General features: G+C 61.8%; 52 protein-coding genes, 4 tRNA genes, 1 pseudogene and 1 riboswitch (1 of these 58 running past the window's edge). Of the genes and pseudogenes, 27 read left to right on the forward strand and 30 right to left on the reverse strand.

Features of this window, described 5'->3' with window-relative positions; translation table 11 throughout:
* The first annotated feature begins 168 nt into the window (after positions 1–168).
* Both ABWI03_RS00005 and ABWI03_RS00010 read left to right on the forward strand, forming a co-directional pair.
* Complete coding sequence (locus ABWI03_RS00005) at positions 169–1,170, forward strand: helix-turn-helix domain-containing protein (protein WP_235172342.1); 1,002 nt, start codon at positions 169–171, stop codon at positions 1,168–1,170.
* A 50-nt stretch (positions 1,171–1,220) separates the two neighbouring features.
* On the forward strand, positions 1,221–1,436 hold the full coding sequence (locus tag ABWI03_RS00010; protein WP_298777278.1) for a hypothetical protein: 216 nt from the start codon (positions 1,221–1,223) through the stop codon (positions 1,434–1,436).
* Positions 1,437–1,888: 452 nt separating this feature from the next.
* On the opposite strand, the gene ABWI03_RS00015 is transcribed toward ABWI03_RS00010, so the two are convergent.
* Positions 1,889–2,791: a hypothetical protein gene (locus ABWI03_RS00015; protein ID WP_298777277.1), complete on the reverse strand. Its 903-nt coding sequence runs from the start codon at positions 2,789–2,791 to the stop codon at positions 1,889–1,891.
* A gap of 151 nt (positions 2,792–2,942) precedes the next feature.
* Positions 2,943–4,355: a Si-specific NAD(P)(+) transhydrogenase gene (sthA, locus tag ABWI03_RS00020; RefSeq protein WP_007733953.1), complete on the reverse strand. Its 1,413-nt coding sequence runs from the start codon at positions 4,353–4,355 to the stop codon at positions 2,943–2,945.
* A gap of 470 nt (positions 4,356–4,825) precedes the next feature.
* On the opposite strand from sthA, the gene ABWI03_RS00025 reads away from it, so the two are divergent.
* From ABWI03_RS00025 to ABWI03_RS00050, 6 genes are all read left to right on the forward strand, one after another.
* Entirely contained in the window at positions 4,826–6,322 is a 1,497-nt protein-coding gene (locus ABWI03_RS00025) for a condensation domain-containing protein (RefSeq protein ID WP_298777276.1), read from the forward strand.
* Positions 6,255–7,721, forward strand: coding sequence for a condensation domain-containing protein (locus ABWI03_RS00030; RefSeq protein WP_235170175.1), 1,467 nt, complete (start codon positions 6,255–6,257; stop codon positions 7,719–7,721). Before ABWI03_RS00025 ends, ABWI03_RS00030 begins: the two co-directional genes overlap by 68 nt.
* Positions 7,721–9,103, forward strand: a complete 1,383-nt coding sequence (locus ABWI03_RS00035) for a condensation domain-containing protein (RefSeq protein WP_235170176.1) — start codon at positions 7,721–7,723, stop codon at positions 9,101–9,103. The genes ABWI03_RS00030 and ABWI03_RS00035 overlap by 1 nt, the downstream gene beginning before the upstream one ends.
* Positions 9,104–9,171: 68 nt before the next feature.
* Positions 9,172–9,633 carry a MarR family winged helix-turn-helix transcriptional regulator gene (locus ABWI03_RS00040; protein ID WP_095968728.1) on the forward strand — a complete coding sequence of 154 codons (462 nt, stop codon included), beginning with the start codon at positions 9,172–9,174 and terminating at the stop codon, positions 9,631–9,633.
* Complete coding sequence (locus tag ABWI03_RS00045) at positions 9,630–10,058, forward strand: organic hydroperoxide resistance protein (RefSeq protein ID WP_003939720.1); 429 nt, start codon at positions 9,630–9,632, stop codon at positions 10,056–10,058. Before ABWI03_RS00040 ends, ABWI03_RS00045 begins: the two co-directional genes overlap by 4 nt.
* The gene (locus ABWI03_RS00050) at positions 10,055–11,062 is read left to right on the forward strand and encodes an NADP-dependent oxidoreductase (RefSeq protein ID WP_095968727.1); all 1,008 of its coding nucleotides are present in this window, start codon (positions 10,055–10,057) and stop codon (positions 11,060–11,062) included. The genes ABWI03_RS00045 and ABWI03_RS00050 overlap by 4 nt, the downstream gene beginning before the upstream one ends.
* A 78-nt stretch (positions 11,063–11,140) precedes the next feature.
* On the opposite strand, the gene ABWI03_RS00055 is transcribed toward ABWI03_RS00050, so the two are convergent.
* The 4 genes from ABWI03_RS00055 to ABWI03_RS00070 all read right to left on the reverse strand — a co-directional run bounded on the left by ABWI03_RS00055 (position 11,141) and on the right by ABWI03_RS00070 (position 14,054).
* On the reverse strand, positions 11,141–12,016 hold the full coding sequence (locus ABWI03_RS00055; RefSeq protein WP_095968726.1) for an oxidoreductase: 876 nt from the start codon (positions 12,014–12,016) through the stop codon (positions 11,141–11,143).
* Between the two features lie 51 nt (positions 12,017–12,067).
* The gene (yidC, locus tag ABWI03_RS00060) at positions 12,068–13,021 is read right to left on the reverse strand and encodes a membrane protein insertase YidC (protein WP_166809272.1); all 954 of its coding nucleotides are present in this window, start codon (positions 13,019–13,021) and stop codon (positions 12,068–12,070) included.
* A gap of 113 nt (positions 13,022–13,134) precedes the next feature.
* The gene (locus tag ABWI03_RS00065; protein WP_206028806.1) at positions 13,135–13,440 is read right to left on the reverse strand and encodes a DUF6412 domain-containing protein; all 306 of its coding nucleotides are present in this window, start codon (positions 13,438–13,440) and stop codon (positions 13,135–13,137) included.
* Entirely contained in the window at positions 13,413–14,054 is a 642-nt protein-coding gene (locus ABWI03_RS00070) for an alpha/beta fold hydrolase (RefSeq protein ID WP_353802430.1), read from the reverse strand. Before ABWI03_RS00070 ends, ABWI03_RS00065 begins: the two co-directional genes overlap by 28 nt.
* A gap of 68 nt (positions 14,055–14,122) precedes the next feature.
* On the opposite strand from ABWI03_RS00070, the gene ABWI03_RS00075 reads away from it, so the two are divergent.
* Positions 14,123–14,599, forward strand: coding sequence for a C40 family peptidase (locus ABWI03_RS00075; RefSeq protein WP_435054177.1), 477 nt, complete (start codon positions 14,123–14,125; stop codon positions 14,597–14,599).
* 190 nt (positions 14,600–14,789) lie between these two features.
* Positions 14,790–15,026 carry a PhlB family protein gene (locus ABWI03_RS00080; RefSeq protein WP_298777273.1) on the forward strand — a complete coding sequence of 79 codons (237 nt, stop codon included), beginning with the start codon at positions 14,790–14,792 and terminating at the stop codon, positions 15,024–15,026.
* Here ABWI03_RS00080 and ABWI03_RS00085 read toward each other — a convergent pair.
* A complete protein-coding gene (locus ABWI03_RS00085; protein WP_298777272.1) occupies positions 15,001–17,361 on the reverse strand; it encodes an ATP-binding protein in 2,361 nt (786 codons plus the stop codon). The genes ABWI03_RS00080 and ABWI03_RS00085 overlap by 26 nt on opposite strands.
* A gap of 86 nt (positions 17,362–17,447) precedes the next feature.
* Positions 17,448–19,781: an ATP-binding protein gene (locus ABWI03_RS00090; RefSeq protein WP_298777271.1), complete on the reverse strand. Its 2,334-nt coding sequence runs from the start codon at positions 19,779–19,781 to the stop codon at positions 17,448–17,450.
* A 196-nt stretch (positions 19,782–19,977) separates the two neighbouring features.
* On the opposite strand from ABWI03_RS00090, the gene ABWI03_RS00095 reads away from it, so the two are divergent.
* From ABWI03_RS00095 to ABWI03_RS00105, 3 genes are all read left to right on the forward strand, one after another.
* Positions 19,978–20,703 carry a GntR family transcriptional regulator gene (locus ABWI03_RS00095; RefSeq protein ID WP_166809268.1) on the forward strand — a complete coding sequence of 242 codons (726 nt, stop codon included), beginning with the start codon at positions 19,978–19,980 and terminating at the stop codon, positions 20,701–20,703.
* A 107-nt stretch (positions 20,704–20,810) separates the two neighbouring features.
* Positions 20,811–22,385 carry an NCS1 family nucleobase:cation symporter-1 gene (locus tag ABWI03_RS00100; RefSeq protein WP_298777270.1) on the forward strand — a complete coding sequence of 525 codons (1,575 nt, stop codon included), beginning with the start codon at positions 20,811–20,813 and terminating at the stop codon, positions 22,383–22,385.
* A gap of 5 nt (positions 22,386–22,390) precedes the next feature.
* Positions 22,391–23,119 (forward strand): aspartate/glutamate racemase family protein, encoded by a 729-nt coding sequence (locus ABWI03_RS00105; protein WP_095968717.1) that lies wholly within the window; start codon positions 22,391–22,393, stop codon positions 23,117–23,119.
* Here ABWI03_RS00105 and ABWI03_RS00110 read toward each other — a convergent pair.
* Complete coding sequence (locus ABWI03_RS00110; protein WP_095968716.1) at positions 23,086–24,261, reverse strand: MFS transporter; 1,176 nt, start codon at positions 24,259–24,261, stop codon at positions 23,086–23,088. The two genes, ABWI03_RS00105 and ABWI03_RS00110, sit on opposite strands and share 34 nt — an antisense overlap.
* A 97-nt stretch (positions 24,262–24,358) precedes the next feature.
* A complete protein-coding gene (locus ABWI03_RS00115) occupies positions 24,359–24,670 on the reverse strand; it encodes an ArsR/SmtB family transcription factor (protein WP_095968715.1) in 312 nt (103 codons plus the stop codon).
* Positions 24,671–25,008: 338 nt separating this feature from the next.
* Here ABWI03_RS00115 and ABWI03_RS00120 point away from each other — a divergent pair, with 338 nt between their 5' ends.
* Together ABWI03_RS00120 and ABWI03_RS00125 are read left to right on the forward strand one after the other, a co-directional pair.
* Positions 25,009–26,259: an MCE family protein gene (locus tag ABWI03_RS00120; RefSeq protein ID WP_435054176.1), complete on the forward strand. Its 1,251-nt coding sequence runs from the start codon at positions 25,009–25,011 to the stop codon at positions 26,257–26,259.
* An 82-nt stretch (positions 26,260–26,341) separates the two neighbouring features.
* Positions 26,342–27,096: pseudogene (locus tag ABWI03_RS00125) on the forward strand (class I SAM-dependent methyltransferase).
* Between the two features lie 7 nt (positions 27,097–27,103).
* Here the strand turns inward: ABWI03_RS00125 and puuE are convergent.
* From puuE to ABWI03_RS00145, 4 genes are all read right to left on the reverse strand, one after another.
* Positions 27,104–28,033 carry an allantoinase PuuE gene (puuE, locus tag ABWI03_RS00130; protein WP_124567653.1) on the reverse strand — a complete coding sequence of 310 codons (930 nt, stop codon included), beginning with the start codon at positions 28,031–28,033 and terminating at the stop codon, positions 27,104–27,106.
* Positions 28,034–28,048: 15 nt separating this feature from the next.
* Positions 28,049–29,035, reverse strand: a complete 987-nt coding sequence (gene alc / locus ABWI03_RS00135; RefSeq protein WP_124567654.1) for an allantoicase — start codon at positions 29,033–29,035, stop codon at positions 28,049–28,051.
* 3 nt (positions 29,036–29,038) lie between these two features.
* The gene (locus ABWI03_RS00140) at positions 29,039–30,283 is read right to left on the reverse strand and encodes a DUF6986 family protein (protein WP_124567655.1); all 1,245 of its coding nucleotides are present in this window, start codon (positions 30,281–30,283) and stop codon (positions 29,039–29,041) included.
* 62 nt (positions 30,284–30,345) lie between these two features.
* The gene (locus ABWI03_RS00145) at positions 30,346–32,373 is read right to left on the reverse strand and encodes a CocE/NonD family hydrolase (protein ID WP_298777269.1); all 2,028 of its coding nucleotides are present in this window, start codon (positions 32,371–32,373) and stop codon (positions 30,346–30,348) included.
* A gap of 92 nt (positions 32,374–32,465) precedes the next feature.
* Here ABWI03_RS00145 and ABWI03_RS00150 point away from each other — a divergent pair, with 92 nt between their 5' ends.
* The 3 genes from ABWI03_RS00150 (at position 32,466) to ABWI03_RS00160 (ending at position 35,988) form a co-directional block, all read left to right on the forward strand.
* Positions 32,466–33,437: a pseudouridine synthase gene (locus ABWI03_RS00150; RefSeq protein WP_206028804.1), complete on the forward strand. Its 972-nt coding sequence runs from the start codon at positions 32,466–32,468 to the stop codon at positions 33,435–33,437.
* 75 nt (positions 33,438–33,512) lie between these two features.
* Positions 33,513–35,048 (forward strand): CYTH and CHAD domain-containing protein, encoded by a 1,536-nt coding sequence (locus ABWI03_RS00155; protein ID WP_298777268.1) that lies wholly within the window; start codon positions 33,513–33,515, stop codon positions 35,046–35,048.
* 49 nt (positions 35,049–35,097) lie between these two features.
* Positions 35,098–35,988, forward strand: coding sequence for a universal stress protein (locus ABWI03_RS00160; protein ID WP_095968708.1), 891 nt, complete (start codon positions 35,098–35,100; stop codon positions 35,986–35,988).
* 53 nt (positions 35,989–36,041) lie between these two features.
* Here ABWI03_RS00160 and ABWI03_RS00165 read toward each other — a convergent pair whose 3' ends face one another.
* Complete coding sequence (locus tag ABWI03_RS00165; RefSeq protein WP_095968707.1) at positions 36,042–36,782, reverse strand: VIT1/CCC1 transporter family protein; 741 nt, start codon at positions 36,780–36,782, stop codon at positions 36,042–36,044.
* A gap of 131 nt (positions 36,783–36,913) precedes the next feature.
* On the opposite strand from ABWI03_RS00165, the gene ABWI03_RS00170 reads away from it, so the two are divergent.
* Positions 36,914–37,672, forward strand: coding sequence for an SDR family NAD(P)-dependent oxidoreductase (locus tag ABWI03_RS00170; RefSeq protein ID WP_095968706.1), 759 nt, complete (start codon positions 36,914–36,916; stop codon positions 37,670–37,672).
* Between the two features lie 3 nt (positions 37,673–37,675).
* Here ABWI03_RS00170 and ABWI03_RS00175 read toward each other — a convergent pair whose 3' ends face one another.
* From ABWI03_RS00175 to ABWI03_RS00220, 10 genes are all read right to left on the reverse strand, one after another.
* Positions 37,676–38,308, reverse strand: a complete 633-nt coding sequence (locus ABWI03_RS00175) for a TetR family transcriptional regulator (RefSeq protein ID WP_007733896.1) — start codon at positions 38,306–38,308, stop codon at positions 37,676–37,678.
* Between the two features lie 115 nt (positions 38,309–38,423).
* The gene (gene ftsW / locus ABWI03_RS00180; RefSeq protein WP_353798706.1) at positions 38,424–39,923 is read right to left on the reverse strand and encodes a putative lipid II flippase FtsW; all 1,500 of its coding nucleotides are present in this window, start codon (positions 39,921–39,923) and stop codon (positions 38,424–38,426) included.
* A gap of 101 nt (positions 39,924–40,024) precedes the next feature.
* Positions 40,025–41,386 (reverse strand): MFS transporter, encoded by a 1,362-nt coding sequence (locus tag ABWI03_RS00185; protein ID WP_298777795.1) that lies wholly within the window; start codon positions 41,384–41,386, stop codon positions 40,025–40,027.
* A gap of 69 nt (positions 41,387–41,455) precedes the next feature.
* Positions 41,456–42,850: an NtaA/DmoA family FMN-dependent monooxygenase gene (locus ABWI03_RS00190; RefSeq protein ID WP_095968703.1), complete on the reverse strand. Its 1,395-nt coding sequence runs from the start codon at positions 42,848–42,850 to the stop codon at positions 41,456–41,458.
* Positions 42,851–42,879: 29 nt separating this feature from the next.
* Positions 42,880–43,959, reverse strand: coding sequence for an LLM class flavin-dependent oxidoreductase (locus tag ABWI03_RS00195; RefSeq protein WP_095968702.1), 1,080 nt, complete (start codon positions 43,957–43,959; stop codon positions 42,880–42,882).
* 4 nt (positions 43,960–43,963) lie between these two features.
* A riboswitch (SAM riboswitch) is annotated at positions 43,964–44,059 on the reverse strand.
* A 184-nt stretch (positions 44,060–44,243) separates the two neighbouring features.
* The gene (locus ABWI03_RS00200) at positions 44,244–45,839 is read right to left on the reverse strand and encodes an ABC transporter substrate-binding protein (RefSeq protein WP_235170188.1); all 1,596 of its coding nucleotides are present in this window, start codon (positions 45,837–45,839) and stop codon (positions 44,244–44,246) included.
* Between the two features lie 278 nt (positions 45,840–46,117).
* Positions 46,118–46,191: transfer RNA gene (locus ABWI03_RS00205), tRNA-Phe, on the reverse strand.
* Between the two features lie 70 nt (positions 46,192–46,261).
* A tRNA-Asp gene (locus ABWI03_RS00210) sits at positions 46,262–46,335 on the reverse strand.
* A gap of 135 nt (positions 46,336–46,470) precedes the next feature.
* A tRNA-Glu gene (locus ABWI03_RS00215) sits at positions 46,471–46,543 on the reverse strand.
* A 112-nt stretch (positions 46,544–46,655) separates the two neighbouring features.
* Positions 46,656–47,309, reverse strand: a complete 654-nt coding sequence (locus tag ABWI03_RS00220; RefSeq protein ID WP_019745065.1) for a TetR family transcriptional regulator — start codon at positions 47,307–47,309, stop codon at positions 46,656–46,658.
* A 404-nt stretch (positions 47,310–47,713) separates the two neighbouring features.
* Here ABWI03_RS00220 and ABWI03_RS00225 point away from each other — a divergent pair, with 404 nt between their 5' ends.
* From ABWI03_RS00225 to ABWI03_RS00235, 3 genes are all read left to right on the forward strand, one after another.
* Positions 47,714–48,223, forward strand: a complete 510-nt coding sequence (locus ABWI03_RS00225; RefSeq protein ID WP_298777266.1) for a MarR family winged helix-turn-helix transcriptional regulator — start codon at positions 47,714–47,716, stop codon at positions 48,221–48,223.
* Positions 48,220–49,611, forward strand: a complete 1,392-nt coding sequence (locus ABWI03_RS00230; RefSeq protein WP_298777265.1) for an MFS transporter — start codon at positions 48,220–48,222, stop codon at positions 49,609–49,611. The genes ABWI03_RS00225 and ABWI03_RS00230 overlap by 4 nt, the downstream gene beginning before the upstream one ends.
* Before the next feature lie 12 nt (positions 49,612–49,623).
* A tRNA-Lys gene (locus tag ABWI03_RS00235) sits at positions 49,624–49,696 on the forward strand.
* A gap of 89 nt (positions 49,697–49,785) precedes the next feature.
* Here the strand turns inward: ABWI03_RS00235 and ABWI03_RS00240 are convergent.
* Positions 49,786–50,637, reverse strand: a complete 852-nt coding sequence (locus tag ABWI03_RS00240) for an alpha/beta fold hydrolase (RefSeq protein ID WP_353798705.1) — start codon at positions 50,635–50,637, stop codon at positions 49,786–49,788.
* A gap of 62 nt (positions 50,638–50,699) precedes the next feature.
* Complete coding sequence (locus ABWI03_RS00245; RefSeq protein ID WP_143538623.1) at positions 50,700–50,954, reverse strand: hypothetical protein; 255 nt, start codon at positions 50,952–50,954, stop codon at positions 50,700–50,702.
* 446 nt (positions 50,955–51,400) lie between these two features.
* Here ABWI03_RS00245 and ABWI03_RS00250 point away from each other — a divergent pair, with 446 nt between their 5' ends.
* Both ABWI03_RS00250 and ABWI03_RS00255 read left to right on the forward strand, forming a co-directional pair.
* Positions 51,401–52,072, forward strand: coding sequence for a hypothetical protein (locus ABWI03_RS00250; RefSeq protein ID WP_298777264.1), 672 nt, complete (start codon positions 51,401–51,403; stop codon positions 52,070–52,072).
* Positions 52,072–53,268 carry a PrsW family intramembrane metalloprotease gene (locus tag ABWI03_RS00255; protein WP_166809251.1) on the forward strand — a complete coding sequence of 399 codons (1,197 nt, stop codon included), beginning with the start codon at positions 52,072–52,074 and terminating at the stop codon, positions 53,266–53,268. The genes ABWI03_RS00250 and ABWI03_RS00255 overlap by 1 nt, the downstream gene beginning before the upstream one ends.
* 94 nt (positions 53,269–53,362) lie before the next feature.
* On the opposite strand, the gene ABWI03_RS00260 is transcribed toward ABWI03_RS00255, so the two are convergent.
* Complete coding sequence (locus ABWI03_RS00260) at positions 53,363–53,905, reverse strand: TetR/AcrR family transcriptional regulator (protein WP_095968694.1); 543 nt, start codon at positions 53,903–53,905, stop codon at positions 53,363–53,365.
* 121 nt (positions 53,906–54,026) lie between these two features.
* On the opposite strand from ABWI03_RS00260, the gene ABWI03_RS00265 reads away from it, so the two are divergent.
* The 3 genes from ABWI03_RS00265 (at position 54,027) to ABWI03_RS00275 (ending at position 56,902) form a co-directional block, all read left to right on the forward strand.
* The gene (locus ABWI03_RS00265; RefSeq protein ID WP_095968693.1) at positions 54,027–54,500 is read left to right on the forward strand and encodes a DUF4334 domain-containing protein; all 474 of its coding nucleotides are present in this window, start codon (positions 54,027–54,029) and stop codon (positions 54,498–54,500) included.
* Between the two features lie 29 nt (positions 54,501–54,529).
* The gene (locus tag ABWI03_RS00270; protein ID WP_172436479.1) at positions 54,530–55,618 is read left to right on the forward strand and encodes an NAD(P)-dependent alcohol dehydrogenase; all 1,089 of its coding nucleotides are present in this window, start codon (positions 54,530–54,532) and stop codon (positions 55,616–55,618) included.
* Between the two features lie 84 nt (positions 55,619–55,702).
* Positions 55,703–56,902, forward strand: coding sequence for a low temperature requirement protein A (locus tag ABWI03_RS00275; protein WP_095968691.1), 1,200 nt, complete (start codon positions 55,703–55,705; stop codon positions 56,900–56,902).
* Between the two features lies 1 nt (position 56,903).
* On the opposite strand, the gene ABWI03_RS00280 is transcribed toward ABWI03_RS00275, so the two are convergent.
* Entirely contained in the window at positions 56,904–57,488 is a 585-nt protein-coding gene (locus ABWI03_RS00280) for a hypothetical protein (RefSeq protein ID WP_003940111.1), read from the reverse strand.
* 45 nt (positions 57,489–57,533) lie between these two features.
* On the reverse strand, positions 57,534–57,671 hold the final stretch of the coding sequence (locus ABWI03_RS00285; protein ID WP_020908916.1) for an MmcQ/YjbR family DNA-binding protein. It continues 240 nt past the right edge of the window; the window shows 138 of its 378 coding nt (coding positions 241–378); its start codon lies off the right edge, out of view — the gene reads right to left on this strand; its stop codon occupies positions 57,534–57,536.

The following is a 57,671-nucleotide window of genomic DNA, read 5'->3' on the forward strand; positions in this document are numbered from 1 at the left end:
GGGCGCCAGCGCCGCCCGCCTGGGTCCGCTCCGCCACGTGCTGCGTCCAACCCCACCGAAAACTCGACACCTCAGAACCCGGCACCTGATCAGTAGGTCACTATTGACGACTATTTGCGGAAGAGTGACTGCGACCTGCGGGATCTGACATATCATGCCCGCGTGTCGATGAATTCCGCCCGCATCCGCGTGTCGACTCGATCGGTTGATCCGGAGGAGGCCGACGACTTCTGGCGCAGCGCGACACGTCCGTTCTTCGTCACCGACCGGATTGACCCCGACACGCCTCTCGAAGGGTCGATCTCAGCACTTCCCATCGGGTCCTCGTTGATCGGTCGAACAACCTTCAACGCGCAGAAGTACACCCGAAACAACCGGCTGATCGCCGAGAGCGGACTCGACGATCAATACATGGTCCAGGTCGTCCTCGACGGGCAGCTGAGCGGCAACGCCGACGGAGTCGATTTCGTCGCACGTCCAGGAGATGTCACATTCTTCGACCTCGGGCGTACATGGACCGCCGACGCGGAGGCCGAATCGACAGGGCGCACCATCACGCTTCTCGCACCGCGCTCCCTCGTCGAGGCGGAGTCGAAGGGTCGCTCTCTCCACGGGACGGTACTGCGCGGAGTTCCTGCCGTGGTGCTCGCTCAGTGCATGCAATCGGTCGTACTCGCGCTACCGCACCTCGATCCCGGCGCAGCAACCGGTTACGAGGACGTCGTGGCGTCCCTGCTTCGTGTCAGTTTGGGTATCGCCGAGCCTGACCTGTCGCCGCGGCCCGATCGCTCCCTCCGAGATCGCGCCTACACCTACATCGCCGAACATCTCTCGGAGAGCTGGCTCGGCCCGACATCGATGTGTGGGGCCCTGTCGGTCTCGCGAGCACAGCTCTACCGCGCATTCGCATCCGACGGGGGGATCGCTCTTGTCATACGACGGAAGCGCCTCGAACTCGTCTACCGCGAGTTGACCAAAGCCGAAACGCCGAACGAAACGATCGAAGCGTTGGCCCGGCGATGCGGCTTCACGTCGACATCCCAATTGGCGCGCGCGTTCAAAGACTTCTACGGGATGACCCCGAGCCAAGCCCGTACCCATGGCCGGCGCACGATCGGGGACCCGTCGATAGCTCGCCTGCAACGCCGACTCCAGTTCTTCAACCCCTGAATTCTCTTTGCTTCAGGGTCTTGCGAGTGGGCCTGTGTTCTAGTTGATTCATGAGCTGGATCGACAAGGAACTGTGCGTGGCCGCGCTGACCGGCGCGGTCACAGGCGTCGCCGTGATGATCCCGCTATTCATGGCGCCCGTCATCGCTTCAGGTGACCCGGTGCGAGATGACGCAGGGTTCCCGACGCCTCTGGCCGTACTGGCGGTAATCGCCGCAGTTACGTACGTGTTCGCCTACGTGCTCGGCCCGGACCGGCCCTACTAGCCCCGGTAAGGACCTCGCCTTCATCACGATTCCGCCCCGAACCGCGGTAGAGATCAAAAACTCCACACCAGGCACGAGCTCAGATCACTTCAGCTGGAAAGGAATTGAAGAACAAACTTCTCGATACCTTCCGAAATGAGCTTGGTGAGGGCTGTGAAGTCGTTCGACCAACGTTGAATGTCCAAGCTGCTCATTACTTTCCTCCGGTCTACGACCCGGCGACTGTGACCGCACAACGTATGCGAGGCATCGGTCGCGCATGAGAACTATCTGCGAAAATGCGGTTTCCGTTACCGCTGGACCGACCGAACAGCGACGCAGGTTCATTCGAACCTGCTGTTGCAGATTCGTCGAACGGTTGAAAAAAATGCCGTGCAGAAGTTCGAACGAAAAACAGTATCCGCCAAAAGTATTAGCTCGAAAGAACTACGAACCACTCGAGTTCCGCCACATCAGACGGTCACTTCTTCGGCGGGTTTCTCCTCGTGGCTCGCCGCGCCGAAGACAGCCACGGCGACGGCGCCAGCGATCGCTCCGATGAAGCCGACGACGGCAAGCCATTCAAGGCCCGGTCGCGACGCGTCGCCGAGAACCACGACGCCGACGATTCCCGGAACCACCGTCTCGCCGACAACCAGAGCCGCTGTCGCGCCGTTGACGGATCCCAGTTGCAACGCGACCGTGTGCAGATAGAAACCGCCCAGACCCGAGACGAGGATTGCCCAGCCGGCCGGATCGCGGAGCATCGTGCCGATTTCGAACGGATCGATTCCGTAGACCACGCGTACGGCAATGGCCAGACAGCCGAACAGCACACCCGAGATCAACCCGGCGACAACTGCTGCCCGTGAGCCCAACCATCGGATCAAGCCGATGCCGATCGACAAGATCAACGCCGAGCCCACGAGGACACCCCAGTGGACGGCGTCGTTGGAACTCCCGCCGCCCGCGTGACCCGACGACAATCCGAGCAGCAGGAGCGATCCGATCACCGCGGCGATCGCGAACCAGTCACGACGACGCAACTGGATGCCCAGGACCACGGTCCCCAGCACTGCCGTGATGACGAGATTGGCGCTGACCACAGTCTGCGACAAGAACAGTGGAATGAGGCGCGCGGAGATGGCACTACCGGCGAATCCGACCGCATCGAGCACGGTGCCCAGGATGAACGATGCAGTCAGCGCGGCGGCGAAGGTCGAACGCAGGGTCGGGCCACCCGACGCCGTCACGTGTCCGGCCTCGCCTCGCTGCTCGGCGGCAGCTGCCGACTTGCGCGCACCGTACGCCTGCAGCACCGATGCAACGCCGTATCCGACGCATGCCACGATCGCGGCAATCAGTCCGATCAGCATCGAAATTCCACACGAAGTTCCAGGGCAATGGTCATAGGGATAGACCCTGCCCTATTTCCCCAGGCCTGACATCACCCTCAGGTATTCGAACAAGTGCTACCCGAGAAGTACACCGACCGACCCTGACCGGTACCTGGGGACACACCGACCCCTAGTGGAATTGCTTGAGAGCCCTGATCTTGTTCATCACGTCGAGCGCCGCCACCTTGTACGCCTCGGACAGTGTCGGATAGTTGAAGACGGCGTCGACAAGGTATTCGACAGTCCCGCCGCACCCCATCACCGCTTGGCCGATGTGCACGAGATCCGTTGCACCCGAGCCGAAGATATGAACACCGAGCAGTTTCAGGTCATCCGTCGACACCAGGATCTTGAGCATCCCGTAGGTGTCGCCTGCGATCTGCCCGCGCGCGAGTTCACGGTATCGGGAAACCCCGACCTCGTACGGCACCGATTCCTTGGTCAGATCGACCTCGGTCGCGCCTACGTACGACACCTCGGGAATCGAGTAGATGCCGATCGGCTGCAGATCCATCAGCTTCGCGCCTGGTTCGTCGAAGGCATGGTAGGCCGCGAGTCGACCTTGATCCATCGACGTCGCCGCCAACGCCGGGAAGCCGATGACGTCACCGACGGCGTAGATGTGTTCGACCTTTGTGCGAAAATTGTCGTCGACGTAGATACGGCCGCGTTCGTCGGCTTCGAGCCCCGCGTTCTCCAGCGCGAGCGGCGCCGTGAGGCCTTGCCGTCCAGCCGAGTACATCACGGTCTCGGCGGGAATCTGCTTGCCGCTGCGCAGCGTCGTAAGTGTTCCGTTCGCTCCGACGTCTACGGCCGTCACTTCCTCACCGAATCGGAAAGTGACCGCCAGATCGCGCAGATGGAACCGAAGCGATTCGATGACCTCGGGGTCGCAGAAGTCCAGCATCGACGTTCTCTTCTCGACGACGGTGACCTTGGTGCCGAGTGCCGCGAACATCGACGCGTACTCGATACCGATCACTCCCGCGCCCACCACGACCATGGTGGTCGGGATGGAGGTCAGATCGAGAATTCCGTCGGAGTCGAGCACACGGTGGCTGTCGAAGGACACCCCCGCCGGGCGGGCAGGCAACGTTCCGGTCGCGATCACCACGAATTTCGCCGTGATCGTCATCTTGTCTCCGCGCGAGGCGTCCTCGACGAGGATGGTGTGCTCGTCGACGAACGAGCCGACCCCTACCAACAATTCGACGCGGTTGCGCAGGAGTTGAGATCGCACGACTTCGATTTCCTTGGTGATGACATGCTGGGTTCGCGCCAGCAGGTCGGCCGGAGTGATGTTCTCCTTGACGCGGTAACTCGCGCCGTACAGTTCGCGTTGGTTCATCCCGGTGAGGTAGAGAACCGCCTCGCGCAACGTCTTCGACGGAATGGTGCCGGTGTTGACGCACACTCCCCCGAGCATGTTGCCCTTCTCGACCATCGCCACGCGTTTACCCAGCTTGGCGGCCGCGATGGCAGCCTTCTGCCCGCCCGGGCCGGAGCCGATCACAACCAGGTCGTATTCCATCGGATCAGTCATCGCTTACAACTACCGTCCGCATACGACCGGCAGATGCCGAGCATGTCAATACTCGGTGAACAATCCGCACACCGAAGGGGCACGATGGCCGTACACGAACCCTGTTGTCGTTGAAAGAGATACAGCCGAATCCGTACGAAAATTGCTACACACAAACATATTCCGGCATTCGCATACGCACATTCTTCGCCATCCGACGGAATTCACAACGCCTATTGAAATTTGTTTCACCACAGAGTGATTGATCGATCAACTGACAGGTGACCAGGGCCGTAAACCGGATGTCCAGTATTCGAATTGTCCGAAATAACGAGCGGAATGTTCCTCGTCACATCTCGCCTCGAAGCAGTTGCGCGGAGTCTCAGGTCGCGTTCTACTTGCCTTGACTAATCATCTGTCACTCTCGGTTACAAACATCCGCCCCGTTCACGATCCCCACCTTTCGCCATCTCGAGAGATCAGGTTTCCCAATGGAATTCACGGAACTTGCCGACTATCCCCTACCACCCGGGACCGTCACCGAGTGGACTCCCGGCGCGGTGAATCCGCCCTCGCAGTGGCCTGTCGACCAGCGCCCCGCCAGCTACATCCACGAAGCACATCTGAAACATGCCGAGCAGATGAAACGGCAGGAGCGCTACAAGATCGACGGGTGCGCTCCGTCGTGGCTGGGTACCTCGTTTCGCATCCACGACAGACTCGACCGAAGGATCTGGGCAGCCGCTCTCGATCACTGGATCGATCGCCACGAAGTGCTCCGAACACACGTCGCCGTGGAGGCCGAAGCGATAGTCCGACGCACCGCGGGGCGTGGGGACGTCCGGATTTTGGGTAACGACGTCGGACATCTTGCGTCCTCGATGTCCGTCTTCACACATCTGCAGCAACTGCTCGACCGATCGACCGATCCACTTGTCTGGCCTGCGTATCAGTTCGCGACGATTGAAGGTCCCAACCACTTCACCGTGGTTTTTGCCGCTGATCATGCTCTGCTGGACGGATACTCGGTGGCGTTGACCGCGCACGAACTGCAGACGATCTACCGTTCGCTGAGCGAGGGAAGTCATCCCTCACCGCCGGCGACCGGAAGCTACATCGACTTCGGCACCAGGGAACGAGATCTCGTGGAACACGCGGACTGCTATCACCCGGCGGTGCAGACGTGGCGCGAGTTCTACGCGCAGGGCGAGGCTCCGTACTTTCCATCGCTACCCGAACCGGTCGTCGGACGCCGCGTCCCTCAACAGAGCCTGTCCGCTTGGCTTCTGAGCGCCCGGGGCGCCGAACGCCTGGCAGAAGCGAGCAAGCGCAGCAACCAAGGTTTCCTTGCCGCGATACTCGCGTGCGCAGCCAAGGTGACCGGAGATCTCACCGGCGCAGACGAATTCCGCGTCGTCGTGCCGCAACACACGCGTTCGGAGCTTCGATGGGCTGCGTCGCTGGGATGGTTCATCGGTGTTGTGCCGGTGAGGATTCCGATTGCCCCCGCCGCAACGGTGAACGATCTGGCCCAGCTTGCCGGTGTGGAGATACGACGCGTCCGACCCGCGGCGGCCCTGCCGTATTCGAGAGTGTGCGAGCTGATCGACTCCCCGCATCACCTGCCGTTCGTGCTCTCCTACATGGACGTTCGTCACGTTCCTGGTGCCGAGCAATGGACGAGCTGGCAGACCAGAGGCCTTCGTAGTCGCGATCATTCGGGGACCGACGTCTACATCTGGCTCACACGGACTCCCGAAGGGCTCAATCTGGCCATACGCCACCCGGGCAACGCGCGCACCAGCCGCCACATCCATCACTTCGCGGGACTCCTACGCCGCGAAATGGAGGACTTTGCCTTCTCGACCGACACATTCGCACCTCCGACCAACACCGCTGCACCGATCGAGGAGAACTCTCATGGAAATGACACCCATCGATCTCTGGGCACCGAAAGCCGGGACGCTCACCGAGTTCAGGCCTACTGAACAGTCCCTGGCGGCGGCATCCGGGGCACCGCGGAGCGACCAACCGCTCTCGTTCCTACAAGAAGGACACATTCGAACCGCCGATCACAAGCGTGCACAAGGCGTCGACTGGTCACCGTGGATCGGATTCACGTTCACTCTGCCCGGTGATCTCGATCGGGAAGCACTGCGTCGGGCGGTCCAGGCGTTTGTCCTGCGGCACAACACACTGCACAGTTGGTTCGAGGTCAGACCATCCGAAGATCCCGACGGGAGCGGGGTCATCGACCGTCACGTGGTGGATGCATCGACGATCGAACTCACGCCGCACAGCGTCGGTTCTCTGCACACGACCGATGCGGTTCGCGAGCATGTCAGCCGAAGTTTCGCCGGCGATACCAGCCCACTGCAGTGGCCCTCGTTCATCAGTGGCGCCGTCGAGCACGGCGCCGGCTTCACCGTCTACTACGGCGTCGATCACTCGCACACCGACGGCCTGTCGCTGATGCTGGGCGTCGAAGAACTTCGTGCGTTGTACATCGCCGAAAGCGCCGGCATCGACGCTCAACTTCCCTCTCCCGGCAGCTACGTCGAGTACAGCGGCGAAGAGCGGGCCTCGGCAGGAAGCCTTGATCTGGCTGCAGCCCCTGTGCAGCAGTGGATTTCGATTCTCGCGGCCAATGCCGGACAACTCCCGACGTTCCCCCTCGACCTCGGCGTCGCGCGGGGCGAACAGACCCGGTCGACCCGCACACACATCGACGTTCTCGACAGCGACGAGTCAGCCGCGTTCGCAGCGCTGTGCAAGTCCCATGGCGTCGGCTTCTCCACGGGGATCTTCGCAGCCCTCGCCCTCACCGAGATCGAAGTTGCCGACAGAGCGAACTACTTCGCGCTCAACGCAGTCGGTACCCGCTCCGATCCGAGATACCTCTACGCGCAAGGCTGGTTCATCAACCTCGTCCCGGTCTCGTTCACGCTGAGTGATGTTACGAGCTTCACCGATGCACTCCCCCTTGCCCACGCTGCTCGCGCAGCAGTGAAGGGACTCGCGGACGTGTCCATTCACTCGGTGATCGCCCAGGTGTCGAAGTTGACCGGATCCGACATCGGCGGAACCTCGGTCCCGCCGATGGTGTCGTACATCGACATGCGCCTGATTCCAGGTGCCGAGCACCACGACGAACTCGACGCGCGCGCACTGGGTGGGCCAGGAACGACGGGTGATCTGTCGATGTGGATCAACAGGAAGGAAGACCGTACGTACGTGATGGTCAGTTTTCCCGATACCGAGCAAGCACACACATCGGTGGATCGGTACCTTCGACACCTCCGCAACGTCCTGAGAACGGTCGCCGATACCGGCGACTACCGTGTCGTTCGTCAGGCGGATGTACGTCAGGAAGTGGAGACCGCCTGATGCACATAACCTTTCTCGACAGGTTCGAGGCACGGCCGGGGCGCATCCTGCAGTGGACTCCGAGCGAAATCTCCACCGGATCGACGTATCCGGTTCCTCCGACCTCGAATCAGCAGCTGCATCTTGCCGGGAGCCGCGGCGATACGACGTGGCTCGCTGCCACTTTCGACGTCCCCGGCCCCATCGACACGGACGCACTCAGAGCCAGCTTCGAGGAATGGACGTCCCGCCACGACGCCCTGTCGTGCTCGTTCTCCCAGGCCGAAGTACCGGGTGAATCCTCGGCACTGTTCGTCGACGTCGCCGATATCGGCGACCTGCGCCTCCGTGAGGAAACCGTGGCGGACGCACGAACGCCGGAACAGGTGCGAGAACTCTTGGGCGAGCGCCTGGATCGATGGTGCAATCCTTTTGCGTTTCCCGCGTACTTTCTCGGTGCCATCACCCGCGACGACCAGTCGACAGTGATCTGCGGGTTCGACCATGCCATCTGCGACGGCTGGTCCATGAGCATCGCCATCACCGAGATCAGCACTCTGTATCGCGAATACACTCGGGCGGAACGTGTTCCGATCGCGTCGGATCTATTGCCGGAGCCCGGAAGTTTCCTCAACTACTGCTTCCGCGAATCGGCAACAGCGGATCCAGATCCCGGCGACCACCGCATTGCGGGTTGGCGGTCCTTCCTTCGATCATGCGGAGGTGACACTCCCCATTTTCCCGTAGATCTGGGACTACCCGCCGGAACGATGTCACCCCAGGGCACCGACACCCGAATGCTCCTCGACGCCGACGAAGCAGAGCTCTTCGACCAGAACTGCGCCGATCATCGACACTCGCCTTTCGGCGCGATTCTTGCGTCGATCGGTTTGGCCACAACACAATTGACCGGCAAGAGGGACACACACCTGCTGTTTCCGGTCCACACACGTCGGGAACCGCGGCACAACCACACCTTCGGATGGCTGGTGGCCAATGCGCCCATCACCGTGACGAGCATGGAAAATCTTCACAGCACTGCTCGGGCAGTCAATCTCGCTTTCCACGAGTCACTTTCACTGTCGTCCGTGTCCTCGCGACAGGTGTTGCGGAGCTTGGGGCCCGAGGTTTCGCCCACTCGCCGAGACATCTTCTCGGTCTCCTACGCCGACTACCGAACCATGCCCGGTGGATCTCGCCCCCGCAAATCAGAGTCCCGCGAATCACAGCCTGCGCCGATCAATCCGCAGCAACTCAGTCGCGTGTCGAATGCCGACGACGTTCAGTTCTGGTTCTCGCGCACCCACGACGGTCTGGCACTTCGCACCCGCTTTCCCGCGCCAGCGGCTCGGACGGTGCACACCTTCCTCGCGAGTGTCTCCGAGATCCTGTCGGCTCCGTAGAGCTACAGCCGCATATATTTGACACTTCTTTGTTGTGCACAACTTAACTGTGCGCTACAGTTGTTCTCGTGACCAACCCACTCGCCCTCGAACGCCAGGTCTGCTTCGCCCTCTATTCGGCGTCGCGGGCCACCACGGCTGCGTACCGAGCGATGCTCGACGACCTGGGGATCACGTATCCCCAGTACCTCGTCCTGTTGACACTCTGGGAACGAGACGGCCGCGGGGTGCGCGAAATCTGTGAGGCCCTCGATCTGGATACCGGAACCCTGTCGCCGCTGCTCAAACGGTTGGAGGGTCTGGGTTTCATCGAACGTCGACGCCTCACCACCGACGAGCGTCGCGTCGAGATCCACCTGACCGAGTCCGGTTCCACCCTGCGCAGCAAGGCCGAGGACATCCCGGCCAAGCTCGCGGGCGCCACTGGTCTGAGTAACGACGAACTGACCGAACTCCGAGACGTTCTCACCCGCCTCGGCGAGTCACTTCAAGCATCCAATGCCCACTCCGACGGAAAGAAGAAGTCATGAACATCGTCTACACCGCAGAAGCACTTGCCACCGGCGAAGGCCGCAACGGTCACGCTCGCACCTCGGACGGACGCCTCGACCTCGGCCTCGCCATTCCCAAGGAAATGGGTGGCAGCGGCGAGGGCACCAACCCCGAGCAGCTCTTTGCCGCCGGATACGCAGCGTGCTTCCACTCCGCTCTGCAGATGGTCGCCCGCGCCGAGAAGGCCAACGTGGCTGATTCCGCAGTCGGCGCGCGGGTCGGCATCGGCCCGAACGGCGCAGGCGGTTTCGGACTTGCTGTGACGCTGGAGGTTTCACTCCCCCATCTGCCCCATGACCAGGCCGTCGAGCTGACGGAGAAGGCACACCAGGTGTGCCCGTACTCCAACGCAACTCGCGGCAACATCGAGGTCACCCTCGAAGTAAGTAAGGACGACGAATGAGCACCACCACTGTAAGCCGGGAAATCCGCCTCGCATCACGCCCGAGCGGTTGGCCCACCTCGGAGAACTTCGCCACCGCCGAAGTCGAACTCCCCGAACTCGAAGACGGCCAGATCCTGGTCCGCAACATCGCCATCTCCGTCGACCCGTACATGCGCGGCCGGATGAACGACGTGAAGTCCTACCTTCCGCCGTTCCAGGTCGGCGCGGCGCTCGACGGTGGCGCTGTCGGCGAGGTCGTCGAATCCAAGTCGGCTGATCGCGCTGTGGGCGACGTTGTCGTCCACGGCCTGGGGTGGCGTGAATACGCCATTCTCGACGGATCCGCAGTGACTCCGGCCGACACGTCCATCGCGCCGGCGACGGCCTACCTGGGCGCCCTCGGCATGACCGGCCTCACTGCGTATGCCGGCCTCACCGCAGTCGCGGAATTCAAGGAAGGCGACACCGTATTCGTCTCCGGCGCAGCAGGTGCCGTCGGATCGCTCGTCGGTCAGATCGCCAAGTTGCTCGGCGCGAAGCGAGTGATCGGCAGCGCCGGTTCACCGGCGAAGGTTGCCCGACTTCTCGAACTCGGATTCGACGCGGCGTTCGACTATCACGACGGCCCGATCACCGAACTTCTGGCCGCCGCGGCGCCTGACGGCATCGACGTGTACTTCGACAACGTCGGTGGCGAGCACCTCGAAGCCGCCATCGACGCCATGAACCAGGGTGGCCGGATTGCCTTGTGTGGGGCCATCGCTCAGTACAACACCACTGACAAGCCCACCGCTCCCCACAATCTGGCATTGGTGATCGGCAAGCAGCTCACGCTGCGCGGATTCCTCGTGGGCGGCTACCGCCACCTCGGCGGCGAATTCCGCACCCACATGGCAGGGTGGCTCGCCGACAACAAGATTCAGTGGGACGAGACCATCGTCGAAGGCCTGGAGAATGCACCACAAGCCTTCATCGACCTGATGCGCGGTGCGAACACCGGCAAGATGGTTGTCACGCTGTAACCCGAACAGCATGTAGCTCGAACAGATGTGAAGGTGGCCGCGAACTTCTCGAAGTTCGCGGCCACCTTCATATCCGAATCAGATCCCGTACGAGACTCCGGTCAACTTCTCCGACAAATTCCACAAGCCCGCGGCGGTCCTCGTATCGTGAGACTTCTTGTTCGACCCCACGACCTTCGGATACCCGCGCTGCTCGAACGGACCGTCCGGTCCGATGTAACTGCCGCCGAAAGCATCCGGCGCAGTGGCCGCCCACAGTTCGGGAAGCGCACCCATCTCCGCGGACTGAGCGAAGATCGAATTACCTATCCCCATCAGCTTGTCCTGGATCGACTCGGTATGCCCCTGCAGGTTCGTCGACGCATATCCCGGATGCGAAGCGAGCGCTTTGAGCGGAGATCCCGAAGCTGCGAGCCTGCGCTGAAGTTCGTACGTGAACAACAGATTGGCGAGCTTGGACTGCCCGTAGGCCAACCAGCGGTTGTACTTTCGACGTTCGAAATTGAGATCGTCGAGATCGACAGTTCCAAGCTGATGCAGGGCACTGGACATGGTCACGACCCGGTCGGTGAGTTTGTCCTTCAACAGACCGGTCAAGGCGAAGTGCCCGAGATGATTTGTGCCGATCTGCATTTCGAAACCGTCGACCGTCCGGCGGAACGGAACGGCCATAACGCCGGCGTTGTTCACCAGGACGTCGACCTTGTCCGTTGCGTCGGCGAAAGCTCGTACCGACGACAGATCGGACAGGTCCAACTTACGCACTACCGCGTTTGACCCGATCTCGGCGGCTACGACGTCGGCCTTCGTGGTGTCCCGACAGGCGAGGACCACGTCTGCCCCGGCTTTGCCCAGCGCTCGTGCGACTACCTCACCCAGTCCGCTGTTCGCCCCCGTGACGACAAATGTGCGGCCGGTCTGATCGACTACGTCTTCTGCGGTCCATTTGGTCATGCTTTCCAGCGTACGTGCCTTACTCGTCGGTAGGGAGGGGCGATTTTCCGGTCATCGCTTGCGCTTGGTCCGGATCGGCTTTGCTCCCGGTAACGGTGCGGCGGCCCTTCGGGGCGCCTGGGTCGCGGCCGTCGAGGATGTCGGCGACAATTCGGCCTCCTTCTGCTCCGCCGCGATGCGTCCGTAGACGAAATGCTGTTGTCCCAACGTCCAGCAGTTGTTGCTCACGAAATAGAGCAGGATCGCAACAGGGGCGAAAGCGCCGAACGCAACCACACCGATCGGAAATACCCACAGCGCAAGTTTGTTCATGATTGCCGTCTGGGGGTTGACGGTTCCGGTGTCCACCTGACGTGCGATGGACGCCCGCGACGTGAAATGCGTAGCGACGGCCGCGAAGATCATCAGCGGTACGGCAACCAGAATGATGGAGATTCGGCTGACGTCGCCGAACGCCTCCAGTTGTGCTGCCGGACTCGAAATCATGGCGGACAACGGCGCGCCGAACAGTTTGGCGTCGAGAAACGACTGCACGTCCGAGGCGCTGAAGAAGTAGTTGGCAGTGTTCGCGTTGTCCGCCACCGACATGGGCTCGGTCGGGCTCAGAAACGGGACGTGGGATGCCGCTCCGGTTCGATTGAATGATCGCAGGACGTGATAGAGACCAATGAACACCGGTGCCTGAACGAGCATCGGCAGGCATCCGAGCAACGGGCTGTAGTTGTGTTCCTTCTGCAGCTTTGCCATCTCGACAGTGAGCTTCTGCCGGTCGCCCGAATACTTCTTCTGCAATGCCTTGATCTGCGGTTGCAGTTTCTGCATCACGAGTTGGGTGCGGACTTGCTTGACGAATGGTTTGAACAGCAAGGCCTTGAGCGTGAAGACCAGAAACACGACCGACAGCGCCCATACGACGCCGTTGTCGGGTGATCCGGAGATCAGTGAGAAGACCTTGTGCCAGAACCAGAGGATTCCGGACACGGGGTAGTAGACAAAATCGAGCATGACGAATAAAACCTCACCGAGAGGCACGCTCCGGCAATCGAGAGCGCGGGAATGGTCGTGGACGCAAGACGTCTGACCGACCTACGGCGAGTTCACTCCCGCCGACGGCCGATCTACAGACCGATTCCGGGTGCTCGAGGTTGCGGACGACCGGGCGCGTCCGGACTGCTCTGCCTACGGAAGGCACCACGCAGGCAGCGCTCGTCATCCGACGGGCCGGTGGCCGCAACCGCACACAGTTGCAGAAGTTCGTACTTCGACGAGGTGGCGAGCGCTGCGACCACGAAGACGGCAATCGCAGTTCCCAGCACCGCGGCGCTGCCCGACGATCCAAGCGGAGGCACTGCGAGAAGCGCGATGAACGGCAGCAGAAGAAGCAACAGTGACCGTGTCACCGTTCCAGTGCTCCGCTGTTGCATGACTGCGAGAGTACAGAACGACCGCCGAATCCAGCTAGGCACCGTTTCGTGAGCGCATTTCCCGACCCGCTGCGTACCGGCGAGGTCGCCACGCCGCACACGATCGCCGGCCGCCTGGTCACTGCGCAATCCGCATGGTCGAACAGAACGCCACCAACCGAGTTCACCAGAACCAAGCGCGCAAATCGCACGGGGAAGTCCCGCGCGAGTGCTGTCGCCACACCGCCGCCGAACGAATGCCCGACGACGGTCACCGGGCCGGTAACTCCGGCGGCGTCCAGAAACCGCGTCATCCACGCCGCATAACCTTCGAAGTGTCGATCGGCTCGGTCCAGTTCAGAGGTGGTTTTTCCTCGGGTGAAGTACCGAACTCGATATTGCCGTGCGCCCGCGGTGCGGCGACGACCGTAGTACCCGCACCGATACCTACTTCTTACTTCTGCCCTTTCTCGAGACGTCACACCTGCCGACACGCCATTCGAAAACAGGTATGCACCCCGTCCACCTGACCGGCGCGAACACGTCGAGGCGACACCAGGCTGTGTGTCACAAGCCGAAGCCCGATCACGCTCAGCCGATACCTGCTTCGGGACGCACCGACGCGAAGGCAACACGAGAAATGTCGCACCACCGATTCACCAGCCCCCGCACGACGAAGAACGCACTCGGAAGGGCGCTTGTCATCGGCGCTCTTTCGCTCACAACCCTTGCCGTGAGCATCGACACCGCAAACGCTCAGGCCCCCTTGCTTCCGAACTGGAACACAGGCGAAGTTTCCGTCGCCACGAATCCGGCAAAGGTGTCGGGTTTCGTTTCCTCGGACGGAGGCCGCGCATTGGCAGCCGCACAGTCCAAGATCGGCGCCCCGTACGTCTGGGGCGCAACCGGACCGGACTCGTTCGACTGCTCCGGCCTCGTGCAGTGGGCCTATGCACAAGCGGGCGTTTCGATTCCACGAACTACCTACGACCAGGCTGTCGGCGGAGCTCCGGTTTCCCGGGACGAACTCCAGCCCGGTGACGTGGTCCTGTACTACGGCGGGGAACATGTCGGGATCTATGCCGGCGGCGGTGACGTCGTTCACGCCCCGACATCGGGCGAGTCGGTCAAACGCGCACCCGTGGACTCGATGCCGTACTACCTCGCCCGCCGTTACTGACATGTTTCACGTCAGCTTGACAAAACGGCTTGGATCGCAACGACATTCGGCCCGCTCGTCACGATCCGAATGCTTGACACTCCCCCATTGCGCGGAATGCGACGCCATCCTCTCCCCCGCCAGTGCCGTCTGCACCAGATGCCGCGGGGTGCGATTGGACGTAGCGCGGTGCTGCGGAGACGGCACTGTCGTGTCCTGGCGAACGGTTCACGGCGATCCGACGACGGTTCTCGCCATCGTCGAATTGGACGAGGGACCGTGGCTGTACACGTTACTCACGCAATCCCCACGCACGGATGCGCCCGGACCGCTGCGAGTGTCGTTTCAACGGCGAGAAGCGGGTAAGCGCTATCCGGTGTTCTGCCTGTGCGGCGACGACCGAGGCGCAGTGCAATCGGACGTCAACTCCGGCCTTCTGAAGCTTTGATCTGCTGCGAATCATTCTCCTGCGCAGTCGATACCACCCACGCCGCGATCTGCGCTCTGGAGGTGAATCCCAATTTCGTCAGCACGTTCTCCACATGCCCCTGCGCCGTCCGTGGCGAAATGACGAGATGCTCGGCGATAGCGCGGTTGGTGAGGCCCTGAGCCACCAGTTCCGCAACTTGCTGCTCACGACGGGTCAGTCGGATCGCCTCCGTCGACAGTGAAGCTGAAGCACTGCGACGCTCGTCGAGCGCATAGGCGACGGCTTCACCCTCGGTCATGACGATTCCTCGGTGAAACTCTCTATCGAAGGCGCTGTCACCCAAAGCCTTTCGAGAACTATCCATGGCATTCTCGCGGTAGCTCGACAATCGCGAGAATCCGGTGAGAGGTTGCCCGATCTTCTGCCAGTACATCGCTGCGGCACCGAGAAGAACCGCTCCATGCTTCCAATCACGTTGTGCCACAGCCGTCCATGCAAGCGGTTCGATGCACCACGCCGCGTTCATCGACGAGCTGTCAATTCGCAAACTTCGCGTCAAATACTCACTCGTGCGCGCGAAGTCGCCCCGAAGCCAAGCAATGAGTCCGAGAAACCCCAACGCGTGGGCCTGATACGTCACTTCGCGCAGTGGCTCGGTAATCTCGAGACACTCGTCGAAACACTCCGCCGACCGCTCCAGCGCACCCGTAAGAATGTAGGCGAGGCCGAGGGTATCCAAACTGATCACCACGTACTGCAGATTTTCGTCGAGCCGAAACAACGTCACGGCAGATTCCAACTTCGCTGTGGCATTGTCCAATTCACCCGCGCATGTGTCGACGTACCCGCCCGCCCACGCCGTCAGAGCTCGCGAGCGCACACCTCCCAGAGCCTCGGCAAGTCGCCGTCCCTCGTCGATCAGTTCGCGGGCGCGAACGAGATCGCCCTGCATCGCATGCGCCGCGGCGTCCACGCACAGGACATCCACCCGAAACATGTCAGGCTCGGAATCCGCGGCATTCAGTGTTCGATCAGCCCAATATCGCAACTGGCCGATCAATCCGTCGGACAACAAGAATCTGTACCACGCGGCGAACATACGAGTCGCAGACCGCGCCTCACCAACGGTGGAAATCGAATATTCCAGCGCATCGTACAGATTGTGTTGTTCTCGACCGAGCCGCGCTGCCCACGACGCCTGCCCGCTACTGATCCAGTCGGATTCTGCACGGATGACAAGGCCTTCGAACCAATCACGGTGTCGGCGAGGCAGATCGAGCTGCTCCCCCGTTGAATCCAACTTTTCACGCCCGTACTCCCGGAGCAGATCGAGAAGGTGGTATCGAACGGAGCCGTCGATCTCCTCACGAATGAGGATGGACTTCTCGACCAAACCAGTGACGAGATCGAGTGTTTCCGTCGAACTCGAATCCTGCCCGCACACCCCCTCCGCCGCGTCGAGATCGAACCCACCCGAAAAGACCGACAACCTCCCCCACAACCGCTGCTCCGGTAGCGAACAGAGGTCATAGCTCCAATCGATCGACAATCGAAGGGTCTGCTGACGACTGGGCACGTCTCGTCCGCCATTGGTGAGGAGACGGTACCGATCCGAGAGCCGGTTCATGATCTGCTCCGCAGACATACCCCGCAGACGGGCAGCTGCCAGTTCGATCGGCAACGGCAGTCCGTCCAGGTCTTGGCAGATGCGGGCAACGGTATGCCTGTTCTCCTCGGTCAGCGCAAATCCTGGTACCACCGCTGCGGCTCGTTCTGTGAACAACAGAACGGATTCGTACTGGGCCAGCCCGGTGGACCCGTTCGGGCCCCGAAGAGCTGGCGTCGTGAGCGAGGGAACACGCATCGTCACCTCACCGCCCATCCCCAGCGACTCGCGGCTCGTCGCCAAGATTTTCACCCCGGCGCAGCGACGCAAGATCGCCCCGCACAAGCGGGCAACCGAATCCACCAAGTGCTCACAGTTGTCGAGCACCAACAGCAGACTCCGATCGGCGCAGTAGTCGATCACGGCGTGCAGCGAATCCGACGACGAGACCGGCCGCACCCCCAACGTCAGGGCGACATGGTCCTCGAGCAGGTCCGGATCCGACAGCTCGCCCAACTCCACCAACCAGGTTCCGCCGCTGAACACGCGTTGCAGCGCACCCGCGAGTCTGATCGCAAGGCGTGTCTTACCCACTCCCCCAACGCCGGTCAGCGTCAACAAACGGGACGACTCGAACAATCTTCTGGCATCGGCCAACTCACGCCGTCGGCCGACGAAACTCGTCAGCTCCAACGGCAAGTTGCCGACAATCCGATGATCGGCTTCTGCACGCACAGCGGATGCCATCGACCGACTCGCTTTCTGCGATTCCACTCCACACCAACGCTACCCCCGCGAACTGCACCCGGAGAAGCGCACCGCTGCCCACGGTTTCAGCCTCGGGAATCGGTCTCCTGCGCGGTCGAGACGAACCACGCCGCGATCTGTGCTCTGGAAGTGAATCCCAGTTTTGTCAGCACGTGTTCCACATGACCCTGAGCGGTCCGCAGCGAGATGACCAAGTGCTCCGCGATGGCGCGGTTGGTCAGTCCCTGAGCAACCAGTTCCGCAACTTGCTGCTCTCGGCGAGTGAGGTGAGGTCCTTCTGTCGACGATGCGGTCGTCGCACTGGAACGCTTGTCGAGCGCATACGCGACAGCTTCACCCTCGGACATCGCAAACCCGTTGCGAAACGAGGCGTCGAAAGCATCATCACCCATAGCCTTGCGTGCAGCGTCTGCCGCGCTGTCGTGATGAGTTGACAAACCCGGCAGGCCCGCCAGCCGTCCCCCGAGCTTCTGCCAATACATGGACGCCGCGCCGAGCAGAACCGCTGCATGCTTCCAATCACGTTGCGCTGCAGCAATCCAGGCCAACGGTTCGATACACCACGCCGAGTTCATCGGGGCATCGAGAATTCTCAGACTTCGAGTCAAATAGTCACGTGCGCCTTCTAATTCACCTCGGAGCCAGCCGACGATCCCGAGAGTTCCCAGCGCAAAAGCCTGGAACATCACTTCGTGGGCGGGCACGGTGATCGCGAGAGTCTCTTCGTTGCACTCCACAGAGCGATCGAGGGCCCCCGAAAGGAAGTATGCGATCCCCAGAGTGTCCAGGCCGATCACCACATGCAGCAGATTTTCGTCGAGTCGAAACAGCGTCAACGCGGATTCCAGCTTGGCTGTAGCGGTATCGAAGTTGCCCCCGAATGTATCGACGTATCCGTCACCCCATGCCGCCAGACCGCGTGAGCGTACGTCCGCCAAGGCGTTCGCCAGGCGCCAACTCTCGTCGACCAGCTCTTCTGCCCGTTCGAGCTCACCCTGCATCGCGTGATTCACGGCGTCGATGGCCAAGACATCCACTCGGAACGGGTCCAGCTCCCGATCCGCTGTATTCAGGGCTCGATCCGTCCAATAGCGCGCCTGCACAAGCAATCCACTTGCAAGCCAGAATCTGTACAACGCACCGACCATTCGCGTTGCAGATCGCGCCTCTCCCGCAGTGGAGATCGAGAATTCCAACGCGTCGTTGACGTTGCGCTGTTCACGACCCAGCCTTGCCATCCACGCCGCTTGCCGGTCACTGATCCACTCGGCTTCCGCACGAACGACCAGCGCTTCGAACCAATCACGGTGACGCCGTCGAAGTTCCACGAAATCACTCGAGATCTCGGCCTTCTCGCGTCCGTACTCCCGCAGGAGGTCTAGCAGGTGATAGCGAACAGTGCCGTCGACCTCCTCACGAATGAGGATGGACTTCTCGACCAACGCAGTGACGAGATCGAGCACCTCGGTCGAACTCGAATCCTGCCCGCATACGCCTTCGGCCGCGTCCAGTTCGAACCCGCCGGAAAATACGGTCAGCCGACCCCACAACTGCTGCTCCGGAGGTGAGCACAAGTCGTAGCTCCAATCGATCGACAATCGGAGGGTCTGCTGGCGACTCGGTACACCACGTCCACCGGAAGTCAAAAGGCGGTAACGATCCGAGAGCCGATCCATGATCTGCTCCGCCGACATTCCGCGCAGGCGAGCGGCCGCCAACTCGATCGGGAGTGGGAGTCCATCCAGGTCGTGACAGATATGAGCAACGGCGCGCTTGTTCTCCTCGGTGAGGGTGAAACCTGGCACGACAGAAGCCGCACGCTCGGTGAACAGCGACACGGATTCGTACTGGGCAAGTCCCTCGAATTCGCGCGGCTGTTGCTGCGGTGTGGTGAGCGAGGGAACGCGCATCGTCACCTCACCACCTATACCCAGCGATTCTCGGCTCGTCGCCAAGATCTTGACGCCGGCACATCGCCGTAGGATCGCACCGACGAACGAAGCGACGGCATCGACAAGATGTTCGCAGTTGTCGAGTACCAACAGCAGACTGCGATCGGCGCAATAGTCGGTCACAGTGTGCAGCGGGTCCGACGAGGACACCGGCCTCACACCCAAAATCACGGCGACATGATCCTCGAGAAGTTCGGGATCCGTCTGGTCGCCCAACTCCACCAACCACGCGCCGTCCCGGAACACCCGCTGGAGCGCACTCGCGAGTCGGATCGCGAGCCGCGTCTTGCCCACACCGCCGATGCCGGTGAGCGTCAATAAACGGGACGACTCGAACAATCTTCTGGCTTCGGCCAACTCACGCCGTCGGCCGACGAAACTTGTCAGCTCCAAGGGCAAGTTGCCGACAACTCTCTGGTCGGCTTCTGCGCGCACAACGGATGCCATCGACCGACTCGCTTTCTGCCAACCACTACAAATCAACGCTACCCCCGCGTTCGTCGACCTGAGCAGTGCTCACTCGAGCTTCGTTGTCGCAGTCGACTGCCCGCACCTCACGGATGCGATTCACGACGGCCATGCCGGTGTCATGCGCCCGAAACAACGGATTCCTACCCTGGCAGCGAGGAGAAGGGAGACCGACATGCCGCCGCGCCGTAGATCGGTACTGCTGACGCAACTGGTAATCGATGCTCCCGGTAGTCCACAACAAGCGATCCTCGACGAACTGCGGCGAGTAATTCTGTCGGGTTCGGCGCCTCCGGGTACCCCGATTCCTCTCGGCGACGTGGCTGATGTGTTCGGTGTCAGTCGAATACCTGTGCGGGAATCGCTGAAAACCCTGGTCGGAGAGTCGTTGGTCGACCACCGCCACCAATTCGGCTACACCGTCGCGCAGTTGACGCCGGCGGAGCTACATGAGATGTACATCGTCCGTGAAACCCTCGAATCAGCTGCATTGGCCGTCGCCGTCGAGCAGGCCACCGAAGAGGATCACGAACACGCCGTCGAGGTGAACTCCCGTCTGGAGATCGCGTTGCGCTACGACGACTCTCAGTCCTATCACTGCGAGAGCCGCAACTTTCACCTCGCACTGACCCGACCGTCGCAGATGCTTCGACTTCTGCACATGTTCGAAGCTGCCTGGAACATCACCGAACCGGTTCAGCCGATGGTCCATGTTGCCGGCGTCGACCGGCAGGTACTGCACTCCGATCACACAGCGATGCTGGACGCATTCCTGCGTCGGGACGCGACCGCGCTCCTGACTGCATCCGAAATCCATCATCGCCGACTCGATACCGTGATCGCCACTCTGCCGACCGACACCGGCCTGCTTGCCGAAAAAGATATACCGATTGCGCAATAGTCGCGCAACACGGCCTCGATACCTTTCTCTCAACACAGTTTTCACCACCGTCGCTGAGAGCTTGTGCTCTGTCCGCTGATTCCTTGCACACAAGCACAGGAGCTGTCATGACCGACATTCTTCCGTCTCGAACCACTTCTTCCACCACTCCCACAACGGAAACCGGTCCAGGTGATCTCGTCGAGGCCGCCGGCCACCCGGTGGGCAGCGGATTGATCAAGGCGGGTTACGACCCACGTTTGACCAACGAGGATCTGGCACCGCTACGCAAGCAGACCTGGTCGTCGTACAACATCTTCGCGTTCTGGATGTCCGACGTACACAGCGTTGGTGGATACGTCACGGCCGGTAGTCTTTTCGCCCTCGGCCTGGCCAGTTGGCAGGTACTCGTCGCATTGCTGGTCGGCATCACGATCGTCTATTTCTTCTGCAATCTGGTGGCCAAACCCAGCCAGGCCACCGGTGTGCCCTATCCGGTGATCTGCCGCAGCGTGTTCGGTGTCCTCGGAGCGAACATTCCGGCAATCATTCGCGGCCTGATTGCCGTGGCTTGGTACGGAATTCAAACTTTTCTCGCCTCGGCAGCACTCGATGTCGTACTCATCAAGCTCTTTCCGTCACTTGCGCCGTACGCCGTGGTCGAGAATTACGGCTTCGCCGGGCTCTCCGCACTGGGCTGGGGAAGTTTCATGCTCCTCTGGGTTCTTCAGGCCTGTGTGTTCTGGCGAGGCATGGAATCGATCCGCCGCTTCATCGACTTCTGTGGCCCCGCCGTGTACGTCGTGATGTTCATGCTGTGCGGATATCTCGTCTACAAAGCAGGCTGGAGCGCAGTCGATCTCACGCTCGGTGACGTGAAATATTCCGGTTTCGACGCCGTGCCGGTCATGCTCGGTGCGATCGCCCTGGTCGTCTCGTACTTCTCCGGGCCGATGCTCAACTTCGGCGACTTCTCTCGCTACGGGAAGTCGTTCGCAGTCGTCAAGAAGGGTAACTTCCTGGGGTTGCCGGTCAACTTCCTCGTGTTCTCGGTACTCGTCGTCGTCACCGCATCGTTGACACTGCCGGTGTACGGTGAGCTGATCACCGATCCCGTTGCAACCGTGGCACGTATCGACAGTACCTTCGCCATCGTCCTCGGCGCCCTCACCTTCACCATCGCCACGATCGGCATCAACATCGTCGCCAACTTCATTTCCCCGGCCTTCGACTTCTCGAACGTCAGCCCGCAGAAGATCAGCTGGCGCGCCGGTGGAATGATCGCGGCAATCGGATCCATCCTCATCACCCCATGGAACCTGTACAACAATCCCGACGTCATCCACTACACCCTGGAGACCCTCGGAGCTTTCATCGGGCCACTGTTCGGAATCCTGATCGCCGACTACTACCTCGTGCGCAAGCAGAAAGTGATCGTCGACGACCTGTTCAGCATGTCGCCGACCGGAACCTACTGGTACAGCAAGGGATACAACCCTGCTGCAGTGATTGCCACCGTAGTGGGAGCCGTCGTCGCGATGGTCCCGGTCCTGGGTAAGGACCTCACCGGGATGTACACCGCAGCGCAGTACAGCTGGTTCATCGGTTGTGGGCTCGGATTTGCCGTCTACTACCTTCTCGCCACGCGCACCCCTCTGGCTGTTCGGAATGCTTCTTCTGCCGACACTGTGACGGTCGACTGATCCTCATGAGAATCAAGGTGATCAATCCCAACACCACGTGGGCGATGACCGCCAAGATCGAGGAATGTGCCTGGGCCGTCGCCGGCTCGGGCACATTCGTCGAGGCCGTCAGTCCTGCCATGGGTCCTGCGTCGATCGAGAGCCACTACGACGAAGCGCTCAGCGTCCCAGGGATTCTGACCGAGATCGCGTCCGGAGAGAAGAACGGCGTCGACGGATATGTCATCGCCTGCTTCGGTGATCCAGGCCTGGATGCAGCTCGCGAGCTGGCCAGGGGTCCCGTGGTCGCGATCGCCGAGGCAGCTGTGCACTACGCCGGTTTCCTCGGACGCGGATTCAGTGTCGTCACCACCCTCGGTCGGACTCGTGGCCGGGCTGCCGATCTGGTGGACCGTTACGGAATGGCGGCCCGGTGCCGCGGTATCCACTCCTGCGAGATTCCGGTTCTCGCACTCGATCGCGATCCCGATGCACGAAAGGTGATCCTGGAAGCCTGTTTCGACGCCTTGGAAAGAGACGGCTCGGATGTCCTCGTTCTGGGGTGCGCCGGGATGGCGGACCTGTGCCAGGATCTGTCCGACGAACTGGGGGTGCCGGTAGTCGACGGTGTTGCCGCTGCCGTCACCATGGTTCAATCCTTGATCACGCTAGGATTGTCGACCAGTACGCGCGGTGAGTTCGCGCGGCCCCTACCCAAGAACTACACCGGAACTTTGGCACCGTTTTCTTTGTGAACCCGCCCGAGCGACAATCGAGCGCCGATCATTGCCAGGGCCAGAGCGGCGAACAAGACGCCGGCCCAAACCAATTGACGTGTTCCGAGGTGTGTGAGAAACAAACCACCTGTCGCTGTTCCGAGCGTGATCCCCAGATTGGAGAACGAAATGAACAGGCTGTTACCGAATTCGGGTGCATCGACCGAATCTCGCCCCATCCAACTCTGGGAAATGACCAGTCCACCGGAATGCACCACGCCCCACACCAACACGGCAACAGTCATCGCAGCGAAGTACGGACCCACCAGATAGATCACCACGTACACGAGTATGTACAGCAACGGAAACGCCACGACTGTTCGCACCACACTCTTGCCGAGCAGGGCCCCGAAGACGAAGTTTCCGAAGATCATCACGACACCGAATGCCAAGAGCATCGCACTGATCCACGATCCGCTCATACCCGTCACCTCGCCGAGATATTCGGCGAAGTATCCGTACACCGAGAACATCGCCGCAAAAACGAACGTGACGGAAAGAATGGTCAACCACACGCCGGGTCGGCGAAGTATCCCGACCTGCGCACCGTACGACACACGTTGTGCGACCGGGGCCGAGGGCAGAAGTACCAGAATTCCGACAAACGCGAGCGCATTGACCACGGCACCGAAAACGAATGCCGTCGAAACCGACAAGTTCTCGGCCAGATACGACGTCAACGGCACACCGAAGGCAAAACCGACCGTGACACCGGCGAATACCTTCGTCACAGCAGAAGTGGCCTCCTCCGGTGGCACCAGACGAACCGCACTCGCCAACGCGACCGCGAAGAAGACCGGATGAACGACGGCGGGAATGATCCGGAAAGCGAACATCACCTCGAAACTCGATGTACTCGCGTACACCACGTTCGAGACCGCAAAGACTGCAATCGCCACCAACAGAACGGTTTTTCTGTTGATTCCCGAGGTGAAGAGCGTCGTGAACGGACCGGTGACCGCTACGACGAGCGCAAACACACCCACCAACCATCCTGCATCAGAAGTGCTGATGCCGAACTTGTCGCTGACCTGGGGCAGAACCCCGATAATCCCCATCTCTGTGGTGATGATCCCGAATACGCCCAACGCCAGAACCGGTATCAACAATTTCGACTTCACGACACACTCCTCCTACTACGCAACATCAGACAGATACATATCTAGATATGTAGATATATTTGGTGAAGCAAACCGGTCGACGAGGACAACCCGACCGCTACAGCTTTTCGCGAACGAATTCCCTGAACTCGCCGATCACAGCTTCGTTTCGTCGGTAGTACGTCCACTTCCCGATACGCTCGGACTCGAGCAGACCCACATCTTTCATGCCCTGCAGATATCCCGAGATCACCGACTGGGCAAGCCCCGAACGCGACTGGATGTCACCAACACAGACCCCGATATGGAAACCGAGATCTTGTTGGGTGTACGAGTCTTCGTCGAAATACTTCGCCGGGTGCGCGAGCCACTCCATGATCTGCAGACGCGTGGGGTTGGACAACGCCTTGAAGATCGCCAACGCTTCCATCGATCACACCCCGCCCTTCGCCGACCAGAATGCATCTACTTTTGTAGATACGACTCGCGAAGTCAAGCCCGCAAAAGGCAGATGGGGGCGTGCATCACACTCCCACGCCCGAAGTGAGCTGTGCCACTTGCACTTCGACGACCTGCGGAAACAGATGCCCCGACTTTCTATCTGTGACGACTTGTTTATAGTTATCGCCAACAACGAATTGTCGGAACTTTCCCGTTCGCCCGAGAACATCCGCGGGTGAACACAATTCGCTCACCATCAGCCGTACCCGGCTTGTCATTCGGGAGTCGAACCATGAGCACACCACGTCAGTTCGGGCTCGATCTCCGATGGTGATGTCGAAGCTCGCCAAATGGCAGCTGGTCGCCCTCGTAGTGGTTGCACTCCTGGGTTTGATCTACGTCGGAGCGAAATACGTACGGCTGGACAATCTTCTGGGATTCGGCCAATACACGGTCAAAACCGAACTGGCGACGTCCGGTGGCATCTTCACCAACGCCGAAGTGACATACCGCGGTGTGCCCGTCGGACGCGTCGGCGACATGTCGCTCACGACCGAGGGAATCGAAGTCGACCTGCTGATCGACAGCAGTGCTCCGCAGATCCCCGCATCCGCGCGAGCCGTAGTGGCCAACCGCTCTGCCATCGGCGAGCAGTACGTCGACCTTCAGCCCGATACCGACCAGGGCCCTTTTCTCGAAGACGGCTCGGTGATCGCAGTGGCCGATACCACCACGCCGATTCCGATCGAGAACGTATTGACCAGCGCCGACGGTCTGGTGCACTCCGTTCCCGTCGACGCGCTCCACACCGTCGCGAAGGAACTCGGCGCGGCATTCAACGGCAAGGGCGAAGATCTACAGGTACTTGCCGACTCGCTGTCGGGGATTTCCCAGTCAGGCCTCGACGCCCTTCCACAGACCCTCGGACTGATCCGTGACAGCCAGACCGTACTCACGACCCAGTCCGATCAATCGTCGGCGATCAAGCAGTTCAGCACCGATCTCGACGCACTGACCGCGCAGCTGCGCACCAGCGACCCCGACATTCGACGGGTGATCGACAACGGCATACCGGCCAGCGAACAAGTCGGCTCTCTCGTCACCGAAGCCGGCCCCGCGCTCACGACCAATCTCTCGAACCTCGCTGCAGTTGCGTCGGCAGCAGCACCGACAGTGCCCACCCTGCAGCCCTTCTTACTCTTTCTGCCTGCGCTCGCCGGGGCAGCGCCCACCGTGGCACCAGGCGATGGAACCGTGCACCTGGGCTTGGTACTCGAGACCAACAACCCGCTCTCGTGCACCGTCGGATACGAAGGGACGATGGCAATTCTCGACGAGATGAAGCGCAAAGACCCGAACTTCGACGACACGACGCAGAACTTCCCTCTGAACACCGCTGCCAACTGCCAGGCACCTCAGGGCAGCGAAACGGGTGTCCGGAGCGCCAACCGCATCGCCTTCGCCGATCCGAACACCTCCCAGCCGTGGGACAGCATGCCCAAGGTGGACCCCGACAAGCTCGATCTCAACCCGATCGCCACCCAACTGGCTCCGATGCTCGGCGCCACCCCGAAGTAGGCGAAAACGACTGGCACCGTCGACGCTCGGCGACGATGATGATGTGATGCCGGAAGGAACGCCTGAGGGGATTTCACAGGGGATGTCGCGAAGTTTCGAAGAACTTGTCGCCGAGGCCGAGTCCGCCTCCGTCGACGGGTGGGATTTCTCGTGGCTCGACGGCCGGGCCACGGAGCAGCGTCCGTCGTGGGGGTATCAGAACCTCATGGGTGAGCGTCTCGGCCGCGCCGGCGCCGCGTTGGACATCCAGACCGGCGGCGGCGAAGTCCTCGCCGCTGCACCAACACTCCCGCCTGTGATGGCAGCAACCGAATCCTGGCCACCGAACGTCATCAAGGCCACCGCCCTTCTGCGTCCCCGAGGTGTGGTGGTGGTCGCGGATCCGGACGAGCCACCGCTACCGTTCGCCGATTCGGCTTTCGATCTGGTGACCAGTCGGCACCCTGCGACGGTGTGGTGGGCCGAGATCGCTCGGGTACTCGAACCGTGGGGGGAACGTACTTCGCTCAACATGTGGGTCACGCGAGCGTGTTCGAACTCGTCGAGTACTTTCTCGGTCCTCAGCCGCAGGCTCGTCGCGGACGGCACTACGAGGACGAAAGTGCCGACGCGGTTGCCGCTGGGCTCACCGTTGTCGATCTTCGTTTCGAGCGTCTGCGCATGGAATTCTTCGACATCGGCGCCGTCATCTACTTCTTACGCAAGGTGATCTGGATGGTTCCGGGATTCACCGTGGCGCAGTATCGAGACCGACTCCGCGAGCTCGACGAGCAGATCCGTCGCGATGGATCATTTGTCGCGTACTCGAGTCGATTCCTTATCGAGGCGCGCAGGTGAACCCGCATTACGCCGGGTGAACAGCTTTCCAATGTTCGGCGATGTCGATTCGCCGCGCAATCCAGACCTTCTCGTGCGACTGCACGTGATCCAGGAAGCGCTCGAGGGCAGCGACACGGGCGGGGCGGCCGACAATGCGGCAGTGCAACCCGACCGACAGCATCTTCGGCGATCCGGCCGTTCCCTCCGCATACAGCACGTCGAAGGCGTCGCGTAGGTGCGCAAAGAACTGATCACCGCTGGGAAATCCTGCGGGAGAAGCAAACCGCATGTCGTTGGTGTCAAGGGTGTACGGAACCACCAGGTGCTTCGCCGACTCTGTTCCACGGGGGACGTCCACCCAGTACGGCAGATCGTCGGCGTACGAATCGGAGTCGTAGACGAAGCCGCCGTGCTCGACCACCAATTCACGGGTGTTCGGTGAATCGCGTCCGGTGTACCAACCGAGAGGCGCCGAACCCGTCAGATCCTGCAGGATCTGGACCGCCTCGGCCATGTCTGCACGTTCTCGCTCGATGTCCACGGATTGGTACGACTTCCATCGCAATCCGTGACATGCGATCTCGTGACCCAATTCCTGAAAAGCACTGACCGCTTCCGGGTTACGTTGCATCGCGCGCGCCACCGCGAAGATGGTGAGAGGCAGGTTCCGCCGCTCGAAAGTCCGCAGGACACGCCACAATCCGGCCCGAGAGCCGTATTCGTACAGCGATTCCATACTCATGTGTCGATCCGGAAATGGTTCTGCCGGAGTCATTTCCGACAAGAACGTTTCCGAAGCCGCGTCGCCGTCCAGAACGCTGTTCTCGGCACCCTCTTCGTAGTTGAGCACGAACTGAACAGCTATCCGCGCGTCGTCGGGCCAGTGGGGGTGCGGCGGATGAGGACCGTACCCCACCATGTCCCGGGGATAGTCGTCGCGCGGATAGTCGCTCATGCCGACAACTTACCGTCAGCGCTCCGAGATCACAGCGCGAGCAGCATCTGTCAGTACGCCGAAGACTCTCAGCCGCGCGAGGCCACCGTCGGGGAAGATGTCCAGACGAACATCGGTGACCGGGACTTCGGATTCAACCGGGAAGCGATGGCGGGTGTCCGGACGCAGAGTGGTTCGAGGCAAGAGTTCGATCCACTCCCCTCCAGACGTCCGGCCGGTCAGAGCGCCCTCACCCGGACTGTTTCCGAGGAAATACGAGGTGTCGATCTCGACAAAGCTCAGCACGCCTTCACCTGCGAGTTGTACTTGTACCCAGTCGTTTCCGTCGTCGCGGCGCCTGGCCGTCTCCCACCCGTCACCCATCGAGGCAGCGCGTCCGGGAAACAGAATGTTCTGCGGCGAGCTGTAGAACATGTTGGAGCAATCGGTTACGCGGCCACCGTTTTCGAGTGCTGCGAGGTCCAAGGGCCCGGCGTCGAGGAACCGCGGGTCTGGCCGTGCTTCACCGTGAACACGGAACCTGGCAACACCGCCGTCCGGGTAGATGGTCAGCTTGACGTGTGTCCACCGCTCCTCCGAAGACACCGAGAACGGATTCTCGGAGTCGCCTTGAACGGGCGAGCGCTCGACGATGGTTGTCCACTCGTCGGAACCGGCCAGGTCGAGTGGATCCGGATACCCGTCCACGGAGATTGCTTCCACCGAGATCTCGGGCGGGTAATTGCCCTTGAACCAGGCCGTGTCGACGACGACGCCTCGCACCACTCCGGGAACACCGAGGCGCACGATCGCCTCGTCATGACCTGCCACCCGGCGACGACGGGTCTCCCAACCGTCGTACACCTGACCCTTGTGACCGAACGTTGCCGGCTGGTATCCAGCTTTGCCCGGTCGGATCAGGGCCTCACGCTCGGCGAATGCCTCGTCGTTCGCCCAGATGACGGCTCCGCCGAGGGTGCGCAGTGCCAGGTCGGGCAGCAAGGTGAATTCGGTGGTGCTCATCGGTCAGTGTTCTCCTGTGATCGGTGTGGTGCGTCCTACGAGGTGGCGGAGTGCGTCGGTGTCGGCACTCGGGGCGAGCCTGAGCACTTCGGATTCCGGATAGGCCCCCGCGTCGAGCCCGCGCAGAACCACCGCTGCCAGCGCCTGGGCAGTTGCGGGTTCGTCGATCACGTCGCCACCTTGGCGCCCCAGGTACGACTGGATGCGCGGAGCAGCGGCGCCGAGCGCGTTGCGGTAGAAGCCGAACGTGGCGAGCCAGCGGGTGACCAGATGCCCGGGGTGCATGTCCCACCCCTGGTAGTAACCGCGTTCCAGGGACCGTGTGACGAGGCGATGGTGCCGCGTGATCGCGTCGCGAATCGCCGTGGCACTCCCGACGGGCGCAACCTGAGTGGACCCGTCGCACACCCAGACGCCGGTCTGAGCGGCAGCAGCCAACATGACAGCCTTTGCGTGGTCTGCCACCGGATGTTCGAGCGACTGATGACGTGATGCAATTCCACATGCCGCGCTGTAATCGTAAGTGCCGTAATGCAATCCCGTCAGACGGCCGGCTCCGCGATGGATGGCCGGAGCAACTGCCACCGTTCCGTCGGCAGCGATGACCGCCTGCGGGCTCTCGATCTGCAACTCGAACCGAAGCGAACCGGTCTCGAGTCCATGGGCATTCTCCAGTTCTTCGCAGAGCAACACCGTCGCCGTGACCTGCTCCACCGCGCGCAGTTTGGGAACGGTGAAGACAAATCCGTTCGGCACTCCGCCGGCGGCGTCGAGCACCAGCTCGAGAGTCCTGATCGAGCGCCGACGCTCGCCGGCCGGTAACCCCTTGAACCTGATGCCACCCCAGCTCGGACCCGCAGAATCAGTGCTGAGCGCTGCGAGTGTCCGGCCGGCCGACGTCGCTGCCGCGTCTTCTTCCTCGTCGCTGCGACGTCCGTACCCGTCCTCGAAATCTATTCGAAAGTCCTGGACCGGCTTGCGGCCGAGCTGAACTCGCACATCTGCGAGCGCATTCTCGGTGTCGAGATCGGCGAACACATGCGCATGAGAATCGAGAAGCGCGATCGCCTGCTCACCCCAGAGACGAGGGGTGTCGACAGTTGCGTCTGCAGCACTGACGTAAATCGTGTGCACAGGCTGGATCTCGTCACGGTTTCCCGGGTACTGCGCCGCGAGCCGCTCGTCCACCGGGTCCAGAAGTCCGTCCAGACGATCGTGGACGGCGGCGGAGAGTCGGGATTCTGTCATCGGACGATCTTCGCAGAACGTCCGCGAGCCCGCAGGTTCTCACGCCGCCGATCCAGTCCGGGTCAGCGACCTCCGACGAACGGAACGTTGACGAAGCTCGGCCGGTCCGCAGCCAACTCGATGTGCTGCGGCTTCAGTTGGCTGTCGGCGAGCATCGGCCCGAGTGCCAGGTAACGCGGCACGCTGGCAGCGTAGACGTCGACGCGGAGTCGGTGTCCGGGTTGTAGCACCGCGTCCGTCGGGAGCATGTTGATGTCGACGGCGGTGACTTCACCGGGAACCACCGGCTGACGGGTGTCGATCGTCAGATAGTGGTGCGGTTCACTGTAGTCACCGTTGGCCGAGCGAGTGCTCTTGGAATCGTCGACCGCCCGGAGCGACGCAGTCAGAGCGCCGTTCGTGATCGGTGTCGAGGTTCCGTCCGGCGCTACGTCGTTGACAGTCGCTGCCCAGAATCCGTCCGTCGAGTCCAGGACTGTCTCGAGATGGACGTTGATCGGGCCCGAGAGTGAGGTCGGCTCCGTCACCGCCTCACCGGTGAACGTCAGACCCTCCGCTTCCTGGAATCGGGAATCCTTGGAGCACGACGCACCGAGCACCACGGAGATCCCGGCAGTTCCCTGTGTTCCGTCGCCGGAACAAAAGCCTCGCAGTCCTGGTGCGACCGTCAATCGCGCTGCGGCACTGGACGGGTCATTTGTCAGCGAACCGTCGTACGCCGCGTGGGCGGCAGTTCCGCTGGGCGCGGAGTTCAGATACATACGTTCGTACGTCGCACCCGCTCGCGGGAACTGATCATCGGTGATCCATCCGCCGCCTTGCTGCAACATCGTGACCGGGCCGTAGCGATCGATTCCGTTGTCGATGCCCTTGAGCCACATGTCGAACCACGCACGTTCGAGTACATCGAGGCGCGGCGGCGCACCGTCCTTGCCGAATCCTCCACCGGGAGTGACGTGATAGCCGTTCCCCATGATCAACTGCTTCTGGCCGGGTGGCAGATCGATTCCGTTGTAGATCCGCGGCTCGCTGTTGGCGAAGATGTCGTGCCAACCGCCGTAGACCATCGTCGCAGCGGTGATGTTGCCGACGTCAGCGGATCGGTCCTGATAGAACTGACCGTCTTGCGCGACTTGGAGAGTCGACGGTGACACGTCTTCGATTCTCTGGGCCGTCATCGCTTGTACCAGTTCGGGAATCAGTGTTCCCGGATCCTCGAGGCGGCTCGCCAACCACAGTGGATCGAAATTTCCTTGCAGGATGTCCTGCACGTTCGGGATGAGCTTGAGTCCGTTGACCGCGGTCAACCACAACGGCATGAACCCCACTCCGAGGCCACCACCGGTCCCGACGATGTCGCGCAGCAGATCGTTGCCTGGTTCGACCGGGAAGATCGCCTTCAGCGCAGGGGGGTTGTTGCTCGCCGCCTGCACCGAATTGATCGCGGAGTACGAGATACCCGCCATCCCTACTTTTCCGTCCGACCACCCTTGCTTGCTCATCCAGTCGATGACCTCGATCGAATCCTGTTGCTCGCGCTTGCCGAGGACATCCCAATTACCTTGGGAGAAGCCGGTTCCACGCGCGTCGACCACGACCTGGGTGTATCCGTTCTGGACCAGGTCACGGTTGACGCCGAGAACCCGTGCGCCTCCGCCGGCGATGACGCCCGTCAACTCCGACACTCCGTCGAACGGCGCAGCGAGGTCGAGCGAGTTCGCCACGTCCATCAACGTCTCACCCACCTGCGGGATCGACAGAGCTGAATCCACCAACGTATCCAGCAGTTTCGTGTACGGCGTGATGTTGAGAACCGAAGGTGTCTTCGATTCCACGGCGCGCCCGGACGCATCTGCCGGGCGGTACACATTCGCTTGTAGAACGGTGCCGTCACTCATCGTGATGGGCACGTCCCACTCGATGGAGACCCCCGGATACTGTGGCGCCGCCTCCGTAGCCGCGAGCCAGGCTTGTCCGTCCGACCCGCCCGTCGGATCCGCAGAAGCGACGGCACTCGGCACCGTCAGGCCCACGACGCACAGTCCCACCGCAATCGTTGTCGACCTTCGACGTAGAAGTCGTGTCTTCACGAAAACCCCAATTTTCTGTTGTGATGACCCAGCCCTGCCCCCACGACAGTGACCGGCGTCACGAACTTACCGGATAGTAACTTCCGTCCCATATGTCGTCAATAGGTCTGAATGCCGGCCGGACGGCTAGCTTTGAAGATGTGTCACGATCTCCCCTTCCCGTCCGCGACGGCCTGAACCCCAGTCGCATCCGTCAGCCCGAAGACGGCATGTGGGCGACGACGCTCGACTACCTGCTCGAACGGTTCCCCCAGGATGCCGTCCGCTTGCGGGAGAAAGTCGCAGCCGGGGAAGTCGTCGACGAGAAGGGCGTCGGAATCACCGAGGCGAGTGCTTACGCTCCGCGGCGGTTCGTCTACCTGTACCGAGACCCACCCGTCGAGTCGCGGGTACCGTTCGAGATCGACGTCCTGCACCGGGACGAGAACATCCTGGTCGTGGACAAGCCGCATTTCCTGGCGAGCACCCCACGAGGGCGATACATCGCCGAATCGGCACTGGTCAGATTGCGCCGGGACCTCGATCTGCCGGAGTTGAGTCCCGCTCATCGCCTCGACCGCGTCACAGCGGGACTACTGCTGTTCACCGTGCATCAGGCGGCCAGGCGCGGCTACCAGACCATGTTCGCCGAGCGCCGCGTCGCCAAGGAATACGAGGCCATCGCGCGTTACGACGCACAGGTGAGCACTCCCGTGGTCGTGCGCAGTCGCATCGTCAAAGAACGCGGGGTACTCAAAGCCGAGGAGATCGAGGGCGAACCCAACAGCGAGTCGCGGATCGAACTGATCGAGACGCGGGACGGCTTCGCGCGGTACCGGTTGATCCCCCATACCGGCAAGACCCATCAACTGCGCCTGCACATGACCTCCGTCGGGCTCCCGATCCACGGCGACAACTTCTATCCCGACTTCTACGACGTTGCCGCAGAGGATTATTCGAACCCGCTGCGCCTGCTGTCGAAGGTTCTCGAGTTCGAGGATCCGATGACCGGCCGGCTGCGACGGTTCGAAAGTCGGCGAACCCTGTCCTGGCCGGACGAATCAGGCGGTGGCGACTCGCCGTAGGGACCCCGGACCCTTCCACTGCGCCACCGATACCGGGAGGATGGAAGCGCAGACCGCACCGCAAGAGGAGACCAGATGAGCAAGACCGCTGTCGTACCCGAAGCCGTACGGGAGATCGAGCGCAAGTACGAGGCGCCGGCCGAGCAGGAAGTCCCCGCCTTGGGTGGACTTCCCGGTGTTGTCGGTGAGCCGGTTCACGACTCGATACAGCTCTCTGCCACCTACTTCGACACCGCCGACTACCGGTTGCTCGCCGAGAAGATCACGCTGCGCAAGCGCGAGGGCGGCGATGATGCGGGGTGGCACATGAAACTTCCCGCAGGCCAGGACACTCGAACCGAGATCCAGCTTCCGCCGGACGAGAGCACCGATGTCCCCTCGCCGCTGTCGAGTCTGATCCGGGCGATCATTCGCGGTCACGACCTGGTTCCGGTCGCCCTGATCATCACCGACCGGGAGCGCACCCGACTCAACGGCGAAAACGGTGTTCTGCTCGCCGAAGTGGTCTCCGACACCGTCATCGCCTGCAAGGCAGACGGTTCCGGTGAATCGACGTGGCAGGAAGTCGAGGTCGAACAAGGCGCAGGCGGACAAGATCTGGCCGACGCAATCGAGACGGTTCTACTGGACGCCGGGCTGGAGCGTTCTGCAAGTCCGTCCAAACTCAAACGAGCATTGGGTACTTCGGTGACCCCGTACGTCGGTCTCGAGATCACCACGGGCAAAGCGTCGAATCCGCGGATTCTGTTGCGCAATTACCTCATCGAACAACTACGCGCACTGGTCGCAGCGGACCTCGGAACGCGTCGGGCCGACGACGAAGCCGTTCACGACTTCCGGGTTGCAGCTCGTCGCATCCGCAGCGCTCTTCAGTCCTACGCGGGCCACTCCCCCAAGACCGACGATCTGATCACCGACCTGCGGTGGATCGGTGGAAAGTTCGGTGACGCCCGCGACGTCGAGGTCCAATGGGAACGTCTGGTCGAACGCCTCGGCGAAATCGACGAGATGCCCGAACGAGAAGCTGTGCGTGCTCGAATCGACGAGTTCTTCTCGGCCCGCGGTGAAACCGCGCAGGAAACAGCCCTCGAAGCGCTCGATTCCGAGCGCTACACCACGCTGCTCGATCGTCTCGACGAGTACGTCGGCGACCTCGAGTTCGACGCCGTCGCCCACCGTGTGGGAAAGAAGGCGTCGGCACGAGAGTTGGCCCATACCCTGCGCCACCTGGCTCACAAGGTCGGCAAGCGAGTCGATCACGTCTTCGATGCCGATACCCGCGCCGAGCGTGACGAGCGAATGCACCGCGCACGCAAGGGTGCCAAGCGGATGAAGTACGCGATCGAGGTCATGGAACCGGTGTCGAAGAGCCGAGCCAAGCGCGCCTTGAAGCATTTCAGCCACTTCCAGGACGTTCTCGGCGAACATCAGGATTCCGTTGTCGCCCAACACCATCTGCTCGAAATCGCGGCGGAGCAGGAACACACGTCTTTGACCAGCTTCGGATTGGGCATGGCCTATCGGCGAGAACTGGAAATAGCCGACGGGCAGTCAACCCTGCTCCGCAAGACGTGGAAGGAAGCCGTGAAGTCGGCGTCGTCACTCTGGTGACTTCGCCGCAACCAGTCGACCGATCTCGATCATTTCAGAGGGAGTAGACATGAACACACTTGCAGGACACCAGGATGTCGTCGCCGGCATCGACGGATCCGAGGCGTCCACGGCCGCGGCCCGGTGGGCCGCCTCGGTTGCGAATGCGGTGAACTCACGACTGATTCTGGCGCACGCCCTCCCGCAGGAGGGTCCGATCTACAGTCCCGCTGCAGTGATGTTGCAGTCGCAGTTCCTCAGCCAGATCCGCGAAGACGGCGAAGCGATCGTCGACGCCGCTGCCGCGGTGATTTCAGCTGAATTCCCGGAACTGACCGTCGAATCCGAGATCGCACCAGGCCCGGCGTCGACGCACATACTCGAATCTTCGGGTACCGCACGCCTGATCGTGATGGGGTCGACCGGATCGGGTGCACTGCGTTCGAGGCTGCTGGGTTCGACTGCACTGAAGGTGGCAAATCACGCCACCTGTCCGGTCACGGTGTGGCGTGGTTCGGCGCAGAATCCCGGTCCGGATCAACGTCCCGTCATCGTCGGAGTCGACGGAAGTGCGTTGAGCAAGAAGGCCGTCGAGTACGCGTTTCGTTATGCCGATCAGTTCGACGCGCCGCTCATCGCCGTCCACACCTGGCAGGGCTCGTCCACCTTCCGCGAGGGCGGAGCGGGAATCCTCATCGACTGGGAGGCCGTCGAGCAGGAGGAGTCGGCGCTATTGGCGGAAAACCTGGCCGGTATGGCCGACCAGTACCCGGACGTGCCGGTCACCCGCATCAGTGAACCCGGCGCCGCTGCTCCCGTCATGCTCAAGTACGCGGACGATGCGCAGTTGATAGTTGTCGGAAGTCACGGGCGCAGTGCGATGGCCGGCGCCGTGATGGGCTCGACGAGCCAGAATCTGCTGCACCATGCGCCGGGACCGGTCATGATCTGTCGCGCCTGAATTGCTGTGCGCCTTTATTAACCCCCCGCGGTTAATAAAGGCGCACAGCAGGGTCAGCCGAGACCCGTGCCCACCAGCTGACCTACTCCGTACGTCACAGCCATCGCCAGCGCGCCGCCGATCACCACTCGTAGCACGGCTCTGGTCTTGCGGGCTCCGCCCAGCGTCGCGCTGATCGTCCCGGTCAGTGCAAGTGCGATCAGCACCGCAAAGAAGGCGATGGGCACGCGGATACCCGTCGGCGGCAACAGAATCGCGACCAACGGGATCGCCGCGCCGATCGTGAACGAGATTGCCGACGAGATCGCCGCATGCCATGGATTGGTGAGATCGTCCGGGTCGATGCCCAATTCGACTTCGACGTGTGCCGCGAAAGCATCGTGCTCGGTCAATTCTTCGGCGACTCGTCGAGCCGTCTCCTGGCTCAATCCCTTGTTCTCGTAGATCTCGGTCAGTTCCTGAAGTTCCGCCTCCGGTGTTTCGAGGAGTTCCTTCTTCTCCTTCTGCAGGAGTGCGCGTTCGGTGTCTCGCTGAGCGCTGACCGAAACGTACTCACCCAACGCCATGGACACAGCGCCGGCAACCAGACCAGCGAAACCGGCGGTGAAGATCGCGGAGCGCTCGGTTGTGGCTGCCGCAACACCGACCACGAGGCCTGCGGTCGAGACGATTCCGTCGTTTGCACCCAGAACACCTGCACGCAGCCAATTCAGGCGATTGTTCAAACTCGGTGCGTGAGGTTCGGATTCCCCACCGGGCGCCCCGTCGGTCAACTGCACACTGTCTCCTGACATGGCAACAGATTAGGACGATCAGTCCGGTTGCGATAGCAATCTGAGCCTGTCCTTCGCGCACTGATATATTCCGACCAGCACCCCAACCAAGCATTTGTTAGGTTGAGAATCGGCAGACACCTGGAGGCATTGTGAGCACAGCACGCACAGCTTTTGTCAGCGGAGGAACCGGCGGAATCGGGTCGGCGATCGCCTTGACTCTCGCCGAACGCGGACACGACGTCGCCTTCACCTACCGAAACAACAAGGACGCCGCCGAGCAGCTGAGCGAGCAGATTCGCGCGCATGGCGTACGCGCCCACTCGTACCCTCTCGACCTCACCGACGAATCGTCGATCAACGCCGCCGTCAGCGATGCGGTCAGTGATCTGGGTGGGCTGACGACCCTCGTCCACGCTGCCGGACCGCACGTCCCGATGACGCACCTCTCACGCGTGACTCCGGCGTTCTTCACCGAACAACTGAACCAGGAAGCCGCGGCGTTCTTCACGCTCGTCCACACCGCCCTGCCTGCGCTGCGTGCATCCTCGGGTTCGGTGGTAGCGGTGACGACCGCGGCTACGGATCGTTTTCCCGTGCGCGACGGACTCTCCGCAGGCACCAAAGGGGCTGTCGAACAACTGGTTCGCGGATTCGCCGCAGAGGAAGGACGCTACGGCGTCCGGTTCAACGCCGTAGGACCAGGCATGTTGACGGACGGAATGGCCGAGCGTCTGATCAACTCCGCCGAACTCGATCAGGGCGCGCTCGACGTGACCATGAGCCGAATCCCGTTGAAGCGCTTCGGATCGGCCACCGACATCGCCGAAGCCGTATGTTTCCTCGCGAGCGACGCCGCCGGATTCATCAGCGGCCAGAAGCTCAACGTCGACGGCGGATACACCGTGTGAGTTCTATCCGCCCAACTTGCGAAAGACCAGGCGCACGGCAAGTTCGAGATGCGCCATCACTTCGTCTGTCGTCATCCGGCCGGCAACCCACGAGACGAGACTCGACATCCAGACGTCGTCGATGACCTTCACCGCGTCCAGTTGCTGCTGCGAGACTTCCTCGACGCCGATAGCCTTCGCGAACATCTCGGTCACGACCCCACCGAGTGCGTTGAGTTCCGGAGTCGCCGATGCGTCTGCGAACATGTACGCCCGAACCAACGCTTCGTAGCGGAGGTGATCGGTCTCGAGGACCTCCGTATTCTTGCGCAGCACAAACAGAATCCGGTCCGACGGAGTCTCGCCGGGGATTACAAAGTCCTGGAATCTGTCACGCAAACCCTCGAACATCCACAACAATGCGACGACGAGCATGTGGTTCTTGGACGGGAAATAGCGGTAAACAGTCCCGATCGCGACGCCGGCACGATCGGCGACCGATCGCATCTGCACCGCGTCGTAGCCGCCTTCGGAGGCGGATTCCATTGCAGCGTCGACAATCCGGCGAAAACGCGCTCGCTGCGACGGCGTCGTACGACGTCCGGTCACCGAGCTACGTTCGACCACCGACTGGTCTGCCTTGTCGCCACCTGCCATGTCCACAACCCTTATTAGACGTCGTCAATACCGACTCCTAATGTAGCCGCCCAACGCAATTGTCGGGTGCACGACTGCCCGCTTCCGAAGTGCCCGCCAATGGAACCGGCCGAGATCAGGAAGCGCGCCGGGGCCGATCGGATCGGCCGCGTCTACGTGGATCTTCCGACCAGTCACGCGATGGTGCGCGTCGACCCGGCGCTGGAGTCCGGCGCCGGTCGGGTTGTGGCGCACGTCGCTCCGGCCTGCGTTGACCAGTTGGGACAGGCTGAGCGCGGCGAGCAGGCGGCCGACGCCGATCAGTCTGCGGTCTCTTGGCAAGGCCGAACCGCGGCTTGCCGAAGACCAGCGGAATCCAACCGCGACCGCTGCTCTCGGACGAGGCGACGGCCTCCGGCTCGCGGAAGGCAGCGTGAGCGATCAGCCCGAACATCAGCAGGGTGGTGATCATCGACGTTCCGCCCGCCGAGATGAGCGGCAATTGCAGACCGGTCACCGGAATCAAGCCCACCACGTACGCGATGTTGATGAACGCCTGTACGACGATCAACGTCGTTGCCGTCGCCGTCATGACTTTGAGGAACGGATCGGTGGACCGCTTGGCAATCCGCAGCCCGACGATCAGTACCGCAGCAAAGAGAGCAACGACGATCAGCGCGCCGACCAGACCCAACTCTTCACCGATCACGGCAAAAATGAAGTCGTTGTGTGCTTGCGGGAGGTAGCTCCATTTGGCGTCGGACTGTCCCAGACCACGACCGAAGATGCCGCCGTTCGCCAATGCGTACTTCGCCTGGGTGCTCTGGAAGTTCAGGCCTTGCGGGTCGAGATCAGGATTGAGGAAGGCTTTGATGCGATCCGAGCGGTAACCAGCAGTAAGCCCGAGCACGAGAAACGCGACTGCGGAACCGAGTGTGAGGCTGATGAACGTCTTCATCCGGAACAGCCCGAACCACAGCACCGACATGAAGATGATGCCGATCGTGATGGTGGTTCCGAGGTCTTTCTCCAACACCACCAGGACCAGAACCAGCAGGGTCGTACCGCCGATCACCGGCAGCGCGCGATTGACGTCCATCCGCGCCTTCATGAACGACGCAACCGTCGCTGCGGACCAGATCGCCAGAGCAAGTTTGGCCAGCTCCGACGGCTGGAAGGAAATACCCGCGATCACAAACCAGCTGCGCGCACCCATCTGTTCCGAACCGATACCTGGAATCAGCACCAGGACAAGAAGAACAAGACACAGGATCAGCAGCCACGGCGACGCTCTACGCATCGTTTCGGTCGGTAAGCGCACGACCGCCACGAACATCACCAAACCGATCGCCGCGAACATGCACTGCGGCCAGAATCTGGCATAGGACGTCCCGGACAGAACATAGGACTCGACGCCCGAAGACGAGAGCACCATCAGTAGTCCGAACGCGACGATCAGCACGACCAGACCGACGATCATGTGGAAATCGAACAGCGGCCGATTCGTCCAGAGCGCCGTTCGAGCACGGAAGGGCGTCGATGTGCGGTCACGTTTGTCCGACGATCCACGGGGCGAGTTAACTGGCTCTCCACTCCCGCGACCGTTGGGCTTGTCTTCACTGCGACCGGTCACCACACAAGTATCGTCCCACGACTCCTAACCCATGGGTAACACAAGTCCCATGAGTCACACGGGCTCGGCCTTCGAACGGACTCGACAACCTACGAAATGCCTGTTCACACCCTTCGCCGACGTCTGTCTGCTACCGCTGCTGCCAACGAGAGCGTCAACATGACCACACAAACGGCCAGTGCGATACCGAGCGCACGTCCGTATCCGTCAGTCGACGATCCCAGTACACCGAGATACAACCCCGACACCGCGGCCAGCGAGATGGTCGCGGACAGGCGCTGCGACAGTTGCAGGAAACCCGCTGCCACTCCGTTCGCGCCCGTCGGTGCATATTCGAGAGTCAGAACCCGATTTGGCGCGTCGACCAAGCCGCTGGCAACTCCCGACAGCACCGCCAGGACTACCAGCACCGGGATCAGATGTTCCCGCGGAATCACATTGACCGCTACGACGTAGCCGAGGATGACGAGGATCTCGCCGACTATCGCAAAAACCACCGCACTTCGACCGAACCTGGCGACCAACCGCCATCCGAAAGCCGACGTCAGTGCCATCGCGAGTGAGCTACCGGTCATGATCAACGCCGCACTCAGCGGCGCGAAGCCCAAACCTTCGATCAGATAGAGGCTGAGCACCGCGTTGACGGCGAGGATGGATCCGAACCAGAAGAGTGCAACCGTTGTACCCAGTCGGAAGCCCCGTGAGGCGATCAACGACGGAAGCAGTACCGGCGTTCCGCCGCGGTCGGCGTACCGCCGCTCCCAGAACCAGAAGGCAACAGCAGCGCCGAACGCGCCGATCAGGAAAACCGCGGCGACAGTGACACTGGTTCGGGTCACGATGGGCCACAACAGGAGCCCGGTCGTAGTCGCCAGCAGACACAGCCCGACCGGATCGATCGACGCGCCTGATCGGGTGGTCCGATCACGGCGCAGAAAGCGAAATGCCAACATCAGAGTGATCACGGCAAACGGCACATTGAGAACGAGAAGCAACCGCCATCCGAAGTCGGCGTCGGAATACTTCAGCAGAACGCCACCGAGGATCGGTCCGGAAACGCCGGCCAGCCCACCCGCGGTGCTGTACGCGCCCAACGCCTTCGCCCGAGCCTTTCCGGACACCCGGTCGGTGATGATGCCGAGCACCTGCGAACTGATGGTGCCTGCGCCGATCCCTTGCCCCAGCCGGGCCGACACGATCATCGACGGGTCCGACGCACACGCTCCGAGGATTCCCATCACCGCGAAAATGCTCAGCCCCGACAAGAACAAGCGTCGACGCCCGACGACGTCACCGAGTCGGCCCGCCGGCACCAGGGCCAAGCCGAAAGTAAGCGAATAGCTCGCGAGGATCCACTGCACTTCGGAGGTCGACGCGCCCAGTGACGCACGGATGGACGGAACTCCGATTCCGAGCACCGCCGAATCGAGAAGAGTGGTGAAACCCGCGGCGACGCAAACGACAATCTCCCAGCGGACGGCCGAATCGAGCTTGGTGGATTCGGCCGTCGCTGTGACCGTGTGCGACAGGACCCGTTACCCCGCAGCTTCGGACGGAGCCCGACGCGTGAGCGGCGGCCGCAGACCCAGGTGCTCTCGCAGCGTCGACGTGGAGTACTCGGTGCGATACGCCCCACGCTCCTGCAACTCCGGGATCAACCAGTCGACGATCTCGTCCAACCCGGTCGGCACCAGGTACGGCGAAATGTTGAAGCCGTCCGACGCTCCGTTGCGCACCCAATGCACCAACTGGTCGGCCACCTGGCCGGGAGTGCCCGCAAAACCCGAACGCTGCGAGGTCTCGATGGCGACCTGACGCAGGGACAGGTTCTTTGCCTCCGCGAGCGCCCGCCATTCACGCGCGATCGCAATGGGGTCGTTGCCGTCCCGCGCTGAACCGCGTGTCTCGGAAACGGGGCGGGCAACCGGATCTTCTTCGGGCAGTGGACCGTCCGGGTCTCGATCGGACAGATCCTTCCCCCACACCAGTCCGACCAGAGACAGGGCAGTCTGACCGGTGAACTGGCCTTCGAGGACCCACCGCGCTTTCTCCTCGACCTCGGACTCGTTCTCCGCCAACACGATCTGTGTGCTGGGCAAGATCTTGACGTCGTCCTCCGGTCGTCCGGCTCTGCGCAACCGAGCCCGAATGTCCTCCGCGAAGTCGAGAGCGCCGTCGAAATGCGTCCCGTGTCGGGAGAATATGACATCTGCATGTGTCGCCGCGAAATCGCGTCCACTCGGCGAATCGCCCGCTTGGAAGATGACCGGATGCCCCTGGCGGCTTCGGGGAAGGGTCGGCGTCACGGAGATGTCGAACTGCGAAGTCTGCTTGCGTACGTCGCCGACGGCTCCCGGACTCGACCAGTGCTCGGACGTGCGAGAGTCCGAGATCGCGTCGTCGGCCCACGAATCCCACAGTGCCCGCGCGGTTTCGATGAACTGCCCGGCACGCTCGTAGCGTAGGGCGTGATCGAGGAAGCCACCACGACGGAAGTTCTCTCCAGTCCACGCGTTGTCGGTGGTCACCGCGTTCCAGCCAGCCCGTCCACCGGAAAGCAGATCGAGGCCGGAGAGTCGACGCGCGAGGTCGGCCGGTTCGTTGTACGTGGTGTTCTGCGTCGCGACCAACCCGATCTTGTCGGTGATACCGGCGAGTGCGGCCAACTGCGCGATGGCGTCGGGGCGGCCGGCGATATCGAGGTCGAGAATCTTGCCGTTCTGTTCGCGGAGGCGAAGGCCCTCACCGAGGAAGAAGGCGTCGAACAGGCCTCGCTCGGCGGTGAGTACCAACCGCCGAAACGTCTCGAAGTCGATCTGGGAACCACTGGCGGAATCGGACCAGATGGTGGTGTGGTTGACCCCTTGGAAGAAGACGCCGAAGTGAACGTGAGCGTCGGGTCGAGGTACGGCGGAGCGTGATGCAGTCATGGCCGAAATATCCTTAGCGCGAAGTCAAGTCAGGAGGAGTGGGCAAATCGATTTGCGGGCCGCTGCAGACCGAGGTTGCCCCTCAGGGTCGATCCCGGAACCGGGCGTCGCGTCAGCCCGGCCTTGGACAGCGCCGGAAGAACGAATTTGGCCAGCACCGGAAGGTCCTCGTCGATCACGAGAGCGTGGACATGAACCCCGTCGAGGTGCCCAGCCAACTCCCTCAGAACTACGGCCGCCTCCCCTGGATCTGCAGCGAGGAGCAGTCGTCCACTGTCGACGGCTTTCCCGTGCGAGTTCAGCTCGATCAACCGCTGCGCCGCAGACAGATTGGGCGTATCGAATGCCACATCGACCTCGACGACCACCAATGACGCGCCCTCATCGCGCGCCTTGGCGGCCGACTGTGTAACAGCCTCCACCGAATCACCGGAAACGAGAACGACATCCGCCTGGCGTGGATCGATTTCTCCGTAGCGTCCGAACACCACCAACTGACCTTGCGGCGGTCGCGGAACGATTGCGGGCCCCTTCACCGAGAACGTGTCACCCTCGAAATTGACGTAATGCAGACGATCGCGCTCGAGGAACCGTCCGCTGAGATAGTCACGGACGACGGCGTCGTCCTCCCACGAATCCCAGAGATCGGTCACGACCGTGACCGAATCCCGCTGCTCCTGCTGACGCGCCGACTCCGTTGTCACCGGAGCTCTCCCCCACGCCTTCGCCGCAGCTTCGTCTTCGACCGGAACAGCCAGCCAGCCACCGCGCCCACGGGAGGAGTAGTCGAGCGTCGCCAATTGCGAAGACGTGTGGAATGGTTCGGCGTACGTGGTCCCGACGACGGGGACCAACCCGATCGTGCTGGTCGTCGCCGCCACGTACGACGCCCGCGAGACGGCGTCGATCCGGCCGACGACGTCGCCACTCGGCGGAAGGATGGAATCGTCGAACGTCGCGAAGGTGAAGCCCGCATTCTCGGCAGCCGCGACGCGATCGCGCACGGTCTTACCCGTGAGCAGCTGATCCGGGCGGTGCGAACTTCGGCGCCAGGCGGCGGGGTGAGTGCCCTCGCCGTCCAGTTCGATACCCACGGCAAATACAGTCATGTGTCCTCCATCGGTCCTGGCGGTAGCACCCACACTGCGGTTAGGTAGCGGGTTGCTGCGGCATCATCGAGCCAGGTCTCTCAGCCACTCTGGATGGTGGATGCAATCTATGCGGGCCACACTGGACAAGTCAAATCACGCTTGACGAATCCTATTGACCTACAACCTATTTCAATTGAATCACACTGATCGAAAGGGTTGCATCGTTGATGCTGGACGTCGAAAGAGAACGAGCCCCGCCCGACTCGCGTCGGACGGGGCTCGCCTGGAGGGCAGCAGTTGATCTACTTCGCGCCCAGCCAGGCCTGGTCGAACAGCATGATTCCGGTAGCTGTGGGAACGACACCGTGAACGTTCTTCTGCCAGGCCCAGAACGATGTCAGTCCGCCGATCGGTGCGGACGGAACCGTCTCGTTCCACAGTGTCTGGATCTTGCCGATGACCGCCAGGGTCGACGAGTTGTCCTTGGCCTGTTGAAGATCTGCGATCAGCTGGTCCATCGCGGGGTTCGCGTATCCAGCAGTGTTCGCCATCGAGGTGCTGTTGGTCGTGGAGAACAATCCGAGATCGAGAATCGACTCGTACATTCCGATGCCCGCGTGCGCGAGGTCGAAATCGTGCTTGACGTAGACGTTCTGCACGATGTCGCCGGCATTGTTGGCCAAGATCAAGTTCACATCGAACCCGACGGCCTGCAACAGTGACTGCACGGCGAGACCGATCGCATGATCCTTGGGCTCACTCAGGACGGTGTAGTCGAGAGTGCCGTCGTACCCGTCGGCCTTTGCCTGATTCAGTAGTTCCTTCGCCTTCTCGGGGTCGTAGGCGATACCTGGTGTGTCAACATGCCATTGGGACGTCGGACCGAACAACTCCGAGCCCGGCAGTCCCTCACCATTTTCCACGCGCTGATCGATCAACGTGGTGTCGAGCGCGTAGCCGATAGCCTGGCGGACGCGAACATCCGAGCCCGGTCGGCCTTCACGGTTGTTGACGATCTCGGCACTACCGGCATTGAGCACGTCGATGTAGCCGGGGTAACCAGCGGACTTGGCGGAATTGATCGCCGACGTGAGGCCACGAATGTACGCGACATCGAGCTGACCGCTGTTCAACGATTCGAGATTGGCCTGCGGACCGTTGAGGGCGACCATTCGCAACTTGTCCAGCTTCGGAGCCCCGCCGTAGTAGGACGGGTTGGCCTTGAAAACTCGCTCGACGCTCGGAGTGAAGAGATCTTCGGTGAAGGGCCCGGCTCCGACAGCGGTGAACTTGTCGCCTTGCTGCGAACTCGGGGCGACGATCATCCCGTGACCGAGAGCGAGCATCGACGGGAAGCGCATCCACGGCGTCTTCAGCTTGAACACGACCGTCGTCGGATCGCTTGCCTGCGCCGATTCCACTGAAGCCAGCCAGAGCTCGGCGCCGTTGCCCTTGCCTGCGTTGTACCGATCGATACTCGCGATCACCGCGTTGGCGTCCAGGGTGGTGCCGTCGCTGAACTTCACACCGTCGCGAAGTTTCAGAGTCCAGGTGGCTCCGTCGTCAGCGGTCGCGAGCGATTCGGCAAGCTTGGGCTCGAATTCTCCGCTGGCAGTGTCGTAGCTCATCAAGACGTCGTAGACAGCTGCGAACGCCTCTCCACCGGAACCGCCGCGGGCGGCAGTCTTGGTCGGGTCGAGTGAGGGAACGAGTACCTGCACGCCGTACGTCATGGTCCCGCCGGCGACTGCACTCCCCGGATCTGGTTGCTCGTTGACCATGCCGGTCACGACGTCACCCGACGCAGTCGGTGTGTCGGTTCCGCTGTCGTCGTTGCTACTCGCGCAGCCCACCAACAAGACGCCGGCACCGAGCACCGCGACGGCGGCACGGCTCACTTTCCCGATACGCCAAGATCTCGAGTGCGACACAGGTATTCCACCTCACTTCCAGTAGACGCGACCAGGGATCGGCCGCAACCGGCTAATAGTGAAGTTCACGGCGGAGTGACGCACAGCACGTTCCCGGTGACCGGAAACATTCACGAAGGGATGGGCGCGTACTTGCCCAGATGGTCGCGCCGAAATGAAGATGGCGATTGGCATCGGAACACGAAAAAGCTCCAACCTCATGTTCGAAGAACATCGACGTTGGAGCTTGTTCAGAAGAATTGTTGTGGCCAGGGCCGGGATCGAACCGGCGACCTTCCGCTTTTCAGGCGGACGCTCGTACCAACTGAGCTACCTGGCCGGACGGCACCCGAACCGAATGCCTATCGCATTGCGTTGTTCTCAATCAAGAGACTGAGAACAACGCTTTGCGACCCTGACGGGACTCGAACCCGCGACCTCCGCCGTGACAGGGCGGCGCGCTAACCAACTGCGCCACAGGGCCTTGCTTTTTCCTTGCTGTGAAACCGTACTACATCTTCGAGCCGCTCCCAAACCACTGTCCTGGCCTGGCATTTGTGCATCTCAAAGCGTGTCGTGCGGGTCAAACCATACTGCATCGTTTCGCTTTCGCAAAACGTACCCCCTACGGGATTCGAACCCGCGCTACCGCCTTGAAAGGGCGGCGTCCTAGGCCGCTAGACGAAGGGGGCCCGCCGGATCTCTCCGAACTAGTACCCCAACGGCGTTCCGTTGGGAGCTTGGATAGCTTATGGCACGGCATTCGGAAATCACAAATCGCCTGGTCATGGCCGAAAAAGTGGACTATTCCGCGTCGGGGAACTCCACTTGCGGCCACCCGTCACGATGGAACTTCTCCAACCACTCCGGCGTGGCCATCGCTTCGAGCACCACTTCGAGGGACTCCTCGAACCACACGCCCAGATCGCCACTCGAGGCAATCAGGTCCGCCATGTACCGCTGGCCGGCAAGGCTCGCTGCCAGGACACGCGTGAATTTCTCCGGGTCGACGTCTTCGCGGAGCAAACCGTCGTCCTTGGCGCGCAATGCCAACTCGTAGGCGGTCTTTCCCCAGACCTGGCCGCCGCCCGATTGCACATCCTTGTAGAACTCCGGCTCGATGATCAGCCGGAATTCCGCCTGCACGATCACCTCGGTACGGAAGACCTCGGCAATGTCGAGCACGAGCCCGTGCAAGGCGACGAATGGATCGAGGTCTGTTCTCTTGGCCCAACGATCAGTGATTCCAGTGAAGGTTTCGATAGCCGAGGTCAGAACTGCTCGCGCCAACTCCTCCTTGGACTGGAAATGAAAATACATGGCGCCTTTGGTGGCGCGGGAGCCCTCGAGGATCGTGTTCACCGACGCAGCTGCATAGCCGCGCTTGGCGAATTCGACTGCAGCCGCTTCGACCAGGGCGGCGCGGGTACGCCGCGCACGCTCTTGTTGACGTGCCATTGACGGTGTTGTGCCTCTCGCAGAGTTGGTACGCAGAATCGCCGTGATCGGCGCCTGTCATCCCCCGAAACTTCACAATATCCCCTCCAACACACCCTACGTAAGGACTAGAGCTATACCCGCCAAAAGTACTAGTCGCAATCCCCTGTTCGGGGGACAACAACCGACTTTATGCCCAAAAGACACCAAGTGGTATGGTTTTGGCCGCTCGGGTGCGCCGCAGGGGGTGCGCATCCGAGCTTTCTACTGTCGGAGGCTTCGGCAATCCGACCCGTGGACGGAATCAGTCCGCCTGCCGACGCACGGCAGTCCCAGAGTTTTAAACAACCAAAGCAATCATTTATTCCCGTTCTTTCGCGAAAATCGGACTGGAAACACTGAAACAACACAGTTAGACTGTCTAAATGGACGAACGTGGGGCTCGCAGTAAGGCACGAGACGACATCGACGTACTTTGGGACGATCTGGGCGCCTTCGTTCGGCGGCTGCGCACCAAACGCAACGACCACAAACTCACCCCGAGCCAAATCCAGGCCCTCGGCCACCTCGACCGACAAGGTCCGTTGACCGCAAAAGAGTTGGCCAAATTCGAGCGCGTCACACCGCAATCGATCGCCAAGACCGTGGCCGCACTCGAAGAGCAGGGGATGGTCACACGCAGTTCGGATCCGTCGGATGGGCGCGCGGTCCTGGTCACGATGACCGAACTCGGGATCTCGACCCTGCACGAAGACCGAAAGAAACGCACTGAGTGGCTGGCCGAGGTGATCGATACCGAGTGCACCGAAGCCGAGCGCGATCTGCTGCTGATCGCCGGCCGCATCCTGCGCAGACTCGGCCAGGATGCTTCCCCGGCATCAGCATCGACATCGACATCGACATCGACATCAGAGGAGTCACTGATGAACCCGTGACCGCCGTCGTCGAAACGCCGACGCCCCACACTTCAGTTCCACTGAAACTGAGTCTTGCTCTCGGCTCGGGAACTGTTCTTCAAGCACTGAACTCGTCGATGATTGCGGTGGCAATCGTCCCGATCGCCACCTACTTCGGTTCGAGTTCCGGTACGGCCTGGGTGATCTCGGCCCTCTACATCGCGACCGCGGTCACGGCCCCTGCGGCCGGGCGACTCGGATCGATTCTCGGCGCCAAACGCGTCTATCTCGCAGGGTTGGGACTGATCGCTTCCGGATCGATCCTCGGCTCGCTCGCTCCGTCGCTGGGTTGGCTCATCGCGGCACGAATCCTGCTCGGAATCGGCACGGCGACACAGTATCCGAATGCGATGACCGTCATCCGTGAATACGCCGATCGCCACCGGACTCAAACCCGTTCAGCGATAGCAACACTCACCATTTGCGCTCAGTCGGTCGTCGCGCTGGGCCCGACCCTCGGCGGATTGTTGGTCGGCACACTCGGTTGGCAGTCGATCATGTGGGTGAACCTCCCGCTCGTCGTCGTCACCGCCGTATGGGTCTTCTTCGCCGCTCCGAGCGACTCAGCTCTGCCCGACCGCGCCGGTGCCGCTGCGTTGTTCAAGTCTCTCGATCCACTCGGTATCGGCCTGTTTCTGGCCCTGACGACGTCGACGATGCTCTTTCTCCTCTCCCTCGCCGAGCATGCGAAGTGGTACCTCCTGCCATCGACGGCATTCTTCGCGTTCCTCTTCGTCTGGTGGGAACGTCGAACGGCCTCGGCATTCATCGACGTCCGTGCCGTCGCGCGAAACCGTGCACTGAGCATGACACTCGGCCGGACTCTGCTGACCTACACAGCGTTCTACTGCATATTCTTCGGACTCCCCCAGTGGCTACAGGTAGCCCGCGGAATGTCGCCGATCAGCGCGGGGCTCTTCATGCTCCCCGTCGCTGCGATCGGGATCTTCGCGACCATGTCCGCGTCGAGGGTGTACGGGAAATTCGGCGCACGGGTCACCCTGCTGATCGGCACAGCCGCGTTGGCTGTCGGCGGGATTCTGATCGCCTTCGTCGAATCGAGTTCGACGCCGCTGGTGGCGCTCCTGCTGATAGCGGCGATCCTGGGCATTCCCAACGGCTTCAACAACATGGGAAACCAGAACCTGATCAACTCGGTGACCACCTCCGCCGACGTCGGGACCGCGATCGGCCTGTACCGAACAATCCAGTACATCGGCGCCAACCTTGCTGCCGTCGTCATCGAGTTGACCATGCGCGGAACCATCGACGACGCGGGTCTGCACCGCACCGGTGGAACCATCGCCGTCATCGGAATTGCACTTCTGGTGGGGGTGGTGTTTTCACGTACTCTGCGGTCCCGTTAGACTCTGCGCCGCGCCCCTATAGCTCAGTTGGTAGAGCTACGGACTTTTAATCCGCAGGTCGTAGGTTCGAGTCCTACTGGGGGCACAAACGCAGACCCGGCACTCCTCACACGGAGCGCCGGGTCTTCTGCATTCGTGCCACATGAACGGGCGCCACATGAATTGCCGAACAGCTCATCGAAGCAGAAACTCGAGGGTCACCCGCTCGAATGCCTGCTTGGCTTCGACCATCACCCAGTGCCCGCAGTTCGGGAAGACGTGCAGTTCGGCGTTCGGAATCAGTCGCATCGGAATCATCGACATGTCGGGTGGGCACTGCCGATCGTCGAGCCCCCACGTCAGCAAGGTCGGGCACTGCACCTTGTGCATCATCGACCAGTAGGGCGGTGCGTCCGAGTTGGCCATCATCTGTTGCTGAGCAGCAAAGGCTTTGGACCCGTACATCGCAGACAATGCCTGATGCGATGCCGGGTCGTTGGCAGTTTCCCACCGCTCCGCGATCCGTTCCTCGGTGATCACGGCCCTGTCGTACACCATGCATTCGAGCCAGCGAACCAACTTGTCGCGACTGGGAGCGTCGGCGAAGTCCTGCAGGAGCCGCGTGCCTTCGCTCGGGTTCTGACTGAAGATGTTCGGGCCCACTCCGCCGATGGTGACCAGTTTGCGGACGCGGTCGGGGAACCTCATCGCGACGTTGACGCCGACAACTCCACCCATCGAATTGCCGATCATCGCAGCCGATTCGATTCCCAGCGCGTCCATGAATCGGATCACCGCCGAAGCTGCCGTGAGAACCGGATGCCCGTCGACGGGATCGCTCACGCCGAAACCCGGGAACTCGAGGATGTAGCAGTGGAAATGCTTCGCGAACACCTCGAGGTTCCCCCGATAGTTCCGCCACCCACTCACGCCGATCCCCGAGCCGTGCAACAGGATCAACGGCGGACCATCCCCTGCCTCGTGATAACGCAAGGTGCCTTTGCCTGTGGCGACTTCGCGTTTGGTCCCGTCATAGGTCACGTCCATGACCCGATATTAGAACGTGTTGCAGTTTCCGGAGCAGGAAACAACGAAGGCGGCCGGCGAGCTCAGAAGCATCCCCCGCTACCACGACGCCCGCTGCGATTCGTGGTCTTCTGCTCGCTCGGCTTCGGCTTTGTCAGCGATGCCTTCACGCAGCGATTCGGGCGCCGCACCTGCTCGAAGTGCCCAGCGTTCACCACATGACCGGCCACACTGACCTTGACCGGTGTGTCCGCGCGGGCGGTCCCGACTTGCGCCGATCCCAACGTCAGGGCGAATGCAGCCATGACAACCAGCGCCGTCTTCTTCGAGATCTTCATGTGTACTGCCACTTCGACACGGGCCACTCCAGATGCTGAACAGGTGCGCGCACCGAAGGAACACGCTGGGAGTCGACGATATTCACTTCGGGTGGCCGTCCGCGATCCTTTTGCTCACCAGCATCTGAACAGTCGACGACAAAAAGTTTGGCGGCACGTCAACATCCCGAGGGCGTCAACGAGCCGACGCCCAACGTACGCACCATTACTGAGAAATCCGTAAATCCAGGCGACCTCCTCAGCCGACGGTCGAGCTGCACCGATGCAAGTTCGGAAAGAAACAACGAGTTCAGTCCGCAGCCCGAAATATTCGGTTTGATAATTTCTTCACAGACAAGCTCACTCCTCGGATTCTCGGGGCCTGCCGATCTTCTCCGGCACACAGGCATCGGAAACTGTTGTGCGCGAACTCTTCAACCCACAAAGTCACGGAAACCGAGGCATAAATGACACACGCGAACGTTACGGAACGGGAAGGACCGCCACGTGCCCGGTACGAACCCGACGACCGCTGGGTTCCGGTTGACCGGCGGTGGTTCGGCCTCGATCGCACGACCATCCTTCCGGCTGCCATCGTGCTGGCCGTCGCAATCGTGATGAGCATCGTCATCCCGCAGATCAACGACGCCGTCTCCTACGACGACCCGGTCGTCGCGGGCGACGTCATGGAACTCCAGTACGGCATCACCTTCGTTCCCGCTCCAGGCTGGGGAATCACCGACGGCGTCCGCGAGGCCGATACACCGGTGACCGGTTCGTTCCCCCCTCGCGCCGCGCTCGTGAACGGCGGAGCAATGTTCACCGTGTACACAGCGCCTTTCGCCGGAGACGCACAGGCTCTCCTGGAACAGATCAAGAAGACTTCGGATGCTCTCGCTACCGAGAAATCACTGCGCGTGAGCGACGATTCCTCGGCGATCACGACCGAGAGCGGCATCCGTGGCGTCCTGACCAGCTACTCGAATTCGTCCACGGACGGAGTGATCGCCGCATTCGTCGTCGACGGCAAGGGCATCGAGGTGGTCTCCACCGGTCCGAGCGACGTGGCTCCCGCGATCACCGACGACATCGCTCGCATGATCGTGAGCATCGGCCACCGAACCGGAGAGGGAAAGTGATGACCGCTCCCGCCACTCAGACGACCGACAACCTGATCACCGCTAGAGTCGATGCAATCGAAAACTCGGGCTGGGGACGGTCTTTCACCTTCTACCAGCCGCGCAACGCAGCCTTCTGGGTCTACCTCATGCTGGTGGTGACCGGTGCTTTCAAGCTTTTCTCGATGCTCTCGGCCTCAGCACCCGCCTACGGCGACGCCATAGCACTGTCGATCGTGCTCTTCGGCGTCTACGGCGCAGTCTTCTGGTGGTTCACCCATCACATCGACCGCTATGCACGCCAGCCGGTGAAGTTGATCGTGGTGGCCTTCCTCTGGGGGAGCTTCGCTGCGACGTGGGTCATGGCAGCGAACGCCAACGACGCGATACTCGCCTTGTATGCCAAGACGTTCGGACAAGCGTGGGCGAAGGACTGGGGCGCGGGGTTGACAGCGCCGTTCACCGAAGAAATCGCCAAAGGTGTCGGACTGCTCCTACTCGTCGCGCTGGCATCTCGCCTGGTGCGCACCGCCTTCGACGGCTTCATACTCGGCGCGTTCATCGGACTCGGCTTCCAGATCTTCGAAGACGTTCTCTACGCACTGAACTCGGCCGCGTCGCAGTTCGGGGCCGATCCGGTCGGTGCAGCGATGTCCACGATCATGCTCCGTATGGTCTTCGGAGTCGCGGCGCACACTCTCTACAGTGCAATCTTCTGTGCGGGACTGGTCTATCTCTTGGGGCGCCCCGCCGAACCACGACGAGTGGGGCGGGGCCTCATCTTGATGGCATCTGCGATGTTGCTGCACGGCCTGTGGGATTCGGCCGCTGCTCTGTCCCAGGGCAAGGCCATTCTTCTCTTCCCACTCTTCGTCGTCATGATCACCGCGGCGTTGGTCCTCGTTTTCCGAGTGTTCCGAATGACGGTTCCCCGCGAACGCCAGTTCCTTCGAGACGTCCTCACCCCGGAGGTCGAGCGCGGCGTCATCACCGTCGACGAACTGACGGCTCTGTGCGGCGACCGGAAGGCACGCAAGACATTCCGGAAGTCAGCGGCAAGCCACGCAGATCGCAAACGCAACGGGTACGTACTCGAGGCCGCCGCGGATCTAGCCGACGCACTGGCCCAGGCCCGCGGAACAGAAAGCGACCGAGTCGAATTCGCTCGATCCGAGGTAAGCCGTATCAGGAGTGGTCAGCCGTCGGTCAAGCTCTGACCCGCTCCGAACTGGAATTCAACGCCGCGTCCCCTCGTGCGAGAACACAAGGGAACGCGGCGTTGGCCATTGATCACGTTGCACATCCGGTTCGTCACGTCGCGATCAACCGCCGAACCGCCTCGACCGCCGCCTCCCGACGTCGAGGGACCGAACGAGACGACTTGAGCGCAAGCATTCGGACGATATCGGTGATCAACAGAATCAACTCCGTAGGATTCCACTCGGGGTCGATGTGACCCTCGAGTTGGCCCTTGCGTATCTCGGCTACTTTGGGCCGGAACGTCTTGCTTCGTATGTCGTCCTCACTCATGACGTCCGGTGCTTCGAGATCCGCCCATTGCTGCAACCGTGCGTTCTCGGGATGCGCAACGTAGTTGTCGAAAAGCCGAGCGGCATAGCCCGGCAGATCGTCGCCACGAAGCGCTGTCTCCGCTGTGGTTTCGGACGTCCACTGTTCGGTGACGGCAGCGAACAACTCTTCCTTGCTTGCGAAGTACGCATAGAGACGGTCTTTGCTGGCACGCGCCTGCGCGGCGATCCGATTGATCCGCGCGCCGGCCAGACCGTGCGTGGCGAACTCGTCCTTTGCGGCCGCCAGGATGCGGTCCCTCGTGGCTTCCCCTGCTGAGCGCATGTCGACAGCCTAGAACGAATCGACCGTTGCCGAACCGTCCGGTTCGGCGTAGCGTGCGGAGTTGACGAACAGTTTGGTTCGCGAACTCACTTGACGCTTATCCGCCGATGCAGGGAGAGACATGAATCTCGACGAGGCCCGAACCACTTTCGCTCGGCTCCGTGCAGCGGAAAGTGGTGTATCTCCTGCAGAACTCGATGACGTGTGGGCCGCTCTGGACACCGTCGCCGCAGAAGACATCCTCGGCGAATGGAAAGGTGACGACTTCGCCACCGGTCACCGGCTTCACGAAAAGCTGTTCGCGAGCCGTTGGTACGGCAAGACCTTCAACTCGGTCGAGGACGCAAAGCCGTTGATCTGCCGAGACGAAGACGGCAACCTCTATTCCGACGTCAAGGGCGGCAATGGCGAAGCAAGCCTGTGGAACATCGAGTTTCGTGGCGAAGTCACGGCAACGATGGTCTACGACGGTGCGCCGATCTTCGACCACTTCAAGAAGGTCGACGACTCGACACTGATGGGCATCATGAACGGAAAGTCGGCGCTGGTTCTCGACGGTGGGCAGCACTACTACTTCCTGCTCGAGCGAGCGTGATTCGCGCCGAACAGAATTCGACGTCCTCCATGCAGATGACAGCGGCGCTCTCACACGGCCCACACTCCCCCTTCACACTCGACACCGTTGAAATCGACGAACCCCGCGCAGACGAGATCCTTGTTCGCATCGTCGCTACCGGCCTGTGCCACACAGATTTGTTCACGAAGTCGGTGCTACCGGAAAGGCTCGGCCCCTGCGTGTTCGGGCACGAAGGAGCGGGGGTGGTCGAGGCCGTCGGCTCGTCGATCGACAAGGTCGTGCCCGGCGATCACGTGTTGTTGAGCTATCGCAGTTGCGGTGCGTGCAGGCAATGTCTCAGCGGTCATCGGGCGTACTGCGAAAGCTCACACGCGCTCAACAGCTCTGGCGCACGCACCGACGGCTCGACGCCGATCCGGCGAGACGGAACCCCGCTACGGTCCGCCTTCTTCGGCCAGTCCAGCTTCGCGGAATACGTCATCACCTCCGCCGACAACACCGTCGTCGTCGATCCTGCGGTGGACCTGACCGTCGCAGCTCCGCTCGGCTGCGGGTTTCAAACCGGCGCCGGCGCGGTACTGAATCTGCTTCGCCCCGAGCCCGACTCGACGTTTGTCGTCTTCGGAGCCGGCAGCGTCGGATTCGCGGCGCTGCTGGCAGCGAGAGCTGCCGGGGTTTCCACCCTGGTCGCGGTGGACCCGGTTGCGCAGCGACGAAGCCTCGCCGAGGAATTCGGCGCCGTGACCGTCGATCCGACCACCGAGGACGCGGTCGAAGCGGTGCGAGCCGCCACCGACGGGGGTTCGACGCATTCCCTCGACACCACCGGCATCGGCGCCGTGATCAACCAGGGAATTGCCTCGCTTCGTGCGCGGGGAACACTGGCAGTGGTCGGACTCGGAGCGTCCGCACTCGAGGTGAACATGGCCGACATCATGTTGAACGGAAAGACGATTCGAGGATGCATCGAGGGCGAATCCGAGATCACGACCTTCATTCCCGAACTCGCCGAACTCTTCACCGAGGGCAGGTTTCCGATCGACCGTTTGGTGACGCGGTACGCGTTCTCCGACATCAACAAAGCCGTGGAAGATCAGGCGTCGGGCCGCGTCATCAAGCCCGTTCTCGTGTGGTGAAGGTCGAAATGTCTCATTCGTCGACCCGACGGGATTCGTCCTAGACTGCGCTCCTGCACTACTCGGCGGAGCAAGGTGGGGACGATGACAGAACACACCAGTACGGGGGCCGGCCACGGCCGCGCGGTTATGCCGATAATCCGGATGCGCGCACGCAGCCGCGACGAGAACCATCGCGCGTCGACGCCACTCGAATTGTTCTTCGACCTGTGTTTCGTGGTGGCAGCCGCGCAAGCCGGAGTCCAACTGGTGCACGCAGTTGCCGAGGGCCACTACGCCGACGGCATCGCCGGTTACATGTTCGTCTTCTTCGCACTGTGGTGGGCGTGGGTGAACTTCACCTGGTTCGCATCTGCCTACGACACGGACGACGTCCCCTACCGGATCGCGACCTTCGTACAGATTTGTGGCGTGCTCGTCTTCGCCGCCGGAATCCCCGACGCATTCGACGGGACCGACCGTACGACGGCCATCGTCGGCTACCTCATCATGCGAATTGCGCTCACCTGCCAATGGCTTCGAGCCGCCAGCGGTGAAACCGGTGCAGCGCGAACCACTGCACTGCAATACGCCGCCGGGCTCGTGATCGTCCAGGCCGGCTGGATCGTGCTGCTTCTGATGCCGGCGTCGGCGTGGATACCCGGATTCTTCGTTCTCATGATCGCCGAACTCGCGGTGCCGGCAATAGCCGAACGCAACCACCAGACGCCGTGGCACCCGCAACACATCGCCGAACGCTACGGCCTCTTCACCATCATCATGCTCGGCGAAACCATTGCTGCCGCCACCATCGCAGTCCAATCCGGCATTCGTGATTTCGACGCCGCCGACCTCCTGATACCGATTGCCGTCGGCGGAGTTCTGATCGTGTTCTCCGCGTTGTGGATCTACTTTGCCGTCCCGATCCACGAGTACCTCGCAGACCAAGGCAATCGCGCCGTCCTGTTGTGGGGATACGGGCACTACTTCGTATTCGGATCCGCTGCGGCCATCGGCGCCGGCATCGAAGTAGCCGTCGAGGAAGCAGTGGGCGAAGCGCACATTTCGACGTTCGCAGCATCTGCCGCGGTCACGATCCCGGCCGCGATGTTCCTGATCTTCGTGTGGCTCATGCACTCACGCCACTTCAAGCGCGACAGGATCGAGCAGGCTGTACTACCGGCGAGTGCCATCCTGGTTCTCGCCTGCACGTTCGCCGGCCACTGGGCGGTCCCGCTCGCCGGACTGGTGGCGGCGGGAACCGTCGGAGTCGGTGTCGGCCTGAGTACTCGGTCGAAGAGCTGACTCAGATTTCGGGAGCCGGTGCCTCGCCCTTGCTCTGCGGCTCGTGCTGCTTGAGTTCACCGCGCATCTTGTCGAGATCCTTGCCACGCTTTTTGTACATGTAGCCGAGCGCCACAAGTCCCAGGAACAACGCAACGCCGAGGACGGCACCGACAACCGAGGCTCCGCGGAAGCCTGGGCCGTCGACGTCGAGGATCCGCTCGCCCGCATGCGCCGCGTTGTTGTTGCCGAGGACGACTGTCAGAGAGAGCAGGTTCGGCAGCGCGAAGATCACTCCCAACGCGAGGGCGGTGATCTGCATGATCCGCGCGTGCTTACGCTTGCGCACCTGCCAGACCGCGCGGAAGAAGATCAGCGGGACCAGCGTGCACACGAGACCGAACAGAAGTCCCCACGCGATACCGGCGCTGAAACTGCCGTTTGCGAGCGACGCAATACGCTGCGCCCACCAACGCGGAAGGAAGGCGGCGAGGATGAAGTACGCAATGACCAGGACCACCGCCATCACTGCGATCCCGATGGCCTTCTTCGCCCACGGCGGCATGCCCGGTTTTGCGGTGGCCGGTGAAGTTTCCGGTGTCGTCATGACAAATCCTCGTCTAGTCGGCGTCTGTACTGACGAATCTATCCGTTACGGGCGTTCCTCATCCGCATCGAGAACGATCCGGGCAAGCCGCTTCGGAGCAACGAGGGTGAACGAGGTGTAGATCCACTCCTCCAGTTGCGACCATTTCTCCTCGGAAACGTCGGTGCCGATGTCGAGTGCAAC

Origin of the sequence: Rhodococcus baikonurensis, from assembly GCF_040489275.1 — a bacterium.
In the GTDB taxonomy this organism is placed as follows: Bacteria; Actinomycetota; Actinomycetes; order Mycobacteriales; family Mycobacteriaceae; genus Rhodococcus_F; species Rhodococcus_F baikonurensis.

Bases quoted from the DNA above. Each gene is read 5' to 3' on its own strand.
- ABWI03_RS00275 (WP_095968691.1), top strand. From the start codon at position 55,703: ATGACAGAACACACCAGTACGGGGGCCGGCCACGGCCGCGCGGTTATG.
- ABWI03_RS00105 (WP_095968717.1), top strand. From the start codon at position 22,391: ATGAGAATCAAGGTGATCAATCCCAACACCACGTGGGCGATGACCGCC.
- ABWI03_RS00085 (WP_298777272.1), bottom strand. From the start codon at position 17,361: ATGGCATCCGCTGTGCGTGCAGAAGCCGATCATCGGATTGTCGGCAAC.
- ABWI03_RS00015 (WP_298777277.1), bottom strand. From the start codon at position 2,791: ATGCTGATCGGACTGATTGCCGCGATCGTGGCATGCGTCGGATACGGC.
- puuE (WP_124567653.1), bottom strand. From the start codon at position 28,033: ATGAGCGACTATCCGCGCGACGACTATCCCCGGGACATGGTGGGGTAC.
- ABWI03_RS00030 (WP_235170175.1), top strand. From the start codon at position 6,255: ATGGAAATGACACCCATCGATCTCTGGGCACCGAAAGCCGGGACGCTC.
- ABWI03_RS00260 (WP_095968694.1), bottom strand. From the start codon at position 53,905: ATGCGCTCAGCAGGGGAAGCCACGAGGGACCGCATCCTGGCGGCCGCA.
- ABWI03_RS00175 (WP_007733896.1), bottom strand. From the start codon at position 38,308: ATGGCAGGTGGCGACAAGGCAGACCAGTCGGTGGTCGAACGTAGCTCG.
- ABWI03_RS00150 (WP_206028804.1), top strand. From the start codon at position 32,466: ATGTCGTCAATAGGTCTGAATGCCGGCCGGACGGCTAGCTTTGAAGAT.
- ABWI03_RS00055 (WP_095968726.1), bottom strand. From the start codon at position 12,016: ATGACCAAATGGACCGCAGAAGACGTAGTCGATCAGACCGGCCGCACA.
- ABWI03_RS00155 (WP_298777268.1), top strand. From the start codon at position 33,513: ATGAGCAAGACCGCTGTCGTACCCGAAGCCGTACGGGAGATCGAGCGC.
- ABWI03_RS00225 (WP_298777266.1), top strand. From the start codon at position 47,714: ATGGACGAACGTGGGGCTCGCAGTAAGGCACGAGACGACATCGACGTA.
- ABWI03_RS00270 (WP_172436479.1), top strand. From the start codon at position 54,530: ATGCAGATGACAGCGGCGCTCTCACACGGCCCACACTCCCCCTTCACA.
- ABWI03_RS00245 (WP_143538623.1), bottom strand. From the start codon at position 50,954: ATGAAGATCTCGAAGAAGACGGCGCTGGTTGTCATGGCTGCATTCGCC.
- ABWI03_RS00050 (WP_095968727.1), top strand. From the start codon at position 10,055: ATGAGCACCACCACTGTAAGCCGGGAAATCCGCCTCGCATCACGCCCG.
- ABWI03_RS00220 (WP_019745065.1), bottom strand. From the start codon at position 47,309: ATGGCACGTCAACAAGAGCGTGCGCGGCGTACCCGCGCCGCCCTGGTC.
- ABWI03_RS00035 (WP_235170176.1), top strand. From the start codon at position 7,721: ATGCACATAACCTTTCTCGACAGGTTCGAGGCACGGCCGGGGCGCATC.
- ABWI03_RS00120 (WP_435054176.1), top strand. From the start codon at position 25,009: ATGGTGATGTCGAAGCTCGCCAAATGGCAGCTGGTCGCCCTCGTAGTG.
- ABWI03_RS00265 (WP_095968693.1), top strand. From the start codon at position 54,027: ATGAATCTCGACGAGGCCCGAACCACTTTCGCTCGGCTCCGTGCAGCG.
- ABWI03_RS00115 (WP_095968715.1), bottom strand. From the start codon at position 24,670: ATGGAAGCGTTGGCGATCTTCAAGGCGTTGTCCAACCCCACGCGTCTG.
- ABWI03_RS00255 (WP_166809251.1), top strand. From the start codon at position 52,072: ATGACCGCTCCCGCCACTCAGACGACCGACAACCTGATCACCGCTAGA.
- ABWI03_RS00195 (WP_095968702.1), bottom strand. From the start codon at position 43,959: ATGACTGTATTTGCCGTGGGTATCGAACTGGACGGCGAGGGCACTCAC.
- ABWI03_RS00280 (WP_003940111.1), bottom strand. From the start codon at position 57,488: ATGACGACACCGGAAACTTCACCGGCCACCGCAAAACCGGGCATGCCG.
- ABWI03_RS00090 (WP_298777271.1), bottom strand. From the start codon at position 19,781: ATGGCATCCGTTGTGCGCGCAGAAGCCGACCAGAGAGTTGTCGGCAAC.
- ABWI03_RS00095 (WP_166809268.1), top strand. From the start codon at position 19,978: ATGCCGCCGCGCCGTAGATCGGTACTGCTGACGCAACTGGTAATCGAT.
- ABWI03_RS00065 (WP_206028806.1), bottom strand. From the start codon at position 13,440: ATGCAACAGCGGAGCACTGGAACGGTGACACGGTCACTGTTGCTTCTT.
- ABWI03_RS00005 (WP_235172342.1), top strand. From the start codon at position 169: ATGAATTCCGCCCGCATCCGCGTGTCGACTCGATCGGTTGATCCGGAG.
- alc (WP_124567654.1), bottom strand. From the start codon at position 29,035: ATGAGCACCACCGAATTCACCTTGCTGCCCGACCTGGCACTGCGCACC.
- ABWI03_RS00250 (WP_298777264.1), top strand. From the start codon at position 51,401: ATGACACACGCGAACGTTACGGAACGGGAAGGACCGCCACGTGCCCGG.
- ABWI03_RS00165 (WP_095968707.1), bottom strand. From the start codon at position 36,782: ATGTCAGGAGACAGTGTGCAGTTGACCGACGGGGCGCCCGGTGGGGAA.
- ABWI03_RS00160 (WP_095968708.1), top strand. From the start codon at position 35,098: ATGAACACACTTGCAGGACACCAGGATGTCGTCGCCGGCATCGACGGA.
- ABWI03_RS00010 (WP_298777278.1), top strand. From the start codon at position 1,221: ATGAGCTGGATCGACAAGGAACTGTGCGTGGCCGCGCTGACCGGCGCG.
- ABWI03_RS00045 (WP_003939720.1), top strand. From the start codon at position 9,630: ATGAACATCGTCTACACCGCAGAAGCACTTGCCACCGGCGAAGGCCGC.
- ABWI03_RS00100 (WP_298777270.1), top strand. From the start codon at position 20,811: ATGACCGACATTCTTCCGTCTCGAACCACTTCTTCCACCACTCCCACA.
- ABWI03_RS00025 (WP_298777276.1), top strand. From the start codon at position 4,826: ATGGAATTCACGGAACTTGCCGACTATCCCCTACCACCCGGGACCGTC.
- ABWI03_RS00140 (WP_124567655.1), bottom strand. From the start codon at position 30,283: ATGACAGAATCCCGACTCTCCGCCGCCGTCCACGATCGTCTGGACGGA.
- yidC (WP_166809272.1), bottom strand. From the start codon at position 13,021: ATGCTCGATTTTGTCTACTACCCCGTGTCCGGAATCCTCTGGTTCTGG.
- sthA (WP_007733953.1), bottom strand. From the start codon at position 4,355: ATGACTGATCCGATGGAATACGACCTGGTTGTGATCGGCTCCGGCCCG.
- ABWI03_RS00190 (WP_095968703.1), bottom strand. From the start codon at position 42,850: ATGACTGCATCACGCTCCGCCGTACCTCGACCCGACGCTCACGTTCAC.
- ABWI03_RS00240 (WP_353798705.1), bottom strand. From the start codon at position 50,637: ATGGACGTGACCTATGACGGGACCAAACGCGAAGTCGCCACAGGCAAA.